This window comes from Agrococcus sp. AC640b, assembly GCF_979255995.1.
Genome location: NZ_CEEDMM010000010.1, coordinates 1 through 53,954, shown reverse-complemented (window position 1 = coordinate 53,954; position 53,954 = coordinate 1). Strand labels below are relative to the sequence as shown.

60 protein-coding genes (1 of these 60 running past the window's edge) are annotated in these 53,954 nt (G+C 72.7%); 32 read left to right on the top strand and 28 right to left on the bottom strand.

What is annotated here, in order from left to right:
* Window positions 1–623: the 5' portion of an FAD-dependent monooxygenase gene (locus ACZ6H8_RS05940; protein ID WP_464145444.1), read on the bottom strand. Its footprint begins 514 nt before the window's first position; only the first 623 of its 1,137 coding nucleotides appear in the window; the start codon lies at window positions 621–623; the stop codon falls past the left edge of the window.
* A 149-nt stretch (window positions 624–772) separates the two neighbouring features.
* Between ACZ6H8_RS05940 and ACZ6H8_RS05935 the strand changes: the two genes are divergently transcribed.
* On the top strand, window positions 773–1,168 hold the full coding sequence (locus tag ACZ6H8_RS05935; protein WP_464145443.1) for a PPOX class F420-dependent oxidoreductase: 396 nt from the start codon (window positions 773–775) through the stop codon (window positions 1,166–1,168).
* Window positions 1,169–1,178: 10 nt separating this feature from the next.
* On the opposite strand, the gene ACZ6H8_RS05930 is transcribed toward ACZ6H8_RS05935, so the two are convergent.
* The 4 genes from ACZ6H8_RS05930 to ACZ6H8_RS05915 all read right to left on the bottom strand — a co-directional run bounded on the left by ACZ6H8_RS05930 (window position 1,179) and on the right by ACZ6H8_RS05915 (window position 4,021).
* Window positions 1,179–1,634 (bottom strand): protein-tyrosine phosphatase family protein, encoded by a 456-nt coding sequence (locus ACZ6H8_RS05930; protein ID WP_464145440.1) that lies wholly within the window; start codon window positions 1,632–1,634, stop codon window positions 1,179–1,181.
* Between the two features lie 5 nt (window positions 1,635–1,639).
* Window positions 1,640–2,158, bottom strand: coding sequence for a P-loop nucleotide/nucleoside kinase family protein (locus ACZ6H8_RS05925; RefSeq protein ID WP_464145438.1), 519 nt, complete (start codon window positions 2,156–2,158; stop codon window positions 1,640–1,642).
* On the bottom strand, window positions 2,158–2,661 hold the full coding sequence (locus ACZ6H8_RS05920; RefSeq protein ID WP_464145436.1) for a nucleoside triphosphate pyrophosphohydrolase family protein: 504 nt from the start codon (window positions 2,659–2,661) through the stop codon (window positions 2,158–2,160). Before ACZ6H8_RS05920 ends, ACZ6H8_RS05925 begins: the two co-directional genes overlap by 1 nt.
* Before the next feature lie 70 nt (window positions 2,662–2,731).
* The gene (locus ACZ6H8_RS05915) at window positions 2,732–4,021 is read right to left on the bottom strand and encodes a saccharopine dehydrogenase family protein (RefSeq protein ID WP_464145435.1); all 1,290 of its coding nucleotides are present in this window, start codon (window positions 4,019–4,021) and stop codon (window positions 2,732–2,734) included.
* Between the two features lie 167 nt (window positions 4,022–4,188).
* Here ACZ6H8_RS05915 and ACZ6H8_RS05910 point away from each other — a divergent pair, with 167 nt between their 5' ends.
* Window positions 4,189–4,647 carry a MarR family winged helix-turn-helix transcriptional regulator gene (locus ACZ6H8_RS05910; RefSeq protein ID WP_464145433.1) on the top strand — a complete coding sequence of 153 codons (459 nt, stop codon included), beginning with the start codon at window positions 4,189–4,191 and terminating at the stop codon, window positions 4,645–4,647.
* A 46-nt stretch (window positions 4,648–4,693) separates the two neighbouring features.
* Here the strand turns inward: ACZ6H8_RS05910 and ACZ6H8_RS05905 are convergent, their stop codons facing one another.
* Window positions 4,694–4,993 (bottom strand): DUF7882 family protein, encoded by a 300-nt coding sequence (locus ACZ6H8_RS05905; protein WP_464145430.1) that lies wholly within the window; start codon window positions 4,991–4,993, stop codon window positions 4,694–4,696.
* Window positions 4,994–5,328: 335 nt separating this feature from the next.
* Between ACZ6H8_RS05905 and ACZ6H8_RS05900 the strand changes: the two genes are divergently transcribed.
* Together ACZ6H8_RS05900 and ACZ6H8_RS05895 are read left to right on the top strand one after the other, a co-directional pair.
* Complete coding sequence (locus ACZ6H8_RS05900; protein WP_464145428.1) at window positions 5,329–5,826, top strand: beta-class carbonic anhydrase; 498 nt, start codon at window positions 5,329–5,331, stop codon at window positions 5,824–5,826.
* A gap of 91 nt (window positions 5,827–5,917) precedes the next feature.
* Window positions 5,918–7,954 carry a MinD/ParA family ATP-binding protein gene (locus tag ACZ6H8_RS05895; protein ID WP_464145426.1) on the top strand — a complete coding sequence of 679 codons (2,037 nt, stop codon included), beginning with the start codon at window positions 5,918–5,920 and terminating at the stop codon, window positions 7,952–7,954.
* Here ACZ6H8_RS05895 and ACZ6H8_RS05890 read toward each other — a convergent pair.
* Entirely contained in the window at window positions 7,951–8,646 is a 696-nt protein-coding gene (locus ACZ6H8_RS05890) for a MerR family transcriptional regulator (RefSeq protein WP_464145425.1), read from the bottom strand. The genes ACZ6H8_RS05895 and ACZ6H8_RS05890 overlap by 4 nt on opposite strands.
* 73 nt (window positions 8,647–8,719) lie before the next feature.
* Window positions 8,720–9,685 (bottom strand): nucleoside hydrolase, encoded by a 966-nt coding sequence (locus ACZ6H8_RS05885; protein ID WP_464145424.1) that lies wholly within the window; start codon window positions 9,683–9,685, stop codon window positions 8,720–8,722.
* 101 nt (window positions 9,686–9,786) lie between these two features.
* Between ACZ6H8_RS05885 and ACZ6H8_RS05880 the strand changes: the two genes are divergently transcribed.
* Window positions 9,787–10,137, top strand: coding sequence for a VOC family protein (locus ACZ6H8_RS05880; RefSeq protein WP_464145422.1), 351 nt, complete (start codon window positions 9,787–9,789; stop codon window positions 10,135–10,137).
* Here the strand turns inward: ACZ6H8_RS05880 and ACZ6H8_RS05875 are convergent.
* From ACZ6H8_RS05875 to fgd, 4 genes are all read right to left on the bottom strand, one after another.
* A complete protein-coding gene (locus ACZ6H8_RS05875; protein ID WP_464145421.1) occupies window positions 10,134–10,514 on the bottom strand; it encodes a VOC family protein in 381 nt (126 codons plus the stop codon). The genes ACZ6H8_RS05880 and ACZ6H8_RS05875 overlap by 4 nt on opposite strands.
* A gap of 58 nt (window positions 10,515–10,572) precedes the next feature.
* Window positions 10,573–11,451, bottom strand: coding sequence for a CPBP family glutamic-type intramembrane protease (locus ACZ6H8_RS05870; protein ID WP_464145419.1), 879 nt, complete (start codon window positions 11,449–11,451; stop codon window positions 10,573–10,575).
* Between the two features lie 128 nt (window positions 11,452–11,579).
* Window positions 11,580–12,254, bottom strand: coding sequence for an NAD(P)H-binding protein (locus tag ACZ6H8_RS05865; RefSeq protein ID WP_464145417.1), 675 nt, complete (start codon window positions 12,252–12,254; stop codon window positions 11,580–11,582).
* Window positions 12,251–13,258: a glucose-6-phosphate dehydrogenase (coenzyme-F420) gene (fgd, locus tag ACZ6H8_RS05860; protein WP_464145416.1), complete on the bottom strand. Its 1,008-nt coding sequence runs from the start codon at window positions 13,256–13,258 to the stop codon at window positions 12,251–12,253. The genes ACZ6H8_RS05865 and fgd overlap by 4 nt, the downstream gene beginning before the upstream one ends.
* 154 nt (window positions 13,259–13,412) lie before the next feature.
* Between fgd and hydA the strand changes: the two genes are divergently transcribed.
* The 11 genes from hydA to ACZ6H8_RS05805 all read left to right on the top strand — a co-directional run bounded on the left by hydA (window position 13,413) and on the right by ACZ6H8_RS05805 (window position 24,183).
* Window positions 13,413–14,834, top strand: coding sequence for a dihydropyrimidinase (gene hydA, locus ACZ6H8_RS05855; RefSeq protein ID WP_464145414.1), 1,422 nt, complete (start codon window positions 13,413–13,415; stop codon window positions 14,832–14,834).
* Window positions 14,831–15,838, top strand: coding sequence for an LLM class flavin-dependent oxidoreductase (locus tag ACZ6H8_RS05850; protein WP_464145412.1), 1,008 nt, complete (start codon window positions 14,831–14,833; stop codon window positions 15,836–15,838). The genes hydA and ACZ6H8_RS05850 overlap by 4 nt, the downstream gene beginning before the upstream one ends.
* Before the next feature lie 11 nt (window positions 15,839–15,849).
* Window positions 15,850–16,635 (top strand): IclR family transcriptional regulator, encoded by a 786-nt coding sequence (locus ACZ6H8_RS05845; RefSeq protein WP_464145410.1) that lies wholly within the window; start codon window positions 15,850–15,852, stop codon window positions 16,633–16,635.
* A 199-nt stretch (window positions 16,636–16,834) separates the two neighbouring features.
* Window positions 16,835–17,767: an ABC transporter permease gene (locus ACZ6H8_RS05840; RefSeq protein ID WP_464145408.1), complete on the top strand. Its 933-nt coding sequence runs from the start codon at window positions 16,835–16,837 to the stop codon at window positions 17,765–17,767.
* Window positions 17,764–18,594, top strand: coding sequence for an ABC transporter ATP-binding protein (locus tag ACZ6H8_RS05835; protein ID WP_464145407.1), 831 nt, complete (start codon window positions 17,764–17,766; stop codon window positions 18,592–18,594). The genes ACZ6H8_RS05840 and ACZ6H8_RS05835 overlap by 4 nt, the downstream gene beginning before the upstream one ends.
* Complete coding sequence (locus ACZ6H8_RS05830) at window positions 18,591–19,418, top strand: ABC transporter permease (protein ID WP_464145405.1); 828 nt, start codon at window positions 18,591–18,593, stop codon at window positions 19,416–19,418. The genes ACZ6H8_RS05835 and ACZ6H8_RS05830 overlap by 4 nt, the downstream gene beginning before the upstream one ends.
* A gap of 14 nt (window positions 19,419–19,432) precedes the next feature.
* The gene (locus tag ACZ6H8_RS05825; protein WP_464145402.1) at window positions 19,433–20,572 is read left to right on the top strand and encodes an ABC transporter substrate-binding protein; all 1,140 of its coding nucleotides are present in this window, start codon (window positions 19,433–19,435) and stop codon (window positions 20,570–20,572) included.
* Window positions 20,573–20,574: 2 nt separating this feature from the next.
* The gene (locus ACZ6H8_RS05820) at window positions 20,575–21,438 is read left to right on the top strand and encodes a nitrilase-related carbon-nitrogen hydrolase (protein WP_464145400.1); all 864 of its coding nucleotides are present in this window, start codon (window positions 20,575–20,577) and stop codon (window positions 21,436–21,438) included.
* Window positions 21,435–21,998: an amino acid synthesis family protein gene (locus ACZ6H8_RS05815; protein WP_464145398.1), complete on the top strand. Its 564-nt coding sequence runs from the start codon at window positions 21,435–21,437 to the stop codon at window positions 21,996–21,998. Before ACZ6H8_RS05820 ends, ACZ6H8_RS05815 begins: the two co-directional genes overlap by 4 nt.
* Window positions 21,995–23,374 carry an aminotransferase class III-fold pyridoxal phosphate-dependent enzyme gene (locus tag ACZ6H8_RS05810; RefSeq protein WP_464145396.1) on the top strand — a complete coding sequence of 460 codons (1,380 nt, stop codon included), beginning with the start codon at window positions 21,995–21,997 and terminating at the stop codon, window positions 23,372–23,374. Before ACZ6H8_RS05815 ends, ACZ6H8_RS05810 begins: the two co-directional genes overlap by 4 nt.
* A complete protein-coding gene (locus ACZ6H8_RS05805) occupies window positions 23,374–24,183 on the top strand; it encodes a carbon-nitrogen hydrolase family protein (RefSeq protein WP_464145394.1) in 810 nt (269 codons plus the stop codon). Before ACZ6H8_RS05810 ends, ACZ6H8_RS05805 begins: the two co-directional genes overlap by 1 nt.
* Window positions 24,184–24,263: 80 nt before the next feature.
* Here the strand turns inward: ACZ6H8_RS05805 and ACZ6H8_RS05800 are convergent, their stop codons facing one another.
* Window positions 24,264–24,599: a MarR family winged helix-turn-helix transcriptional regulator gene (locus tag ACZ6H8_RS05800; RefSeq protein ID WP_464145392.1), complete on the bottom strand. Its 336-nt coding sequence runs from the start codon at window positions 24,597–24,599 to the stop codon at window positions 24,264–24,266.
* A 429-nt stretch (window positions 24,600–25,028) separates the two neighbouring features.
* On the opposite strand from ACZ6H8_RS05800, the gene ACZ6H8_RS05795 reads away from it, so the two are divergent.
* Window positions 25,029–25,577 (top strand): hypothetical protein, encoded by a 549-nt coding sequence (locus ACZ6H8_RS05795; protein ID WP_464145390.1) that lies wholly within the window; start codon window positions 25,029–25,031, stop codon window positions 25,575–25,577.
* A gap of 153 nt (window positions 25,578–25,730) precedes the next feature.
* Window positions 25,731–26,252, top strand: a complete 522-nt coding sequence (locus tag ACZ6H8_RS05790; protein WP_464145389.1) for a 2'-5' RNA ligase family protein — start codon at window positions 25,731–25,733, stop codon at window positions 26,250–26,252.
* Between the two features lie 21 nt (window positions 26,253–26,273).
* On the opposite strand, the gene ACZ6H8_RS05785 is transcribed toward ACZ6H8_RS05790, so the two are convergent.
* Both ACZ6H8_RS05785 and dcd read right to left on the bottom strand, forming a co-directional pair.
* Window positions 26,274–27,527 (bottom strand): DUF2254 domain-containing protein, encoded by a 1,254-nt coding sequence (locus ACZ6H8_RS05785; RefSeq protein WP_464145387.1) that lies wholly within the window; start codon window positions 27,525–27,527, stop codon window positions 26,274–26,276.
* Window positions 27,528–27,696: 169 nt separating this feature from the next.
* Window positions 27,697–28,296, bottom strand: coding sequence for a dCTP deaminase (dcd, locus tag ACZ6H8_RS05780; RefSeq protein ID WP_464145385.1), 600 nt, complete (start codon window positions 28,294–28,296; stop codon window positions 27,697–27,699).
* 117 nt (window positions 28,297–28,413) lie between these two features.
* On the opposite strand from dcd, the gene ACZ6H8_RS05775 reads away from it, so the two are divergent.
* The gene (locus tag ACZ6H8_RS05775; protein WP_464145383.1) at window positions 28,414–28,794 is read left to right on the top strand and encodes a hypothetical protein; all 381 of its coding nucleotides are present in this window, start codon (window positions 28,414–28,416) and stop codon (window positions 28,792–28,794) included.
* Between the two features lie 111 nt (window positions 28,795–28,905).
* Here ACZ6H8_RS05775 and ACZ6H8_RS05770 read toward each other — a convergent pair whose 3' ends face one another.
* The gene (locus ACZ6H8_RS05770) at window positions 28,906–29,751 is read right to left on the bottom strand and encodes a DUF1206 domain-containing protein (RefSeq protein ID WP_464145381.1); all 846 of its coding nucleotides are present in this window, start codon (window positions 29,749–29,751) and stop codon (window positions 28,906–28,908) included.
* 164 nt (window positions 29,752–29,915) lie between these two features.
* Here ACZ6H8_RS05770 and ACZ6H8_RS05765 point away from each other — a divergent pair, with 164 nt between their 5' ends.
* Entirely contained in the window at window positions 29,916–30,602 is a 687-nt protein-coding gene (locus tag ACZ6H8_RS05765) for a hypothetical protein (RefSeq protein WP_464145379.1), read from the top strand.
* Window positions 30,603–30,691: 89 nt separating this feature from the next.
* Here the strand turns inward: ACZ6H8_RS05765 and ACZ6H8_RS05760 are convergent, their stop codons facing one another.
* Entirely contained in the window at window positions 30,692–31,240 is a 549-nt protein-coding gene (locus tag ACZ6H8_RS05760) for a type 1 glutamine amidotransferase domain-containing protein (protein ID WP_464145377.1), read from the bottom strand.
* Between the two features lie 239 nt (window positions 31,241–31,479).
* Here ACZ6H8_RS05760 and ACZ6H8_RS05755 point away from each other — a divergent pair, with 239 nt between their 5' ends.
* The 4 genes from ACZ6H8_RS05755 to paaZ are packed head-to-tail and all read left to right on the top strand — an operon-like array spanning window position 31,480 to window position 36,391.
* Complete coding sequence (locus ACZ6H8_RS05755) at window positions 31,480–32,667, top strand: thiolase family protein (protein WP_464145376.1); 1,188 nt, start codon at window positions 31,480–31,482, stop codon at window positions 32,665–32,667.
* Window positions 32,664–33,398, top strand: a complete 735-nt coding sequence (locus ACZ6H8_RS05750; RefSeq protein WP_464145375.1) for an enoyl-CoA hydratase/isomerase family protein — start codon at window positions 32,664–32,666, stop codon at window positions 33,396–33,398. The genes ACZ6H8_RS05755 and ACZ6H8_RS05750 overlap by 4 nt, the downstream gene beginning before the upstream one ends.
* Window positions 33,395–34,255 carry a 3-hydroxyacyl-CoA dehydrogenase family protein gene (locus ACZ6H8_RS05745; RefSeq protein ID WP_464145373.1) on the top strand — a complete coding sequence of 287 codons (861 nt, stop codon included), beginning with the start codon at window positions 33,395–33,397 and terminating at the stop codon, window positions 34,253–34,255. Before ACZ6H8_RS05750 ends, ACZ6H8_RS05745 begins: the two co-directional genes overlap by 4 nt.
* 48 nt (window positions 34,256–34,303) lie before the next feature.
* Window positions 34,304–36,391 (top strand): phenylacetic acid degradation bifunctional protein PaaZ, encoded by a 2,088-nt coding sequence (paaZ, locus tag ACZ6H8_RS05740; RefSeq protein WP_464145370.1) that lies wholly within the window; start codon window positions 34,304–34,306, stop codon window positions 36,389–36,391.
* An 18-nt stretch (window positions 36,392–36,409) separates the two neighbouring features.
* Here paaZ and ACZ6H8_RS05735 read toward each other — a convergent pair whose 3' ends face one another.
* The 8 genes from ACZ6H8_RS05735 to ACZ6H8_RS05700 all read right to left on the bottom strand — a co-directional run bounded on the left by ACZ6H8_RS05735 (window position 36,410) and on the right by ACZ6H8_RS05700 (window position 44,108).
* Window positions 36,410–36,883 (bottom strand): SRPBCC family protein, encoded by a 474-nt coding sequence (locus tag ACZ6H8_RS05735; protein ID WP_464145368.1) that lies wholly within the window; start codon window positions 36,881–36,883, stop codon window positions 36,410–36,412.
* Window positions 36,884–36,965: 82 nt separating this feature from the next.
* Window positions 36,966–37,322: a UBP-type zinc finger domain-containing protein gene (locus tag ACZ6H8_RS05730; RefSeq protein WP_464145365.1), complete on the bottom strand. Its 357-nt coding sequence runs from the start codon at window positions 37,320–37,322 to the stop codon at window positions 36,966–36,968.
* Window positions 37,323–37,425: 103 nt separating this feature from the next.
* On the bottom strand, window positions 37,426–38,679 hold the full coding sequence (locus ACZ6H8_RS05725; RefSeq protein ID WP_464145363.1) for an LPXTG cell wall anchor domain-containing protein: 1,254 nt from the start codon (window positions 38,677–38,679) through the stop codon (window positions 37,426–37,428).
* A 201-nt stretch (window positions 38,680–38,880) separates the two neighbouring features.
* A complete protein-coding gene (locus tag ACZ6H8_RS05720; RefSeq protein ID WP_464145361.1) occupies window positions 38,881–40,275 on the bottom strand; it encodes a hypothetical protein in 1,395 nt (464 codons plus the stop codon).
* A gap of 375 nt (window positions 40,276–40,650) precedes the next feature.
* Window positions 40,651–41,247 (bottom strand): TetR/AcrR family transcriptional regulator, encoded by a 597-nt coding sequence (locus tag ACZ6H8_RS05715; RefSeq protein WP_464145359.1) that lies wholly within the window; start codon window positions 41,245–41,247, stop codon window positions 40,651–40,653.
* Window positions 41,248–41,372: 125 nt separating this feature from the next.
* Entirely contained in the window at window positions 41,373–42,065 is a 693-nt protein-coding gene (locus ACZ6H8_RS05710; protein ID WP_464145357.1) for an SDR family NAD(P)-dependent oxidoreductase, read from the bottom strand.
* 104 nt (window positions 42,066–42,169) lie between these two features.
* Entirely contained in the window at window positions 42,170–43,522 is a 1,353-nt protein-coding gene (gene paaK, locus ACZ6H8_RS05705; RefSeq protein WP_464145354.1) for a phenylacetate--CoA ligase PaaK, read from the bottom strand.
* A 121-nt stretch (window positions 43,523–43,643) separates the two neighbouring features.
* Window positions 43,644–44,108: a hotdog fold thioesterase gene (locus ACZ6H8_RS05700; protein ID WP_464145352.1), complete on the bottom strand. Its 465-nt coding sequence runs from the start codon at window positions 44,106–44,108 to the stop codon at window positions 43,644–43,646.
* A gap of 143 nt (window positions 44,109–44,251) precedes the next feature.
* On the opposite strand from ACZ6H8_RS05700, the gene paaA reads away from it, so the two are divergent.
* The 8 genes from paaA to ACZ6H8_RS05660 all read left to right on the top strand — a co-directional run bounded on the left by paaA (window position 44,252) and on the right by ACZ6H8_RS05660 (window position 50,431).
* On the top strand, window positions 44,252–45,250 hold the full coding sequence (gene paaA, locus ACZ6H8_RS05695) for a 1,2-phenylacetyl-CoA epoxidase subunit PaaA (RefSeq protein WP_464145350.1): 999 nt from the start codon (window positions 44,252–44,254) through the stop codon (window positions 45,248–45,250).
* Window positions 45,250–45,555, top strand: coding sequence for a 1,2-phenylacetyl-CoA epoxidase subunit PaaB (gene paaB / locus ACZ6H8_RS05690; RefSeq protein ID WP_464145348.1), 306 nt, complete (start codon window positions 45,250–45,252; stop codon window positions 45,553–45,555). The genes paaA and paaB overlap by 1 nt, the downstream gene beginning before the upstream one ends.
* Window positions 45,552–46,400 (top strand): 1,2-phenylacetyl-CoA epoxidase subunit PaaC, encoded by an 849-nt coding sequence (gene paaC / locus ACZ6H8_RS05685; protein ID WP_464145346.1) that lies wholly within the window; start codon window positions 45,552–45,554, stop codon window positions 46,398–46,400. Before paaB ends, paaC begins: the two co-directional genes overlap by 4 nt.
* A 5-nt stretch (window positions 46,401–46,405) precedes the next feature.
* Window positions 46,406–46,927 (top strand): 1,2-phenylacetyl-CoA epoxidase subunit PaaD, encoded by a 522-nt coding sequence (gene paaD / locus ACZ6H8_RS05680; protein WP_464145345.1) that lies wholly within the window; start codon window positions 46,406–46,408, stop codon window positions 46,925–46,927.
* Window positions 46,928–48,052: a 1,2-phenylacetyl-CoA epoxidase subunit PaaE gene (gene paaE / locus ACZ6H8_RS05675; RefSeq protein ID WP_464145343.1), complete on the top strand. Its 1,125-nt coding sequence runs from the start codon at window positions 46,928–46,930 to the stop codon at window positions 48,050–48,052. It begins immediately after the preceding gene.
* A gap of 52 nt (window positions 48,053–48,104) precedes the next feature.
* Window positions 48,105–48,761, top strand: a complete 657-nt coding sequence (locus tag ACZ6H8_RS05670; RefSeq protein WP_464145341.1) for a DUF805 domain-containing protein — start codon at window positions 48,105–48,107, stop codon at window positions 48,759–48,761.
* Between the two features lie 150 nt (window positions 48,762–48,911).
* Window positions 48,912–49,682 (top strand): enoyl-CoA hydratase/isomerase family protein, encoded by a 771-nt coding sequence (locus ACZ6H8_RS05665; RefSeq protein ID WP_464145339.1) that lies wholly within the window; start codon window positions 48,912–48,914, stop codon window positions 49,680–49,682.
* A 65-nt stretch (window positions 49,683–49,747) separates the two neighbouring features.
* Window positions 49,748–50,431 (top strand): DUF805 domain-containing protein, encoded by a 684-nt coding sequence (locus ACZ6H8_RS05660; protein ID WP_464145337.1) that lies wholly within the window; start codon window positions 49,748–49,750, stop codon window positions 50,429–50,431.
* A 25-nt stretch (window positions 50,432–50,456) separates the two neighbouring features.
* Here the strand turns inward: ACZ6H8_RS05660 and ACZ6H8_RS05655 are convergent, their stop codons facing one another.
* Genes ACZ6H8_RS05655 through ACZ6H8_RS05645 form a run of 3 tightly spaced genes read right to left on the bottom strand, consistent with a single transcriptional unit; the run spans window position 50,457 to window position 53,709 of the window.
* A complete protein-coding gene (locus ACZ6H8_RS05655) occupies window positions 50,457–50,849 on the bottom strand; it encodes a hypothetical protein (RefSeq protein WP_464145335.1) in 393 nt (130 codons plus the stop codon).
* A gap of 32 nt (window positions 50,850–50,881) precedes the next feature.
* Entirely contained in the window at window positions 50,882–51,163 is a 282-nt protein-coding gene (locus ACZ6H8_RS05650) for a glutaredoxin family protein (protein WP_464145333.1), read from the bottom strand.
* The gene (locus ACZ6H8_RS05645; RefSeq protein WP_464145331.1) at window positions 51,160–53,709 is read right to left on the bottom strand and encodes an ATP-dependent Clp protease ATP-binding subunit; all 2,550 of its coding nucleotides are present in this window, start codon (window positions 53,707–53,709) and stop codon (window positions 51,160–51,162) included. The genes ACZ6H8_RS05650 and ACZ6H8_RS05645 overlap by 4 nt, the downstream gene beginning before the upstream one ends.
* Between the last annotated feature and the right edge of the window lie 245 nt (window positions 53,710–53,954).

Here is a 53,954-nt window from a genome sequence, read left to right as displayed (position 1 = left end):
CGCGCTGAGTCGATCGGCACGAGACCCGCCTCCACGCCGGCGCCGAACCACTGCATGGCACCGGCGGGCGAGTCGTCGCGGCGCGCGACGACGCCGCGCCAGCACGTCGAGCCGGAGACGTCGGTGGGCAGGTCGGCACGCAGCGCGGCACGCACGAGCGAGTCGATGCCGTCGGCGCCCACCACGAGGTCGGCGACCCGCTCGTGCTCCTCGCCCGCCTCGACGACCTGCACGCGCGGCCGCGACCCGGGATGCACGCGCACGACGTGCGCATCGGTCACGACCTCAGCATCCGGCGCACCCTCGGCGAGGATGCGGTGCAGCGTCGTGCGATGGATGCCCAGCAGCGCGCTCGAGTCGAACTCGGCCGCGCGCTGCAGCCGCGTGCCCTGCGCGGTGCGGACGCCCTGCGGCAGCGCCCTGGCGGCCACGGCACGCACCGCGTCGCCGACGCCCAGCGCGTCGAGCGCGACGACGCCGTTCGAGCTGAGCGCGATGCCGGCGCCCACCTCGCGCAGCGCGGCATCCTCCTCGAGCACCGTGACGCGCCACCCCGCATCCACGAGCCCCTTCGCGGCGGCGAGCCCGCCGATCCCTGCTCCGACGACGATGGCCTCACGCATGCGTCGAGGCTAGCCGTGCGCGGTGGGGGCGCGACAGGGCTGGACGACGGACCACGAGCACCCGGGGCGCTGCACGCCGCGTCGCGGAGCGGCTGCGCCCTCGGCGGACGACGCCGCGCATGCCGCATGCGCGCTGCGACGATGGTGCCGTGACGATCCCCGACCACCCCACCGTCCTGCTCACCTCGTTCAAGCGCGATGGCTCGGGCGTCGGCACGCCCGTGTGGATCGCGCCGCTCGGCGACGGCACCTCGGGGTTCACGACGCCGACGAGTGCGTGGAAGGTCAAGCGCATCCGCCGCGACCCGACCGTGACGGTGCAGGCGTCGGACGTGCGCGGCGCGCCCGTCGACGGCGCTCCCGTGGTCCGGCTGCACGCGACGGTGCACGACGACGCCCCCACGGTCGCGCGCGTGCGCCGCGCGATCGCCGCGAAGTACGGCTGGCAGCACCGGCTCGTCGGCATCGCCGAGCGCGTCGCGGGCTTCGTGCGCCACCGTCGCGTCGAGCGCTACGTCATCGTGCTGGCCGAGCCCGCCGCGTAGCGGCGCACCCTCAGCGGCCGTCGGGCACGAGGTCGACCGTCGCCGCGAACCGGCGCTGCCACGGCGTCTCGACGGCGCGCGGGTGGTAGCGCTCCCGCACCCACGCGACGGCGTCGGCCGCCGGCACGCCGCTCATCCTGGCGAGGATCGCGAGCGCGGTGCCCGTGCGTCCCACGCCGCCGTCGCACGCGACCTCGACGCGTCTGGTGGGCGCGGCGGCGTGGATGCGAGCGAGCGTGCGCATCGCGAGGCGGCGGTCGCGGGGCAGCCGGAAGTCGGGCCAGGGGATCCACAGCGACTCCCACGCGTGGTCGGCAGGCGGCAGCGCCGTCAGCGACGCGCCGAGGTCGGGTGCGACGCCGTCGAGGGGGCGCGAGAGGCCTCGACCGCGCACCATGCGCCCGTCCGGCAGGGTGACGACGCCGGGTGCGTCCGCATCCCAGCCGACTTCGGGCTCGCCTGGCACGAGCGTCAGCGCAGCAGCGGCCGGATGCGCGCGGCGACGTCGACCGCGTCGACGGGCTCGAGCGTGGGCACCGTGACGAGGTCGCCGATCCCGAGGGGGCCAGCGTCGGCGACGATGTCGTCCCATTCGCGCGCGAAGCGCTCGCGCGTCCGCGCGCGATCGCGGCTCGCCAGGGCGCGATCGTGCGCGACCTGCGGGTCGACGTCGCACCACACCTCGACGACGTGCGGCGAGCCCGCCCTGCGCAGCCCCTCCGCCACGAACCCGAGGTCGCGGGAGCGGATCCAGAGCGAGTCGACGATCGGCGGCTCGTCGCTGCGTCCCACGAGCGCCCACACGACATCCATCGCGAGCGCGCCGTAGATCGCCCCCGGCAGTCCCATGTGCGGGGTCGAGCCGACGATGCCCGCCTTCACGAGGCTCTTCGAGAGCATCGGCACGTCGAGCTCGGCGGCGAGCGCCCTGGCGAGGGTCGACGTGCCGGAGCCCGGCAGTCCGTTGACGAGCACGACGCTCGATGCCATCAGGCGGTGTCCTCTCCGCGGCGAGCCGCCGCGCCCTGGTCGGTCGGGGATGTCGGAGTCTCAGGCGCGGGTGCGGCGGGCGCGGACGCCGCGGATCGGCCCCGACCCGCAGACGAGGCATCCGCGTCCTCGCCGCGCAGCGCCCGCCCCGCGAGGGCGCGCTCGGCCGCGTCGAGGTCCTCGTCGCGCTGGTTGGCGCGGCGATCCCACACGAGCCACTTCGCATCCATCGCGCGTTCGACGTCGACGCCCGTCACCTGCGCGAGCGCGAGCAGCATGCCGATGGCGTCGGCGAGCTCGAGCGCGAACGCCTCCTCGATCTCGTCGGGCGTGCGGCCCTTGTCGCGCTGCCTGCCGGTCTTCGCGAGCCACGCCTGCGCGAGCTCGCCGACCTCCTCCTGCACCTTGAGCATGAGCCAGTCGCCGTCGCGCTCGAAGCCGTAGATCCGGGCGTACCTGGCGCTGATGGCGTCGATGCGCCGGGCCAGCTCTGCGAGCTCCATCGCTCCATCATGGCTGGCCGTGCTGCGACCCTCGTGCTCCACCGCCCCGCGATCGGTCAGCCCAGTCCCCTCAGGCAGGCACCGTCGGGTGCGGCTGCTCGCGGATGCCGTACTCCTGGCCGTAGCCGCCGTCGGCCTCCGACGCCGACATGAGCGCGAGGTACGGTGCCGCGTCGAACGCCTCCGGGCCGAGCACGCCGACGCCGCGCCAGACGCCAGTCGCGAGCAGCTCGAGCGCGATCGCCGGGCCCAGCGCCGTCTGCCACACGACGCACTGCGTGTCGTACTCCGCCATCGTCCATGCGTTGTCGGCCAGGTGGTACAGGTACGTCGAGCGCGGCTCGCCGTCGACGCCCGTGCCCGTCACCCACACGCCAGCGCACGTGACGCCCTCCATGCGGGGCCCGATCGTCGCGGGGTCGGGCAGCGCGGCGGCGACGACGTCGCGCGGCGCGACCTCCACGGGTCCGCCCTTCGAGCGCACCCGCAGCGGCTCCGTCGCATCGAGGCCGAGCAGGTGGAGGGTGCGCAGCACGCCGATGAACTCCGCGCCGAGGCCGTACTTGAACGTCACGCGTCGCGCATCGAGCCAGCGCGGCATGAGCAGCACCTCCTCGTGCTCGACGTTGACGCACTCGACGGGCCCGATGCCGCCTGGGAAGTCGAACACCTCGGGCTCCGAGAACGGCGCGGTCGTGAACCATCCGCGGTCGCGCTCCCAGATGACGGGAGGATTGAGGCACTCCTCGATCGTCGTCCAGATCGAGAAGGACGGCGCGAAGATCTCCTCGCCGTGCTCGTCGCGCACGACGAGGTTCGCGCCATCGCGCGTGCCGAGCTCGTCGATCTCGGAGAACAGGTGGTCGGCGGCGTACCTGGCGAACACGTCGGAGAGCCCGGGCTCGACGCCCATGCCCACGAGCGCGAGGCGCCCGGCCGCCTCCCATGCGCTCGCCTGCGCGAGCTGGCGATCGCCGAGCATGACGCCCACCTGCTCGAACGGCTGCTGCGGATGCCGCGACGACAGGCTCATCGCCATGTCGAGGTAGTCGCAACCCGCGTCGAACGCGCCCGCGAAGATCGCGTCGACGAAGCCGGGCTCGACGGCGTTCATCACGTGCGTCGCACGATGCTCGCGCGCGAGGTCCGCGACGTTCGCGGCGTCGGAGGCATCGACGTGCGCGGCGGCGAATCGCTCTCCGATCGTCTCGCCGTGGCGATCGTGGATCGCCGCGACGACGGCCTCGGCACGCTCGAGGGCGTAGTCGGCGACGACGATCGCCTCCGCGAAGGAACGTCTCGCGACGATGCGGGCGAATGCGGCGCCGACGCCTCCGGCACCGATGAGCAGGATGCGCATGACGTCCTCCGATCAGGATGGGCTCAGCATGCCTCGCCGTGCGCACCAGCACCAGCCCTCGACGCTCGTGACGCGGCGACCGCTCGGACTCGCGGCGCGGAGTCGCGCTGCAGTCGCCCCGCGTTGCATGATGGGGCTCAGCGCACGGCGCAGAGCGAGGAGCAGGCGTGACCGACCCGGCATCGACCGACGAGCAGGAGGCTGTTCGCGAGTCTCTCGACGAGCTGCGGCACGCCGAGAGCCGCCTCGAGCGGCGACGCCAGCTCGCCGAGCAGCCCACCGAGCTCGAGCGGCTCGCGCTGCGCTACGTCGTCGAGCGCGCTGCGGCACAGCAGGCGACGACGCCCGGCGAGCTCGCGGAGCATCTCGGCGTGCCGAACCCGAAGGTGACGCAGCTGCTGCAGCGGCTCGCTGCCTCGGGCGTCGCGACGACGCGGCCGCATCCGACGGATCGGCGCAGCAAGGTCATCGTGCCGACGATCGAAGGCGACCGCGACGGCGAGGCGATGCCTGCGGAGGTACGTGAGCTCATCGGCAGACGCAGCGCAGGCGAGGCGCGGGCGATCAGCGAGTTCCTCGAGGATCTGCGCGATCTCGTCGATCGCACGGAGCGCCGAGAGCCCTAGCCGATCAGGCCGGGCCGATCGGCCTCAGCCGATCCGGCCGGGCCGATCAGGCGACGGCGGCGACCGGAGCGCCCCAGCGCTCGCAGAGGTCGACGGCGCCCTTGTTGGCCTGCGCCATCATGTGGTGCAGGCGCTGCTGGTCGAGGCCCGTGGACGCGGGCGTCGTCGCGATGCGCAAGTCGGCGGTCGGGTGCAGCCAGATGCGCTCGAAGCCGTCGGCGTCGTCGCGGACGACGGCGAGGAACGACTCCTTGCGTCGCAGCTTCGCGACCATGACGGCGGAGAAGTGGCGCAGCGCGTCGTCGTCGAGCTCGAATGCGCTGGTGCCGTAGTGCAGGGTTCCCATGGTGCTCCTCCTTGGCCGACGCGGTGGCGTCCTGGGTGTCGCGGTTCCGGGCGAGGGGCCCGGGGAGCGCGGCGACCGTCATGCGGTCGCCTGTCGTCGACGCTATGAGGCCACCGGCGAAGTCCTTCCGAACGTGAATGATCAGGTCGTCGTACTTCCTTGTCCCCGCTCGCCTGAGCGGGTCGAAGATGGTTCGTGACACGAATCATCCCGATGCTGCGGGCATGCGGCCCGTCCCCGTCGGATGCGCGCACCGCGACCGCTGCCGCGCTCGCCGACCGGCGAGGGGTCGCAGTCGCGCACGGATGCATCCGTCGAGGCGTAGATTCGGATGCGTGGATGACGCATTCGACGACCTGCTCGCCGCCAACCGCGCGTACGCCGACGCCTTCGACATGCAGGGCTTCGACGGCATCGCCAGAGCCGGCGTCGCCGTCGTGACCTGCATGGACTCGCGCATCGAGCCGCTGGGCATGCTCGGTCTGAAGCCCGGCGACGCGAAGATCCTGCGGAACCCCGGCGGACGCGCCACCGACCGCGTGCTCGTGGGCCTCGTGCTCGGCAACACGCTGCTGGGCGTCGACCGGGTGCTGCTCGTGCAGCACACGCGGTGCGCCGTCGCGACGAACAGCGAGGAGCAGCTGCTGACGCGCGTGGGCGAGTCCGCAGGGCAGGACGCGCACTGGCTCGCCGTCGAGGCGATCGCCGACCAGCGGCGCACGCTCGCCGAGGACGTGCACCGCGTCGTGTCGCATCCCCTCGTCGCAGACACCGTCAAGGTGGGCGGGTTCCTGTACGACGTCGACACGGGCCTGCTCGAGCACGTCGCGTAGCGGCGACCGACGGCTCCCCACGAGCATCCAGGCTGGAGGGTCGCAGACCGAGTAGCGTCATCCGCGGAATGTCCGAGGTCTGGAGGGATCCGTGAGCGAGCCGATCGTGCCGCAGACGCGCATCCGCGCGGAGATCCGTCCCGACGGGTCGGGAGTGCTCGACGTGAACGGGACGCACCGTCATCTCGAGCGCGGGGCGTTCCCGCAGACGCGCACGGCGATCGTGTCGCACGCCGCCGAGTTCGCGCAGGCCCTGCGCCGGCCGATCGGCGTGGCGATCACGGGTGCCGACGGCGACTGGGACATCGTCGTGCACCCAGACGGATCCGTCACCGACGTGCGCCAGATCGCCGCGCCGCCCGAGCCGACGCCGCTGCCGACGACGCCGCCGCCGCCCGCGATGGAGCAGCCCGCAGCACCGTCGCAGCCCGCAGTACCGTCGCCGACCGCGTCCTCGCAGCCGGCATCCGACGAGCCCGCAGCGTCGCAGACGCCTGCGTTCGTCATGCCGGACTCCGCGGCGCCCGCGCCGGCGAGCGCACCCGCGCCGTCGTTCGGCCAGACCGGTCAGGCACCGACGGTGACGGATGCGACGCTCGCGTCGCGCGACGAGCTGCCCGAGGCCGAGGCTCCCGCCGCACCGTCTGCGCCATCGGCACCGCCCCTGGCGCCGGCGCAGCCCGCCGAGCCCGAGCCCGAGCCGGAGCCCGCCGCGACGCCCGCGCACGGCGCTCAGGAGCTGCCGGAGACCCACGAGGCCGCCGTCACGCCCGAGCCGCAGTCGTCACCGTCGCTCCCCCCTGCGTTCGACCCCGCCTTCATCCCCGACCACGACGAGACCGTCGTGTCGCCGCGACTGCAGGAGGTCGCGCCCGCGTCGCCGTCCGTGCCGCTGCAGGCACCCATCGACTCGGTGCCCGGCTACGACCCGCTCCTCGACGAGACCGTCACGCGCGCGCCCGTGGCTCCCGGGCCCATCGCCGCCATCCCGAGCGCGCCCGCCGCCGCCGCACCGCAGCCCGGCTACCAGCCCGGCTACCAGCCCGGCCAGGTCGCGGCGCCGCCATCCGCAGGCTCCCAGCCCGACCTGGTCGCCTCCGCACCCGCGTTCCCGCAGCAGCAGGCACCGCAGCAGCCCTCCGCCCCCGCCGCGCAGCAGGCGTCCGCTCCCTCCTACGCGCCCGGCGAGCTCTCGGGGCCGATGACCGCCGACGGCAGGCACTCGTTCCTCGAGGCCGCGCAGCGCGACTCGCCGGCCCAGCAGGGTCTGCGCGGCGCCATGACCCGCATGGGCCTCAAGATGGCGCCCAGCCAGGAGGAGATCGCCGAGCGCTCCGACGAGCGCGTCGTCAGCCAGCACTGGACGGGCCCGCGCACCATCGCGGTCGTCAACGGCAAGGGCGGCGCGGGCAAGACCCCCACGACCGTGCTGCTGTCGGCGATCTTCGCGCACTTCGGCGGCGCGGGCGTGCTCGCATGGGACAACAACCAGACGCGCGGCACCCTCGGCTGGCGCACGGAGCGCGGTCCGCACGAGGCGACGCTGCTCGAGCTGCTGCCGCAGGCGGAGCGGCTGCTCGGCGTCGGCGCGCAGGCGGCCGACCTCGCGAGCTTCGTGCACCACCAGTCGCAGGACAAGTACGACGTGCTGCGCTCCAAGCCCATGCGCCTCGCGCATGAGAACCGCGTGAGCCCGGCAGACGTCGACGCCATCCACGCCGTCGCATCCAAGTACTACCGCCTGATCGTCATCGACTCCGGCAACGACGAGTCCGACCCCATGTGGCTGCGGATGATCGACCACGCCGACCAGATCGTCGTCGCGACGACGACGAGGGCCGACCACGCCGAGGCGGGCGCGCTGCTGCTCGAGGCGCTCGCGCAGCGCGACGAGCGCTCCGCGATCCTCGCGAAGCGGTCGGTGGTCGTCGTGAGCCAGGCCGACCCGAAGGCGTCGAGGCAGGACGTCGACGGCGTGATCGGCGGCTACGGGCCCCTGGCGCGCGAGGTGGTGCGCATCCCGTTCGACCAGGCGCTCGTCGACGGTCACCTGCGGCTGGGCTCCCTGCGGCCGGAGACGCGCAGGGCGTGGCTCGGCGCGGCAGCCGCGGTCGCCCGCGGCCTCTAGGAGCCTGCGGCCGACTGCAGCCCGGGCCCGTTCGCTGCCTGCTGCCCCGGCTGGGTCGCTGCGCGATCGAGATGCGCGACGGGCATCACGCTGTGCGACACGTGCTCCTGCGCGATGCGACGCATGCCCAGCAGCATCGCGTCGCCCAGCACGCTGCCGACCACGACGGTCTCGGCGATGCGCGTGCGCGTCGCCGCTGCGCGCCCGACCGCCGCGAGGTCCTCGCGCGCGATGCGCTCGATGGGCTTCGCGTAGACGTCGAGCATGTCGCGCACGTCGTCGCGGCCGATCGCGCGCGCCGTGTCGACGACGGACGCGCACGTGAGGATGCCGGGGTTGTCGGCGCTGACGTGCCAGCCGTGAGCGGCGATCGCCTCGAGCACGATCGCGACGGACTCGTCGGAGGGGCGCTGGTCGACGCGCGCGACGGCGCGGTGCGCGTCGCGTACGACGACCTCGATGGGAAGGTGCGGGTCGTCGATGACGTCGAGCAGCTCGCGCACGGCCGCGAGCGGCAACCTGCCGCCGTCGACGAGTGCGCGGATGAGGCGCAGGCGCGCCACGTGCGAGGCGTCGTACGTCGTGCTGTTCACCGACTCGCGGACGCCCGCGTGCAGCAGGCCCTCCCGCACGTAGAACTTCACGAGCGCGACGCTCACCCCAGCGGCAGCGCCGACCTCACGAACGTGCATCCGGGGGCCTCCTTCCCGCGACTCCGCCGGTGGCCGAGCCGAGCACACGGCCCGACCGCGCAGCGGGTGCAGCCTACTCCCGGGCGCCCCGGGACGACGATGGTTGCGCGATGACGTCGAGCATCGTCCGCTCGTAGCCGTCCCCCACCTCCAGCACCACCCGATGCCGGGCGCCGGGCTCGTCCTGCCACGCGCCGTCGACCAGGCGCAGCGCGGCGACCGTCCTGCCGCGCTCGGGTCCTTCGGAGCAGTCGACCGCGATGGATGCGCGCGGCGACCGCGTCGTGGCGACGAGCCCGGCGGCGATGCCGAGCGCGACGGCGTCGTGGTTGACGGCGGCCCGCTCGCCGAGGATCGGCTCGTAGAAGTCCATGTACCGCTCGAGGATGCGCGCGAGATGCCTGCCGAGGGCATCGCCTCCCGCGAGCCGCTCCCGCATGGCGTCGGTGATGATCGAGTCCATCGTCACGTCGAGGCCGACGAGCGTCACCTCCCACGCTGCGCCGAGCACGCGCGCCGCGGCCTCCGGGTCGTGGTGGATGTTGGCCTCCGCGGTCTCGGACACGTTGCCGCGACGCAGCACGGCGCCGCCCATGACCGTCACCTGCCGGATGCGCTCCGGCAGCGTCGGGTCGGCGTCGAGCGCGTGCGCGAGGTTCGTGAGCGGTCCCACGGCGACGAGCTCGAGGTCCTGCACCTCGTGGCTCGCTCGCACGATGGTCTCGACGGCAGACTCGGGCGCGAGGGTCGGCACGTGCGCGAGGTCGGCGAAGCCGCCTTGTCCGTCGTCGCCGTGCACGTGCGGCGAGTACCACGCGGGCCTGCCGTCGTAGGGCCCGGCGGCGCCGAGCGCGACGGGCACCTCGGTGCGGTCTGCGAGCGCGAGGATCTCGCTCGTGTTGCGCGCGGCCTGCGCGACGTCGACGTTGCCCCACACGGTCGTGCAGGCCACGAGGTCGATGGATGCCGAGCGCGCCGCCGTCGCGATCGCGAGGGCGTCGTCGATGCCGGTGTCCACGTCGAGGATGATGCTCGTCACCCTGCGAGCCTATGCACGCTGCGGCCCGGCGGTCGCGCGGCGGTCGCGCGGCGGTGTCGGTGGCATGGGCGACGATGACGCGACGACCTCGAGGAGGAGCCATGTCGAAGCCCACCACCCACGTGCACCACGCGATCGACTACGTCGAGCTCTCGGCCCCCGACCTGCCGGCGGCGCGGGCGTTCTACGAGCAGGCGTTCGACTGGTCGTTCACCGACTACGGCCCGGAGTACGTCGGCATCCAGGGCGGGGGTCGCGAGCAGGGCGGCATCGCCCGCGGCGAGGCGCGGCCGCTCGTGCAGCTCTACTCCGACGACCTCGATGCCACGCTCGAGGCCGTGCGCACCGCCGGCGGCACGATCACCGCAGAGCCCTTCGCCTTCCCAGGCGGTCGGCGGTTCCACTTCGCCGACCCGGCGGGCACCGAGCTGGGGGTCTGGTCGGAGTCCTAGGCCTCGGCGGTCGCGCGGCACAGGCAGAAGGGGTGCCCGGCCGGGTCGACGAAGACGCGGAAGCCACCGTCGGTCGACGGCTGCGTGGCATGCAGCGTCGCGCCGAGCGCCAGCGCCTGCGGCTCCGCCGCGTCGATGTCGTCGACCGTCACGTCGATGTGCATCTGCTGCGGATGCTCCTGCCCCGGCCACTCGGGCGCACGGAAGCCGTCGGCGCGCTGGAAGCACAGCGGCGGCCAGCCCTCGTCGTACGCCTCGGCCCACGAGCCGTCGTCGTCTGCGGTGTGCTGCCAGCCGAGCAGCGCCGCGTAGAACGCGGCGAGCGCGCCGGGGTCGGGGCAGTCGACGACGACGATGGGGGTGCGTGCGATGGCCATGCCGCGACGCTACGCCTCGCGCCACGCCCGCACCAGGGGTCGACGCATCCGGTCGGGGTCAGCCGACGAGCGGTGCTGCGAGCGGGAAGATCCAGAGCAGGTCGGGGTTGCGGCCGGCGACGATCGCGAGGAACACGACGACGTCGAACAGCAGATGCACGGTGACGACGTACAGCAGGTTGCGCTTCGACAGCCGGAAGATGAGGCCCTGCACGAGCGCGAACGGGATCGTGAGCAGCGGTCCCCACGACTGGTAGCCGAGCTCCCACAGGAACGACACGAAGATCGTCGCCTGCAGCACGTTCGCGACCCAGAAGGGGAAGTGACGCAGCAGCAGCGTGAAGACGATGCAGATGAAGAACAGCTCGTCCCACAGCCCCACGGCGTTCACGCCGAGGAAGAAGCGTCCGACCTCGCCGCCGTCTGCGAGCTCCGGCCAGTTCAGGTACACGCCGGAGCCGAGGAAGTAGAACGGCAGGATGAGGTAGGCCGCGACGATGACGACGCCGACGTACGTCCACTGGGCGCGCGTCCAGCGCCCTCCTCGCCAGGGGAACGCGATCGAGCGATCCTTGTAGACGTACCGCGTCACGACGAACGGGATCACGAGCGCGAGCCCCAGCACGAGCGTGAAGCGGGCGACGCCCGCCCACGACACGTCTGCCTTCAGCTCGACGAGGCTGATGACCGTGAGGCTCGCCGCGATGACGGCGAGGTCGGCCCCCAGCCGTCGCGACAGGCCCGCGCGGTCGGTGAGCACGGCACCGAGCACGCCTGCGACGAGGATGACGTAGCCGGGGATCGTCTCGAGGAACCCGAAGAGCACGACGGCCGAGAGCGACACGAGCGCCGCCGGCACGATCGCGAGCGGATGCGTGGCCGTCGGATTCGGCTGCGCAGCACCCTCCCGGGCGTTGGTCTCGGGCGGCGTCGACACGTCCTCAGCCTACGGTCATGCCTCGCACCGGTGCGCGTGCCCGGTGGGCGGTGCGGCCAGGAGCGGCGCGCCTGCTGCCGAGCCCGACGCCGCTGTCGCGTCGGTGCTCGGCAGCCGTCAGCTCGCGGTCAGCTCGCGGTCGTCGCGAGGGCGTCGAGCGCCTCGTCGATCGGCGTGGAGCCGCCGTTGAGCTCGACGACGGTGCGGGTGAGCGTGGGGCGTGCGAGCACGCCCGCGATGAGCGCAGCGACGTCGGCCCTGGCGATCTCGCCCGGCTCCACCGAGGCATCGAGCTGCTTGACGTCGACCGCGCCCGCGGGGGCCTCGAGCGTGAGGCCGCTCGGCCGCAGGATGACCCACTCGAGCCCGGATGCCTCGAGCGCGGCATCCGCATCCGACTTCGCGTCGGCGTACGACCGGAACGACGAGTCGGCGGGCACGCCGTGGTCGGGGCCGGCACCGAAGTACGACACCATCACGTAGCGGCTCGCGCCCGCCGTCTCGGCAGCCTCGAACGTGCGGATCGCGGCGTCGCGGTCGACCGCGAGGGTGCGCGCGGCGTCGCCGCCGCCCGCGCCCGCCGACCAGACGACGGCATCCGAGCCCTCGAGCAGGCCGGTGAGCGAGGCGACGTCGAGCGAGGCGACGTCGGCGACGACCGGCGTCGCGCCGAGGGCTGCGACGTCGGCCTCGTGGTCGGGGTTGCGGATGATCGAGCGGACCTCGTGTCCGGCCTCGACGAGCAGGGGCGCCGCGAGCAGCGCCACCTTGCCGTGGCCTCCGATGATCGTGATCTGCATCATGCTCCCTTCTTCTTCAACAGCGGCAGCACGTCCTCGGCGAACTGGTCGAGGAAGCGCTGCTGGTCATGGCCCGGTCCGTGGAAGACCAGGTGGGTGAATCCGAGGTCGACGTAGTGGCCGATGGCCGCCGCCGTCTCCTCGGGGTCGGATGAGACGATCCATCGCTTGGCGACCTGCTCGATGGGCAGCTCGTCGGCGAGCCGCTGCATCTCGGTCGGCGAGTGCACCGACTGCTTCTGATCGGGCGTGAGCGACAGCGCAGCCCAGAACCTGGTGTTCTCGAGCGCCTGCTCGGGGTCGCGGTCGTACGAGACCTTGATCTCGATCATGCGGTCGACGTCGGCATCGGTGCGCCCGGCCTTCGCGATCCCCTCCTCGAGGTTGGGGATGATCGTCTCCTGGTAGTAGGCGTCGCCCTTGCCGGAGGTGCAGATGTGGCCGTCGCCGACCCGGCCCGCGTAGCGCGTCGTCGCGGGACCGCCGCCTGCGACGTAGATGGGGATGGGCTCGTGCGGCTTGTCGTAGATCGTCGCGCCGTCGGTGGAGTAGTGCTCCCCCTCGAACGTGACGAGGTCGTCCTTCCACAGCTGGCGGATGAGACGCACGGCCTCGCGGAGGCGCGCGAAGCGCTCGGGACCGTCGGGGAACGGCACGCCGATCGCGTGCTCGTTGAGCGCCTCGCCCGTGCCGACGCCGAGGATGAAGCGACCGGGGTGCACCTGGCCGAGCGTCGCGAACGCCTGCGCGATCACGGCCGGGTGGTAGCGCAGCGTGGGGGTGAGCACCGAGGTGCCCAGCACGATGCGGCTCGTGCGCTCGACCGCCATGCCCAGCCACGTGAGCGCGTTGGGGGCGTGGCCGCCCTCGTGCCGCCACGGCTGCAGGTGGTCGGAGATGAAGGCCGAGTCGAACCCGACGCGCTCCGCCTCGACCACGAGGTCGAGGAGCTCCGCGGGGGTGAACTGCTCGGCGCTGGCCTTGTATCCGTAGCGCATGCTCACCATGCTGCACCTTCCTCGTGAGGGAGCGCGATGCTGGCGGGTGCCTTGCGCGCACGGCCCGCTCGTGTGAGCGCCGACCCTGGCAATGTAGTCGATGCCCCACCGCTCGCGATACGCTCAGCGAACCAATGGTCCACTGAGTGGAATGGAATCGCGGATGCCCAGCACCCTCTTCCGTGGCGGCACGGTCGTGACCGCGAGCGGGTCGACGCGCGCGGACCTGCTCGTCGACGGCGAGCGCATCGCCGCGATCGGCACGGATCTCCACGCGCCGGACGCCACGGTCGTCGACGCACGCGGATGCCTCCTGCTACCCGGCGGCGTCGACACCCACACGCACTTCGAGCACATGGTCGCGAGCGGCGCGACGCGCACGGCCGACGACTTCACGAGCGGCTCGGTCGCGGCGCTGTGCGGCGGCACGACCACCGTCGTCGACTTCGTGCGCGCCCCGGCCGGCGCGGGCATCCGAGATGCGTTCCTGCGCCGCCGCGACCGCGCGCACGAGGCGATCGCGACCGACTTCGGCCTGCACCCCATCGTCCCCGCCAGCGCGGGCGACGACGACTCCATCGCGCAGCTGCGCAGGCTCGCGACCGAGGAGGGTGCGACGAGCTGGAAGCTCTTCATGGCCTACCCGGGCTCCATGGTCGGCGACGACGTGCTGCTGTCGGCCTTCCGCGCCGCGGCCGAGGTCGGCGCGCTGCCGATGGTGCATGCCGAGAACGGCCACATGGTCGCCGATGCGATCGCTCGACTCGTCTCCGCGGGCCGCGTCGATCCGACGCAGCACGTGCACGGCCACCCCGGTGCGGCGGAGGCGGAGGCGATCCGACGCGCCGCCGCGCTCGCGCAGCAGTCCGGCAGCGGGCTCTTCGTGGTGCACGTGTCGGCAGGCGAGGCCGTCGACGCGCTCGTCGCGCTGCGCGACGCCGGGCACGTCATCGGCGCCGAGACGTGCCCGCAGTACCTCGCGGCAGCCGCGGACGCACCGCACGTCGTCGGCGCGCTCGCGGCGGGTCACGTGTGCTCGCCGCCCATCCGCGAGGCGGCGAACCAGGAGGCCGTGTGGCGAGGGATCGCACTCGGCGTGCTGCAGACGATCGGCACGGACCATGCCGCGTTCATGCTCACCCAGGCGGCCGACCTGCCACCGCAGAAGGTCGTGCACGACGACTTCACGCGCGTGCCCAACGGCGTGCCGGGCGTCGAGGAGCGCCTCATGGTCATGCACGACCGCGGAGTCGGCACCGGCCGTCTCACGATCGAGCGCTTCGTCGACCTCGTCGCGACCGAGCCCGCGCGCCGCTTCGGCCTCGCGCGGAAGGGCGCGCTCGTCGCCGGCCGCGACGCCGACGTCGTCGTCTGGGATCCGTCCGCGACGCGCACGCTCTCGGCTGCGACGCTCCACAGCCGCGCGGACTACAGCGTCTACGAGGGCCTCGAGGTGCGCGGCGCGCCCCGCGAGGTCTGGCGCCGCGGCACGCTCGTCGCCGACCACGGCGAGCCCGTCGGGACGCTCGCGGGCACCGGCCACTACCAGCACCGATCCACCACCCACCCCACGGAGGCCTCATGACCCTGCAGCTCGGGATCCATCTCGGCGAGCGCTTCACGCTCGAGGAGACCTACGCCGCCGCCGACCTCGCCGAGCGATACGGCTTCGACTCGCTGTGGGTCGCGGAGGGCAGGCTCACGCGCGACGCCCTCACGATCATGGCGCTGCTCGCCGACCGGACCGAGCGCGTGCGCATCGGCTCGGGCGTCGTCAACAACAAGTCGCGCAACGCCGCCCTCATGGCCGTCAGCTTCAAGACGCTCGACGAGATCGCGCCCGGTCGCATCATCTGCGGCATCGGCGCGTGGTGGGAGCCGCTCGCGACGAAGGTGGGCACGCCGCTGCGCAAGCCCGTCACGGCGATGCGCGAGTACGTCGACGTCCTGCAGCGGTTCTTCCGCAACGAGGAGGTGACGATCGATGGCGAGTTCGTGCAGATGGATGGCGTACGGTTCGACCGCATGTACGCCGAGAACGTCGCCGTCGACATCCCCATCTACGCGGGCGCCGTCGGGCCCCGCATGCTCGAGCTCGCCGGCGAGACGATGGACGGCGTCTACCTCGACTTCCTGCTGCCGGTGTCGTACGTCGACTTCGCGCAGGCGCAGCTCGCGAAGGGCCTCGCGAAGCGCACCGACGGCGTGACGAGCGTCGACGTGACGCAGACGATCGCATGCGCCGTCGACGACGAGGACCCTGCTTGCGCCGTCGACGCGTGCCGCAACTTCCTCACGATGTACCTCATGCAGCAGCCGCACATCGCGGAGCACGCTGGCGTCGCGCCCGAGATCGTCGAGCAGATCCAGGAGGTCGCCGGCTGGCCGGCGACGCCCGACGACATCCGCCGCGCCATGCGCTTCGTGCCCGACGAGGCCGTGCATCGCGTGTGCGCGGCCGGCTCGACCGCCGACGTCGTCGCGAAGCTCGAGGAGTACCACGCGGCGGGCGTGCGCGTGACGGTCCTGAACCCGCTCGGCTCGGGCAAGCTGCAGACGATCGAGCGCGTCGCACGCGCCCTGGCGTGACGGAGGGGATCGTGGCGGAGCAGAAGGACGCGGGGCTCGTGCAGAAGACCGTGCGCATCGTGCGGACGGTCGCGGCGAGCGCCGACGGCATGGGGCTCTCGGACGTCGCACGCGAGACGGGCTTCTCGAAGGCGACGTGCTTCCGCATCCTCGGCGCGCTCGAGGACGAGGGGTGGCTCGAGTCGGATCCCGTGACGCGGCACTTCCGCGTCTCGCTCGACCTGTACCTCACGGTCGCGGGGCAGCGCAGCCCCGCGCGGGTGTCGGAGCTCATCGACGCGATCCTTCGCGACGTCGCCGCCGTCGTGCGCGAGACGTGCGGCCTCGACCGCCTCGACGAGCGGGCGGCGCTCGTGCTGCGCGAGATGCAGGGGCCGCACCAGATCGGCCATTCCGCGAAGGAGGTCCCGCGCAGGTTGAGCGCCGTGCGCACGTCCACGGGCCGCGTCATGCTCGCGCACGGCGACCGCGCGGTCGCGCGCGCCCTCTTCCTCGCGGAGGCGGGCATGCAGCCGCCGCTGCCGTTCGCGGACGCCGACGCGTTCGACGCGGAGCTCGACCGCGTCGTCGCCGACGGCTACGCCGTGTGCAGGGACGAGCTCGAGGTCGGCCTGACGGCGGTCGCGGTGCCGGTCGACGTGCACGCAGGCGCGGCGTTCGCCGTCTGGGCCTCGGGGCCGACGTTCCGCATGGGCGAGGCACCGATGCAGGAGACGGTCGAGACGCTGCGCGACGCCGCCGAGCGACTCTCGGTGCTGCTGCGCGACGAGCGGACGATCGCGCCGCCCGCGGCCTGACGCAGAGCCCTCGACGCCGGCGCGCCCCATCGGGCGCGCCGGCGTCGTCGCGTCTGGAGGCCCCTTGGCGCTGCGGCTCGCTGCCTGCCTCGATCGACCCGCGATGGAGACATCGGCGAAACACCATCGACATCTGCGCCAGACACACTTAGCATGTCATTCAGCGAACCCATGGTCCGATCAGTGAACCGGAGGTGCCATGTCGACGACGACGATCCGCAGGCGAGGTGTCGCCGCGGACCCCCTGCGCGCAGCGCGGGCGATGCCGCGAGAGCGCAGGCGCCGCCTCGGCGTCGTGCAGCAGGTGCTCGTCGCACTCGCGATCGTCGCGGCCGTCGTCGTGCTGTGGGAGGCGTACAAGGCGCTGGGGGCCGCGACGGGCGACCGCATCCCGTTCACCGACGTCCGACTGCCGGTGTCGTCCTCCGACACCGCCATGCCGCACGTGTGGACCATCGTGTCGTCGCTCGCCGCCCCCGCATCGTCGGCGACGACCCAGACGCTGCTGGGCTACCTGCTCGGCGAGACCGGCGTCACGCTTCGCGAGGCGGCGTACGGGCTGCTGCTCGGCAGCGCGCTCGGCATCGCCCTCGCGGTGATCCTCCGCGAGATCCCCATCCTCTCCCGCGGCGTCATGCCATGGCTCGTCGTCTCGCAGACGATCCCGCTCGTCGCGCTCGCGCCCATCATCGTCATCTGGGTCGGCGGCCTCGGCCTGCCGAGCTGGATCGCCGTCACGATCATCTCGGCGTACCTGTCGTTCTTCCCCGTCACCGTCAACGTGCTCACAGGGCTGAACTCCGCCGACCCCATCCACCTCGAGCTGATGCGCTCGCTGCACGCCTCCCGGCTGCAGACGCTCGTGTGGGTGCGCATCCCCGCAGCGATCCCCTCGCTCTTCAGCGGCCTGCGGCTCGCCGCGACGGCGAGCGTCGTCGGCGCGATCGTCGGAGAGCTGTCGGCAGGCACGGGGCTCGGCATCGGTCGCGCGATCCTCAGCGCCGCCTACTTCTACTCCACCGGCCCGGAGAAGCTCTTCGCGGCCGTGCTCGTCGCATCGCTCGCGGGCGTCGTCTTCGTCCAGATCATCACCGTCGTCGAAGCACTCGTGCTGCGCAGGAGGACCCAGTGACCACCACATCCGCGACCCCGCTCGACCAGGACGCCCCCGCGACCCCGGCCATCTCGCTGCGCGGCATCTCGAAGGTCTTCGAGACCGCCTCGGGCCCCGTGCACGCCCTCGACGGCATCGACCTCGACATCGAGCCCGGCGCGTTCGTGTCGCTGCTCGGCCCGTCCGGCTGCGGCAAGAGCACCCTGCTGCGCGTCATCGGCGACCTCATCGCACCGACCGAGGGCACCGTCGAGCTGCACGGCAGCCCCGCCTCCCAGGCCAGGAAGCGCCGCGAGTACGGCATGGTGTTCCAGCAGGCGGGGCTCATGGACTGGCGCACGGTGCGTCGCAACATCGAGCTGCCATTGCAGGTGCAGGGCGCCGGCCGCGACGAGCGTCGCGAGCGAGCGCGCGAGATGCTGCGGCTCGTGAAGCTCGACGGCTTCGAGCACCACCGCCCGCGTCAGCTCTCCGGAGGCATGCAGCAGCGCGTCGCCATCGCGCGCGCCCTGTCGTTCCAGCCGAAGGTGCTGCTCATGGACGAGCCGCTCGGCGCGCTCGACGAGATGAACCGCGAGCACATGCAGCGCGAGCTGCTGCGCATCTACCAGGAGACCGGCACGACGATCGTCTTCGTCACGCACTCCGTCGCCGAGGCGGCGTTCCTGTCGACCGAGGTCGTCGTCATGTCGCCCCGCCCCGGCCGCATCGCCGAGCGCATCGCGATCGACCTGCCGCGCTACCGCAACGACGAGACGCGCCTGAGCGACGCGTACTTCCAGGCCGAGTCCAAGGTGCGGGCCGCGCTGCACGGCGTGCTCGACGAGTCCAGGAGCGCGGCATGACCGCGACGACCCAGATGCCGCTGGCCGCGGGAGCGCAGCACCGCCCGCGCCGGCAGCGCATCACCGTCGCCCAGGTGGCGCCGCCGCTCGTCGTCGGCGTGCTGGCGCTGGCCGTGTGGGAGCTCGCCGTGCGCGCACTCGACATCCAGGCCTACCTGCTGCCCGCCCCCTCCGCGATCGCCGCTGCGCTCGGCACGCACCTCGGCACGATCCTCAGCGCGACGCAGGTGACGGCGGCGGCCGTCGTCGGCGGCATGGCGCTCGGTGCGATCTCCGGCGTGCTCGCCGCCTTCGTCGTCAGCCTGCTCGAACGCCTCGCCTCGACGGTGCTCGTGCTCGTCGCCGTGCTCAGCTGCGCCCCGATCGTGGCGCTCGCCCCGATCTTCAACCAGTGGTTCGGCTCGTCGAACCTCATGTCGAAGATCGCCGTCGCCGCCATCATGGTGTTCTTCCCCGTCATGGTGAACACGACCCGCGGCCTGCTGCGCGTCGACCCGTTGCACCGCGAGCTCATGGACTCGTTGTCCGCCTCGCCCGTGCAGCTCATGCTGTGGGTCCGCATCCCCGGCGCCCTCCCCTCCCTCTTCGACGGCCTGAAGATCGGCTCGACGCTCTCGGTCATCGGCATCATCGTCTCCGAGTACTTCGGAGGCACCGCCAACGCGCTCGGCGTGCTCATCGCCAACACGGCAGCGCTCTCCCGGTTCGAGCAGACGTGGGCGGCCGTCACGGTCGCGAGCGTCCTCGGGCTCGCCCTCTACGCGTTCGTGCTCCTGCTCGAACGTCTCGCCATGCCCTGGCACCACTCCCTCTCCCGAACCTGAGGAGGTTCATCACCATGCACCCTCGACGTCGGCGCGCATCCCGCGCCATCCCCATCGTCGCCGCGGCGGCCCTCACCCTCTCCGCCTGCTCCGGCATGTCCGACGAGCAGCCGCAGACCGCACCCGTCAACGACAGCTGCGAGACCGTCGACGAGGTCACGGTCGTGCTGCAGTGGGTCGCCCAGGCGCAGTTCGCCGGGTACTACGCGGCGCAGGAGAACGGCCACTACGCCGACCTCTGCCTCGACGTCACCATCCAGGAGGGCGGCACGAACGTCGTGCCGCAGCAGGTGCTCGCCTCCGGCAACGCCCAGTTCGCCGTCAGCCACGTCGTGAAGAGCATGGTGTCTCGCGAGCAGGGCGCCGACATCGTCAACATCGGCCAGGTGTTCGAGCGCGGCGCGTACCTCCAGGTCTCGTGGGCCGACTCCGGCATCGAGGAGCTCTCGGACATCGCGGGGACCACCATGGGCTCGTGGGGTGGCGGCAACGAGCTCGTGCTCTACGGGGCGCTGCGTGCCAGCGGCGTCGACCCGGTCAGCGACGTCACGGTGCTGCAGCAGCCCTTCGACATGTCGATGCTGCTGAACGGCGAGGCCGACAGCGTGCAGGCGAAGACCTACAACGAGTTCGCGCAGCTGCTCGAGACCGTGAACCCCGACACCGGCGAGCTGTACCAGCCGGAGGACTTCTCGGTCATCGACCTGCAGGAGGAGGGCTTCTCGTCGCTCGAGGACGGCATCTACGCGCAGGAGTCGTGGCTCGCCGAGGGTGACAACGAGGACGTCGCGACCCGCTTCCTCGCCGCGAGCTACATGGGCTGGACCGACTGCCGCGACGACGGCGACGCGTGCGTGCAGATGGTGCTCGCGCAGGGCAGCGCCCTCGGCACGAGCCACCAGGCGTGGATGATGAACGAGGTCAACGCGCTCATCTGGCCGTCGACGAACGGCATCGGCCGCATGGACGAGGCCGCGTGGGGGCAGACGGTCGAGCTCGCGATCGACGGCGAGGTCCTCACCGAAGAGCCGGTCGACGGCTACCGCACCGACCTCACCGAGAGCGCCATCGCCCTCATGGAGGACGCTGGCTACGACGTCGACGGCGCCGACTGGGAGCGCGCCGACGTCGAGCTCGTCGAGGGCGGTCGATAGCGATGACGACGACCACGACGTCCGCGATCCGCATCGCCTGCGCGCAGACGGATCCGGTGCTCGGCGACGTCGAGGCCTCGACGGCCGCGACCGTCGACGCCATCCGAGCCGCAGCCGACGTGGGCGCGGACGTCGTGGTGCTCCCCGAATGCGCCTCGGCGGGCTGGGCGTTCGCCGACGAGGACGAGGCGCGCGCCACGGCGCAGGGCCTCGACGGCGAGACCATCCGCGCCTGGCACTCCGAGGCGCGCAGCCACGACCTGTGGGTGTGCGGCGGCTTCAGCGAGCTCGGCGCCGACGGCCGCATCTACAACTCCGCAGCCCTCGTCTCCCCGGGCGGCGTCGCCTCCGTGTACCGCAAGGTGCACCTGTGGAACGCGGAGCACGACGCCTTCACCCCCGGAGACGGCGGCTTCCCCGTCGTCGACACCCCGTTCGGCCGCGTCGGCATGCTCATCTGCTACGACGCATGGTTCCCCGAGAGCTTCCGCTCGCTCGCGCTGCAGGGTGCCGACCTCGTGCTCGCCCCCAGCGACTGGGTGCCGAACCCGCACCAGCCGACCGATCAGCCGCCGTTGGCGCACATCGTCACGATGTCGGCAGCGCACTCGAACCAGCTCGTCGTCGCCGCCGCGAGTCGCGTCGGCGTCGAGAGAGGGACGCGCTTCATCGGCGCGAGCATCATCGTCGGCCACGACGGCTGGCTCGTGACGAGACCGGGCACCGACGCCGAGGACGTCATCTGGGCCGACGTCGACCCGATCGGCTCGCGCGAGGCGCGCCGCACCGACCCCTTCAACCGTCCTCTCGGCGATCGTCGCCCCGAGGCATACACCCACGAGACTTCGATGGAGGAGCACACGTGAGCATCGTCGTGAGGAAGATCGTCAGGCATCGCGAGGAGACGCTGCGCGAGAACGGCAGGGACGTGCCGCGCGCGCACGTCGTCGCCTGGGTCGCCGCCGTGATCGAGAACCCGTACGGCACGGGCGGCTACGTGCAGGATCTCGTCACGATCGCCGACGAGATCGGCCAGGAGATCGGTGCGCTGCTGGGACCCGCGACCGTCGCGCTCCTCGACGCCGAGGTCGAGGCGTTCGGCAAGGCTGCGCTCGTGGGCATCGGCGGCGAGGTCGAGCACGGCTCCGCGCTCATCCACAACCTCCGGTTCGGCAACGAGTTCCGCGACGCGGCAGGCGGCACCGAGCTGCTGCCCGCCGCCGAGAAGGTGGGCGTGACCGGCGCGTCGATCGACGTGCCCCTCAAGCACATCCTGGACGCGAAGACGCGCTCCCACCATCAGACGGTCACCCTCACGATCGCCGACGCGCCCCGACCGGACGAGATCGTCGTCGCGTGCCTCGCAGCGAGCGCCGGCCGTCCGCTGGCCCGGCTCGCGACGTTCGGCGCGGAGGTGACGCCGTGACCGGCGTGCTCGCCGAGCCCGTCGCTCGGCCCTGGACGCCGGAGCGGATCCTCGCCTCCGATCAGCGCCACGTCATCCGCAGCTGGTCGCAGCAGGGCAAGCCTGCGCAGGCCGTCGTCACGCACGGCGAGGGATCGTGGTTCTTCACCGGCGATGGCCGCCGCATCCTCGACTTCCAGTCGCAGCTCGTGAACCTCAACCTCGGCCACCAGCACCCCAGGCTCGTGGAGGCGATCCAGCAGGCGGTCGCCGAGATGGCGTACATCGGGCCCGGGTTCGCGGCCCGTTCGCGCTCGGAGCTCGGGGAGATGCTCGCGAGCATCGCACCCGGTGATCTGTCGATGTCGTTCTTCACCACGGGAGGCGCCGAGGCGAACGAGAACGCAATCCGCCTCGCCCAGCACATGACCGGCAGGCAGAAGATCATGGCGCGGTACCGCTCGTACCACGGTGCGACCCTGGGCGCCCTCGCCGCGACGGGCGACCCGCGCCACCACGCCGGCGGCCACACGGTGCCCGGCATCGTGCGGTTCCAGGATCCCGACACCTACCGCACCCCCACCGGCCGTCCCGCCGACGAATGCCCCGTGTGCCTCGGCGCCCCGCACGTCGAGGACATCCTGCAGTACGAGGACCCGTCGACGGTCGCCGCGATCATCGTCGAGACGATCACCGGCACGAACGGGCTGCTCGTGCCGCCCGACGGCTACCTGCGCTCGCTGCGCGAGGTGTGCGACCGCTACGGCATCATGCTCATCGCCGACGAGGTCATGGCGGGGCTCGGCCGTACCGGCGAGTGGTTCGCGGTCGACCACTGGGACGTCGTGCCCGACATCATCACGAGCGCGAAGGGCTTGAACTCCGGCTACGTGCCGCTCGGCGCGATGATCGTCGGCGACCGCTCCCGCGAGTGGCTCGAGGCGAACAAGTTCTGGGGCGGCCAGACGTATGCGGGGCATCCGCTCGCGTGCGCCTCGGGCGTCGCATCGCTGCGCATCATGGAGGAGGAGGGCATCCTCGACAACGTGCGCGAGCGCGGCGCGCAGCTCGAGCGAGCCCTGCTGGCGATGCAGGCGCGCTACCCGATCATCGGCGACGTGCGTGGCAAGGGGCTCTTCTACGGCATCGAGCTCGTCCGCGACCGCGCGACGAAGGAGCCGCTCGTGCCGTTCAACGCCGCGGGCGCGGCGGCCGCTCCCATGCAGGCCATCGTCGCCGACGGTTGGGCGAAGGGCATCTACCTCTCCGCGAACAATGCGGTGCTGCGGCTCACCCCGCCGCTGATCATCTCGGAGGAGGAGCTCGACCTCGGCATCGCGATGCTCGACGAGATCCTCGCGACGGCTGACGCGAGGCTGCAGCGAGGAGACGTCTGATGCGGGCGGCAGCCATCCAGATCGGCGTGGGGCGCTCCGTCGCCGACACCATCGTCGACGCGCGTGCGCTCGTCGACGAGGCGGCAGCCGACGGCGCGACGTTCGTCGTCCTGCCGGAGCTCTACGCCGTGCCGTTCGTGCAGCCCGAGCCGGATCCCGAGTACTTCGCGCTCGCCGAGCCGCTCGACGGGCCGTCGAACGCCATGGCACGTGAGGCATCGGAACGCCACGGCATCACCGTGGTCTCCTCGGTGTTCGAGGCGTCGTCGGTGCCGGGGGTCTATCACAACACGTCCTGCACCTACTCGGCGGGCGCGCTCGTGCAGATCTACCGCAAGTCGCACCTGCCGTTCTCGAACGGCTTCCCCGAGAAGTACTACTTCCGACCCGGTGGCGAGGCGCCGTCCGCCGTCGACACCGTCGCCGGCCGTGTGGGCACCGTCATCTGCTACGAGCGGCACTTCCCCGAGCTCGCACGCGCCGTCGCGCTCGACGGCGGCATCGCGCTCGCCCTGCCGGTCGCATGCGCGAGCGCCCCGATGCGGGACGTGTTCCAGATCGAGCTGCGCGCGCTCGCGATCGCGAACGGCATGGGCGTCGTGTGCGCGAACCGCTCGGGACTCGAGGTGGAGAAGGACTACTTCGGCACGAGCGCCGTGTACGGCCCCAGCGGCGAGGTGCTCGCGCAGGTCGACGACGGCCCAGGCATCGCGGTCGCCGACCTCGACCCGACGGCGATCGCGGCGACGCGACGCACGCGCCCGTTCCTCCGCGACCGCCGCCCCGACCTGTACGGCACGCTCGTCTGACGGCGCGAGCGCCGACGAGCTGCAGCACCGCCCATCCGCGTCGCGCGGGTGGGCGGTCCTGCGTTCGCACGGATGCCGTGTCAGGCGCGCGGCCAGGCGTCGACGAGGCGGCCGAGCAGCGCAGCGAGCTGCTCGCGCTCAGCGGGCTCGAGCGTCGCGAGCGCCTCGGCGACGGGCGCCGCTCGCCGCTCGCGGTGCGCATCCGCATGCGCGCGACCCTTCGCGGTGACGGCGATGCGCGAGCGACGCGCATCGGCCGGATCCGGCTCCCGACGCACGAGCGCCTCGTGCTGCAGCATCTGGACGACGCGCGATGCGCGGGGCTGGTCGATGCCGATCGCGGCACCCAGCTCGGTGATCGACAGGGGCTCGTCGGCGGCTGCCAGCACCGCGAGCGCACGGTGCACGGCCATCATGCGCGCACGGCCGCCCGGGCCGCGAGGGCCACGGGGGTGCTCGTCGGCGGCGCCGTGGTCGTGGTCGAGGCGCCTCGGGCCGTGATCGCCGCCGCTCGTCGGGCGGGCGTGCGGGCCTCGCGGCGGCCACCCCCGCCCGAACGGGGCTGCTGGACCTCCGGGGGCGCCTGGACCTGGAGGACCGCCGGCCGGGCCTGGGATGCCGCGCCCTCTGCGCAGGATCGCGAGCGCATCCAGTGCGTTCGCGACGGCTGCGGCGGCGTCGTCGGAGCTCGGGTCTTGACGTGACGGGCACATGCATGTCATCCTACATGTGCATGCTTGATGACATGCACTTGCGATGCGACAGGGCAGGGTCCCGCGGCCAGCAGCCGCCCGATCCCGGCGCCACCGGGCGCCCGGCATCGCCCCATCCACGAAGGAGCCACCATGAGCACCCACGACATCCACCCAGAGACCACGCCCGAGCCGCGCGACGAGCGCCGCTGCGGGCACCCGCACCACGACGCCCACGGCGAGCACGGTCATCGCGACGCCAGCGAGCACCGCGACCGCAGGCACGGGATGCGCGACGAGCGCGCGCCGTTCGGCAGGGGCATGCACCCCCGCCGGGCGTTCAGCCACCCCATGGGGCACGGCGAGCGCGGCTTCGGCCACGGCCCGTTCGGCCCCGGATCGGGCCCCGGTCGGCCCGACGCGGCGGACGATCGCTCGTCCCGCGGCGAGCGCGGCAGCGGCCACGCGAGGCAGCGGCGGCTCGACCGCCGCATCCTGCGCACCGCCCGCATCGTCGCCGTCGCCGAGCACCGCGCCGGCCGCGAGGCCGTCGAGCGCACGATGGCGGCGAGCGTGAGCCACGCCGACCACGAGGCGACGATGCGCACCCTGCGCTCGATCGCGCGCGCCGTGCGGGCCGAGCACCTGCCCGGCCGCCGGCACGGCGGCGAGCAGCACGGCGGCGAGCAGCCGCAGCGCTGACCGCAGCATCCACGACGAGGGGCCGCACCATCCGGTGCGGCCCCTCGTCGCGTGCGTGGGCGGTGCGATGTGCACGGCTGCGGCACGGCACGGTCGCATGCGTCGCTGGCGGCGCGCACCGCGGCACATGGCGCCACGGGGCAGACTGCTGTCGTGCACGACGCCGCCCCGATCACGAGCATCGAGCTGCTGCTCGACGCGGATGCGGAGGCCGCCGTGCGCGCCGAGTGGGATGCGCTCGCCGCCGCCGGCCTCTCGAGCATGGCGCCGCATGCATCGCCGTCCAACCGGCCGCACGTCACGCTGCTCGCGCGCCGCGGCGCCGTGCCGCATCCCCTCGCGCTGCCGGCGGACGCAGTGCCGCTGCCGCTCGTGCTCGGCGCGCCTGTGCTGCTGGGCACCGGTGAGCGCCGCGTGCTCGCGCGGTCGGTCGTGCCGTCGGCGGCCTTGCTGGCGTTGCACGCGGCCGTGCGGCATGCCGCAGGGCACGACGGCGACGACGTCGAGCACATGGCGCCGGGCGCGTGGACGCCGCACGTGACCCTCGCGCGCCGCCTGCGCCTCGCCGACCTCACGCGAGCGCTGCCGCTCGTCGGCGACGAGCTCGCGGTGCAGGCCGTCGCCATCCGCCGGTGGGATGCCGCGACCCGCACGGTCACGGCCCTGCGGCCCTGACGCCGGTCGCGCTCCCGGACCCTACACGCCGCGCCAGAGGCGCTGCTCCACGGCCGAGAGCCTCGCCCGATCCGGCCCGTCGAGCGCGTCGTGGGCACGAGCCGCAGCGTCGCGGGCGGTCGCAACCAGCAGGTCCGCGTGCTCGGGCGAGCACGCCGCGAGCGAGGCGAGGCACTTCTGCAGCCGCGCGTGCACCTCGAACACGGCCGCGCCGTCGCGTGCGATCGGACGCACGGCATCGTCGAGCAGGTCCTCGATGTCCGGGGGCGCGATGGACGTCGCCGGATACCGCACCTCGTCGTCGACCTCGGCGACGAACGCGCGCTCGAAGATGCGCTGCAGCGCTGCGAGGACGTCGATGGCGGTGCCGGGATCGTTCGTCGCTGGAGAGAGCGCTCGGCTGCCGATCTCCGCCAGCGCGATCACGCCGAGGCGTGGATCCTGACCGTAGGTGCGGTGGCGGTCGAGCTGGAAGGCGCGTTCGACGACGCGGCTCGCATCGTCGTCGATCGGACGGGACACCCGCACGAGCGGCACCCGCCGGTCGGCGAGGCGACCCGGGCGCGCGACGATGAGGATCTCGACGCCGGCGTCGGTCGCGATCGCATCGAGGGCTCCGACGTCGACGTGCGCGACGTACCCGCTCTCGTCGGCGAAGACGGCGTGCCAGTCGTCATGCGCGCTCGTCGCTCGCCGCGCGCCGAGCGTCGGAGCGACCGCATACGCCTCCAGCGCGTCGCCGGCAGCGCGCTCGACCCGATCGATGACGTCCGCCATGCGGCCGAAGGTCGCGAGATGCGATACCCAGCGCAGCAACGTCACGACGATGACCGCGATCACCACGAGCGTGCCGACGAACAGGATCGTCCGCCCCTCCTCGTCGTAGTAGCCCGTCGAGAGGGCGATGATCCCGACCATCGCGAAGACGAAGGCACCGACGAACGTCGACAGCGCATTCTGGGAGGTGCGGTCGGCGACGAGCAGTTGCGTCGCTCGCGGCGTCGCGTTCGTCGTCGCGGATGCGTACGCGCTCACCATGGCGGTCACGGAGAAGGTGGTGGCCGTCAGCATCGCGGTGGCGATGATCTGCAGCAGCGAGCCCACGGAGTTCTGGCCCAGCTCGATGGAGAGCCGGAACGGCATCGCAGCACCAACAGCTCCCGCGAGCAGCGCGAATGCGATCGCGATGCCGGTGAAGATCGTCGCCCTGAACCAGATCTTCCTCGACAGGGTCGCGACCGCCCGCGCGATCGTCCCTCGGTCGTTGGCCTGCACTCCACGATGCTAGAGGCACGCCCCGTGTCGCTCGATCCGTGCATGCCGCGCGGCACCGCGGACGCATCGCGCGAGGCGCCCAGCGTCGAGCGTCGACGGGATCTGCGCCTCGCCCGCGAGCAGCGACCGATCGACGCGGGACGAGCGCAGCAGCGCGGTCCGCGCCGCCTCAGTGCTCCGCGATGGGAGCCGGGGGCACGGGCGTGAGGTGGAACGACGCCGACGACCTGCTCGCCGTGGGGCCCCGCTGGCCCTGGTAGCGGTTCTTGTTGTCGCCCGTGCCGTAGGGGTGCTCCGACGGGCTCGTGAGCTGGAAGTAGCAGATCTGCCCGATCTTCATGCCCGGCCACAGCTTCACCGGCAGCGTCGACACGTTCGCGAGCTCCAGCGTGACGTGGCCGGAGAAGCCGGGGTCGATGAATCCGGCCGTCGAGTGCGTGAGCAGGCCGAGGCGACCGAGCGACGACTTGCCCTCGAGCCTGGCCGCGACGTCGGCGGGCAGCGAGACGCGCTCGTACGTCGCGCCCAGCACGAACTCGCCGGGATGCAGGATGAACGCCTCGCCGTCGGGGGTGTCGACGAGCCGCGTGAGCTCCGGCTGGTCGATCGACGGGTCGATGAACGGGTACCGGTGGTTGTCGAAAAGGAGGAACTGCCGATCGAGGCGCACGTCGACGCTCGACGGCTGCACCATCGACAGGTCGAGCGGGTCGAGACCGAGGTCGCCGGAGTCCAGACGGGCACGGATGTCGCGGTCGCTGAGCAGCACGCCCCGAGCCTACGGGCGTCGACGTGCCGTCCGCAGCGCGTGGGGCACGGCATCGACGCGACGTGCGCGGGATTGACGGGATGCGCCAGAGGCCGGACGCTGGAGGCGGAGGTCGCCATGCCCGCACTCGGAGGACCCGCACCCAGGAGTCCCGCGCTCGAGCTGCTCGTCGAGCAGGTCGCCCGCGTCGTGGCTCGCGCACGCGCGCAGCAGGGCGACGACGTGGTGCGCGACCGCGTCGCCTCGACCATCACGCCCCACGACGCCGAGGTCGCCGCCCGCGTGCTGCGCACCCTCGGCCGCGAGCTGGGCGACGCACCCGTCGACCTCGGCGCGCTCGACGCGCGCCTGCGCGCGATCGCCAACGCGAGCGGTGAGCCAGACGCGGCTGCGGCAGACGAGGATGCCGCGACGCCGTCGGATGCGCCGGGCGCACCGGGCAGGCGTCCCCCGCCGCCGACGGGCCTGCGCTCGGCAATGCACCGCCGGCGTCGCTGACGCCAGCTGGCCCGGGCACGCCGACGCGACGCGCCCGCGTCACGGTGCCCCACGCGTCGCGGCTCCGCCTCCACCCGCTCCCTGAGGTGCGGGCACGCAGACCCGCCTCGGTCAGCGCTTCGCGGTCCAGACGCCGCGCGCGATCGAGAACACGCCGTACGCGCCGATGCCGAGCGCGACGACCAGCAGCACGACGGGGCCGAACGGCAGCTCCTGCAGCGACTTCAGCGCATCGTCGAGACCGCCTGCCTGCGACGCGTCGTGCGTGACGGCGGCGGCGACGAACAGCACGCCGACGACGCCGATCGCGACGCCCTTCGCGACGTAGCCGAGGACCCCGAGCACCGTGGCGGCATGCCTCGCGGAGGGCGGCGGCGCGATGTGCTTCTGGAACGACTGCCGCACGCCCTGCACGACGAAGGCGATGCCGACCACGACGATGCCGACGCCGACGACGCCGACGAGCACCTGACCGAACGGCTGCGCCATGAGCGCACCCGTCGTCGACTGCGCCTGCTCGTCACCGCCGCCACCGCCACCCCCGACCGCCGTCGTGATGCCCGTCGCCGCCACGGCGCCGTACGCGACGGCCTTGCCGACGCCCTTCGCGAGCGCCTTCGCCCCCTCGCTCGCGCGCTGCGCGACGCCTTCGAGGATCGCGAAGACCGCGAGCGCGAGCATCGCGACCGCGACGGCCCACAGCGCCGCGACGCCGAGCGGCGTCGACGCGATCGCCTGCATCGCGCCGCCCTGGTCTGCGGATCCGCCGGCGCCGAGCGCGACGGCTGCGGCGAGGCCGGCGATCGCGAGGTGCACGATGCCGTTCGCGACGTGTCCTGCACGGGCGAGCGAGCGCATGGTGCGGCTCCGCTCGAGGCGGGAGGCGTGGTGCTCGGCGTCGCCTGCTGCCTGCTTCGCGGCGCCTGCCGCCTGTCGGACGTCTCGTCGATCGGGCATCCAGCGACGGTACCGACTGCGGCCGATGCCGCAGGAGGGGTCGACAGCGGGTCGCGTCCGTGCGAGCAGCAGATCGCCACGCGACGGCCAGCGCGGATGCAGCGCTCCCCCAGCCTGGCGCGCGTACCGTGTGAGGCGTCCACGTCCCTCAGAGAGGCTCTCCCATGCCCGCACGCCGCGTCCCGCTGCTCGCCACCATCGCCCTCGCGGCGGCCGTCACGCTCACCGGCTGCATCTCGGGACCGCCAGCGCCGCAGGCCCCCGAGACCACGGCGCCCGAGACCACGGCGCCCGAGACGAGCGACGCTCCCTCGGAGTCCGAGGAGGCGGAGGAGACCGAGGCGGCCGCCCCGTCGGGCGACGTCGCAGCCCCCGGCACCGAGCTCGCCTTCGGCGAGAGCGCCACGGTCGAGCTGCTCAACCTCGACGACGAGGCGCAGCTCGTGTCGATCACGGTCACGGGCACGCGCCCGGGCTCGGTGGCCGACTTCGAGGCCGCGGGCCTCGACCAGGACTTCATCGACCAGCTCGTCGGCTACGAGCCGCTCTACGTCGACATCGAGATGACGAAGCTCGAGCCCTACACGGCCGAGCTCGCGTACGAGTCGATCTACACCGACTTCGGCGGCATCGACGGCACCGACAACGCGCTGCAGGACATCTCGATCTTCGGCGAGTTCGCGCCGTGCGACTCGAGCTCGATCGAGCCCGAGACCGACACGGGCGCCGTGCACACGACGTGCATCATCGTCGCCACCCGCGAGGGCCAGGAGTTCGGCGGCGTCACGTACGGCCCGTACGACACCGCGTACGACGACTACGACGGCGAGCCGCTCGTCTGGCGCCCCTGACGCCACGATCCGGCGCGTCGCGACGCAGGAGAGGGGCCGCCCGGCATCGCCGGGCGGCCCCTCTCGTCGTGCAGCGCGAACGCCTCGCGTCAGCGCGTCTGGCCCGTGTGCTGACCCTCGGAGATCTCCTCGACGGTCTTCGCGTTGAACGCGTCGAGGTCGTCGGGCGTGCGGCTCGACGTGAGGCCCTGGTCGACGACGACCTCCTCGTCGACCCACGTCGCGCCAGCGTTGACGAGGTCGGTCTTGAGGCTCGGGTAGCTCGTGAGGGTGCGGCCGCGCACGGCGTCGGCGTCGGTGAGGATCCATGCGCCGTGGCAGATGACCGACACGGGCTTGTGCTGGTCGAAGAACGCGCCGGCGAAGGCGACGGCTGCGTCGTCCATGCGCAGGTGGTCGGCGTTGACGACGCCGCCTGGCAGCACGAGCGCGTCGAAGTCGTCTGCGCTCGCGGAGCCGACCGCGAGGTCGACGGCCTGCGTGTGACCGTTCTTGCCCTCGACCGAGCCGTCCTTCGGGCTGACGAGGGTCGCGGTCGCGCCTTCACCCGTCACGGCCTCCCAGGGGCTCGTGAGCTCCGAGTCCTCGAATCCGTCGGTGAGCAGGAACGCGACCTTCTTGCCGTCGAGCTGCGCCATGGTGTGCCTCCTGGTGGATCGGTGGATGCGGTGCCTCCACGGTAGGAAGCGTGCGGTCGCGCTCGCGCGGCCTTGACAGGGTTCGCGCTCGGCGAAGCCGCTGCCGCCGCGACCCGACGTCGAGTCGGGCGTCGGGTCGCGGCTGGCGACGCGTGGACGGGGTGCGCTAGCATTCCTGAACGAACGGTCAGGAATTCGCGAGCATGCGCGTCCGGCCCACATCGTGTCGAGGAGGACGGATGCCCGAGGCGTACCTCGTGGGAGGCGTGCGCACGCCCATCGGCCGCTACGGTGGCGCACTCGCGACCGTCCGGCCCGACGATCTCGCAGCGCTCGTCGTCGGCGAGGCCGTGCGCCGCGCGGGCATCGACGGCGCTGCGATCGACGAGGTGATCCTCGGTGCCGCGAACCAGGCCGGCGAGGACAACCGCAACGTGGCACGCATGGCCGTGCTGCTGGCGGGCCTGCCCGACGACGTGCCGGGCATCACCGTCAACCGCCTGTGCGCATCCGGCATGTCGGCGATCCAGCTCGCGTCGCAGGCGATCCGCTCCGGCGACGCCGACCTGATCGTCGCGGGCGGCGTCGAGTCGATGACGCGTGCGCCGTGGGTGCAGGCGAAGCCGGAGCGCGCGTGGGCGAAGCCGGGCGAGGCGTTCGACACCTCGATCGGATGGCGGTTCACGAACCCGCGCCTGGCCGCACGCGACAAGGCCGTGTTCACGATGCCCGAGACCGCCGAGGAGGTCGCGCGCGTCAACGGCATCACGCGCGCAGACGCCGATGCCTTCGCCGTGCGCTCGCACGAGCGGGCGATCGCGGCGATCGACGCTGGACGGTTCGTCGACGAGATCGTCGCGGTGCCGACGAGGGCCGGCGACGTCTCGGTCGACGAGGGCCCCCGCCGCGACACGTCGCTCGAGGCGCTCGCGGGCCTGCGGCCCGTCGTCGCAGGCGGATCGGTGACGACGGCCGGCAACGCGTCGTCGCTCAACGACGGCGCCTCGGCGATCCTCGTCGCGAGCGCCGAGGCCGTCGAGCGCTACGGCCTCACGCCGCGCGCCCGCATCGTGACGGGCGTCGCCGCGGCGCTCGAGCCCGAGGTCATGGGCCTCGGCCCCGTGCCGGCCACGAGGAAGGCGCTCGAGCGCGCGGGGCTGACGATCGACGCGATCGGCGCGGTCGAGCTCAACGAGGCGTTCGCGTCGCAGTCGCTCGCGTGCGTGCGCCGGCTCGGCCTCGACGAGTCGACGGTGAACGCCGACGGCGGCGCGATCGCGCTGGGGCATCCGCTGGGCTCCTCGGGCGCGCGGCTCGTCGTGACGCTGCTGGGCCGCATGGAGCGCGGCGACGTCGACCTGGGGCTCGCGACGATGTGCGTCGGCGTCGGCCAGGGCACGGCGATGATCGTGGAGCGGGTGCGATGACCGGCGCGCTCCGCGTCGAGCGCCACGATGCCTACGTGCTGGCCACCCTCGACCGGCCCGACCGTCGCAACGCCATCGACCAGGCCACGATCGACGACCTGCACGAGGTGTGCGCCGACCTCGAGGCGAACCCGGCGACGCTCGTGCTCGCCGGAGCCGGGGGCGTCTTCGCAGGCGGCGCCGACATCGCGCAGCTGCGCGAGCGCCGTGCCGGCGATGCGCTGCGCGGCATCAACGCCACCGCGTTCGCGCGCGTGCACGCCCTGCCGATGCCGGTGATCGCCGCGCTCGAGGGCTTCGCGCTCGGCGGCGGCGCCGAGCTGGCGTTCGCAGCCGACATCCGCTTCGCCTCCCCCACGCTGCGGCTCGGCAACCCCGAGCCCGGCCTCGGCATCCTCGCCGCCGCCGGAGCCACCTGGCGGCTGCCGGAGATCGCCGGGCACGGCGTCGCCGCCGACCTGCTGCTCACGGCACGCATCGTCGACGCCGACGAGGCGCTGCGGCTCGGCATCGTGTCGCGCATCGTCGACGACCCGCTCGCGGAGGCGATCGCGGCCGCCGAGCAGATCGCGACGCTCGACGCCGCCGCGATCCAGGCCACGAAGCGCGCCCTCGCCGCCCCGCGCGACCAGCATCCGCGCGTCGACTGCGAGGAGCAGGCCGTGCTGTTCGAGAGCCCCGAGAAGGAGCGGCGCATGACGGCGTTCCTCGACAGGAAGGCGAGACGATGAGCGGTCACGACCCCCGGGTGCCTGGCCGCGTCGGCGTGCTCGGCGGCGGCCGCATGGGCGCCGGCATCGCGCACGCGTTCGTGCTGGCCGGCGCGCAGGTGACGATCGTCGAACGCGACGAGGCCTTGGCCGACGCGGCACGCGACCGCGTCGAGCATGCGGTCGACGCATCGATCGCCCGTGGCCTCGACGCCGACCGCGACGCGCTCCTCGCAGCGCTCGCGACCGCGACCGACGCCTCGGCGTTCGCAGGCCACGACCTCGTGATCGAGGCCGTGCCGGAGGATCCTGCGCTCAAGGCCGACGCCCTCGCCCGCGCCGAGGCGGCGATCGGCGAGTCGGCCGTGCTCGCCACGAACACGTCGTCGATCGGCATCGGCACCCTCGCAGCCCCCCTCGCCCGCCCGCACCGCTTCGTCGGCCTGCACTTCTTCAACCCCGTGCCCGCATCGAGGCTCGTCGAGGTCGTCGTCGGCGACGCGACCGACGAGGGCGTCGTGTCGACGGCGCAGGGGTGGGTCGAGGCGCTCGGCAAGGCGGCGGTCACCGTGCGCGACTCCCCCGGCTTCGCATCCTCGCGGCTCGGCGTCATGCTCGGCCTCGAGGCGATCCGGATGCTCGAGGAGGGCGTCGCGTCGGCTGCTGACATCGACGCGGCCATGGAGCTCGGCTACCGCCACCCCATGGGGCCGCTGCGCACGACCGACGTCGTGGGTCTCGACGTGCGACTCGGCATCGCCGAGCAGCTCGAGGCCGAGCTCGGCCCCCGCTTCGCCCCGCCTGCGCTGCTGCGCCGCCTGGTCGCCGAGGGGCGACTGGGTCGCAAGTCCGGCGCCGGCTTCTACGACTACGACTGACCGGCGCGGGCGCCCAGGCGCACCGCCACGAGTGCACAGGAGACGACGATGACCCAGGTGCTGCCCAGCTACGTGCAGGATGCATGGTGGACCCCCGCATCCGACGACGCCGCCGACGCCGCCGAGGTGCGCGACGCCTCGACGGGCGAGCTCGTCACGCGTGTGTCGACGACGGGGCTCGACCTCGCGGGCGCACTCGAGCACGCCCGCACCGTCGGGCAGGCGAGCCTCGCGCCCCTCACGTTCCACCAGCGCGCGATGCTGCTGAAGCAGATGGCGCTCGCCCTCACCGAGCGCAAGGACGAGCTGTACGCGCTGTCGCAGCGCACGGGTGCGACGAAGGCCGACACGTGGGTCGACGTCGACGGCGGCATCGGCGTGCTCTTCACGTACTCGTCGAAGGGGCGGCGCGACATGCCGCAGTCGACCGTGTACCTCGACGGGCCCGTCGAGCAGCTGTCGAAGGATGGCTCGTTCCTCGGCCGCCACATCGCGACGACGCTGCCGGGCGTGGCCGTGCAGGTCAACGCCTTCAACTTCCCCGTGTGGGGATCGCTCGAGAAGCTCGCGCCCGCGTTCCTGGCCGGCATGCCGACCGTCATCAAGCCCGCGACGCCCACGGGCTACGTCGCCGAGCACATGGTGCGCATCCTCGTCGAGTCGGGGCTGCTGCCCGCGGGCGCCGTGCAGCTGGTGTCGGGCTCGGTGCGCGATCTGCTCGACCATCTGCGCCTCGGCGACATCGTCGGCTTCACCGGCTCGGCGTCGACGGCCGAGCGGCTGCGCAGCCACGCGCACGTGCAGACCGGCGGCGTGCGCTTCACGAGCGAGACCGACTCGATCAACGCCTCCGTGCTCGGACCGGATGCGACGCCCGACACCCCGGAGTTCGCCGCGTTCGTGCGCGGCCTCGTCGCCGAGATAACGTCGAAGGCGGGCCAGAAGTGCACGGCCATCCGCCGCGCCATCGTGCCGAACGGCCAGGTGGATGCCGTCGTCGACGCCGTGCGCGCGCGCATCGCCGAGAAGGTCGTCGTCGGCGACCCGCGCGCGGAGGGCGTGACGATGGGGGCGCTCGCCTCGACCGAGCAGCGCGACGAGGTGCTGCGGCAGGTGGCGCGGCTCACCGAGGCCGGCGGCGAGCTCGTCATCGGCTCGACCGACGCACCCGAGGTGCGCCTCGCCGACGGTTCGACGGGTGCTGCGCCGGAGGGCGCGTTCGCGTCGCCGATGCTGCTGCGGTTCACCGACGCCGACGCGGATGCGCTGCACGAGGTGGAGGCGTTCGGCCCCGTCTCGTCGATCGTCGGCTACGCAGACGCCGACGACGCCGCCAGGCTCGTGGTGCGCGGCGGCGGCTCGCTCGTGACGAGCGTCGCGAGCCACGACCCCGGGTTCGTCTCGACCCTCACGCGCCGCATCGCATCGTCGAACGGCCGCGTGCTGCTGCTCGATCGCGACGACGCCCGCGCCTCGACCGGGCACGGCTCGCCGCTGCCGATGCTGCTGCACGGCGGCCCCGGCCGCGCGGGCGGTGGCGAGGAGCTCGGCGGCATCCGGGCCGTGCTGCACCACATGCAGCGCACCGCGATCCAGGGCTCCCCTGCGATGCTCACGGCGCTCACGGGCGTGTGGCACGCGGGCGCGCCCGCCACCCCGGGCGGCACGCATCCGTTCCGCAAGTCGCTCGCCGAGCTGCGCATCGGCGACCAGGTCGCGTCGCCGTCGCGCGAGGTGACGCTCGCCGACATCGAGACGTTCGCGGCGTTCACGGGCGACACGTTCTACGCGCACATGGACGAGACGTCGGCGGCCGCCAACCCGTTCTTCCCGGGCCGCGTCGCGCACGGCTACCTGCTGGTGTCGTTCGCCGCGGGGCTCTTCGTCGAGCCGGCACCGGGCCCCGTGCTCGCGAACACGGGTCTCGAGAACCTGCGGTTCATGACACCCGTGTCGCCGGGCGACGCGATCCGCGTCGAGCTGACGGCGAAGCAGATCACGCCGCGCGAGACCGACGAGTACGGCGAGGTGCGCTGGGATGCGCGACTGCTGAACCAGCACGACGAGGTCGTCGCGCAGTACGACGTGCTCACGTACGTGCAGAAGGAGCAGACGCCCGAGCCCGTCGCCGCCTGACCGGCGGGACGGCGGCCGTCAGGCCCGCGGTGCCCCGAGCGCCTGCTGGATGCGCTCGAGCGCCTTCGCCGCGTAGCCCTGCCACATGCGTGCGATCACGGGTATCGCGAGCCTGCCTGCGAGGTTCGCGGGCCGGAGGCGCCACCGCCACGTCACGCGCGTGCCGTGCGGCACGGCCTCGAACGTCCACTCGCCCAGCACTCCCAGGTACAGCGCCGAGAACGGTCCCGTGAGGTCGGTCATCGTGTACGCGGCTCGCGTCGGCACGTCGCTGAGCTGCAGGGTCTCGATCATCGACGTGCCATCTGCCAGCAGGATGCGCCGCGCGTGCCCCACCTCCGCACCCCACCTGCCGGTGCCGACGAGCTCCTGCGTGCCGTCGATCGCGGGCAGCAGCAGGTGCCCACGATCGAAGAGGTCGGCGAGCTCGTCGCCGAGCACGCGGTCGTAGGCGACCTCGACGGTCGTCGCCACGACGATGGAGCGTTCCATGCGCTGGATCGTACGCCTGCGCGGCATGCGCTCCGTGCCGCTTGACGCGGCGGTGCGGATGCGCATCTGCGCGTCGACGGCGTCAGTCGTGCAGCAGCCTGCTCCACCCCTGCGGCACCCTGCCCTCGGGCCCCGGCGACGCCTGCGACTCGGGATGCGCGGTCGGCGGTGCCAGCGCGACGCCCTCGACCGAGGTGCCGTCGCGGAAGTCCCACGCCCAGTCCTCGCCCGGCTCGAACGACTGCATCACGGGATGCCCGGACGAGCGCCAATGCGCCGTCGCATGCTGGCCGGGCGACGAGTCGCAGCAGCCGACGTGACCGCACGCCGCGCAGCGGCGCAGGTGCATCCACCACCCGCCTGCCTCATCGCACTCGACGCATCCGGTGCCGCTCGGAGGCACCGCCGCATCCACGTCCCCTGCCAGCAGCTCCGCCATGAGGCGAGGGTACGCCGCGGCCGGCGACCGCGCGAGCGCCCGGCATGGACGCGCGAACGCCCCGAGCCGTGCGGCTCGGGGCGTTCGCTGCTCGCGAGGGCGCTCAGCCCTCGACGGGCGCGGGGATCTCGGCGGAGTCGGGTGCCTCGGTCGGCGCAGGCGTCTCGATCGACTCGGCCGACTCAGCCGACTCGGCCGACTCGGGCGCGTCGACCGAGGGCTCCACGACCGGCGCTGCCGACTCGCTCGTGGCCGTCGGCGCCTCCGGAGCGTCCGCCGTGGCAGCGTCGACGATGTCGTCGAGCTGCTGGCTGCGCGGTGCGGGTACCTCGCTGGGCCCGTCGCCGACGACGGGGAGGCCGAGGTCGATCGGGACGATCACGGTCTCGAGGCCGCACGCGGCACCGGGCACGTACGAGGCCGAGAGCTGCAGGCCGTCGTAGCCGAACTCCGCCTCGAACTCCTCCGAGTCCTCGGGGAACTGCGCGAGGAAGGCCTCGATCTGCGCCTGGACCTCCTCGAAGTCCTCCTCCGACGGCTCCGAGGAGAACGCCACGAGGTACTCGCCGCGCTCGAAGTCGTACGTCAGCGTCGACGGCTGCGTGAGGCCGAACGTCTGGCGACCGAGCTCGGCGCCGGTCTCGCCGTCGAGCACGACGAGCGTGACGAACTGGCGGAACTGCGAGCCGTCGAGCGCGTAGGTGAGCGTGCCCGCCTCGGCCGCCGCCTGCAGCGCAGGCACGAGGGCGGCGTCGTCGGGGATGAGGTAGCCGCCGACCTGGCCGTCCTCCGGCGCGCTGGCCTCTCCGATCGTGGTGGCGATGCGCTCGGGCAGCGTCACCGGCCACGGCGCGCGCGCGCCGGGCGTCATGTCGAACGTGAAGACGGTCGTCGCTCCCGGCGTGATGACGAAGCCGGGCTGCGCCGACGCCGTGAGGGTGAGGGTCGCGCCGTCACGCACGGGCGTGTAGGTGACGCCCGCGGTCGTCGGCGTCGTGATCGTCGGCTCCGCGAGGCACTGCGCGGCAGCGGTGGGGATGCCGGGGGTGACGAGCGTCGCGGCAGCCGGTGCGCGCGTGCCCGCCGGTGCCGTGACGCAGCTCGCGGATCCCGCGTCGGCCAGGGCGGGGGCGGCGGAGCCGACGCTGCCGAGCGCGAGGGCGACGACGATCGCGAGCGCTCCGAGCCCGGTCGCGACGCGACGTCGCGCCTTGCCGCTGACGGCGAGCGCGATGCCCGCTCCGATGACGACGATCGCGACGACGGCGAGCACGAGCCACTGCTCGCTCGTGCCCGTCTGCGGCAGCACGCACAGGTCCATGGGTCTCCCGATCCACTCGATGACGGCGCGAGCCACGGCCCGATCCGTGGAGATCCTATGGATCTACGGTGGGAAGGACCAGCGCTCGAGGCAACATGTCTCGACGGTGTCCCCCGTCGCCGCCCGCAGGGTCCGTACGCGAGGCGCGCGCGACGCACGACGCCCGGACCCTCGGCGGGTCCGGGCGTCGCGACGTCGGGGCTGGTCCGGGCCGCGTGCGGCACCCGGACCCCTCGCTCAGCGGCGCACGCGTCGGGCGACGACGCCTGCTGCGACGAGCATGCCGCCGAGCAGCAGGGCGAGCAGCAGCGGCTCGGCACCCGTGCGGGGCAGGCTCGGCGCGTCGGATGCGGCCGACGACGGCGCGGGTGCGGCGACCGCCGTGGGCTGCGGCGCGGTCGCCTGCTCGCCGTCGGTGGGCTCGTCGACCACGACGGGAGTGGTCTCGGTGCCGCCCGTGGGCGTGGGCTCCTCGACGGGCGTCGGGTCCTCCACCGCCGGCACGTCGACGCTCGGGTCGGACGGGGTCGGGTCGGACGGCGTCGGGTCCGACGGCGTCGGGTCGGACGGCGTCGGGTCCGAAGGCGTCGGGTCCGAAGGCGTCGGGTCCGACGGGGTCGGGTCGGACGGCGTCGGGTCCGACGGGGTCGGGTCCGAAGGGGTCGGGTCCGACGGCGTCGGGTCCGAAGGCGTCGGGTCAGACGGCGTCGGGTCCGAAGGGGTCGGGTCGGTCGGCGTCGTGGGCACGTCCGTCGCGCACGAGCCAGCGGGGAACGTCCACGTGCGACCGGTGTCGGTCGTGATGACGTACTGGCCGTCGACGGGCTGGATGCGCGTGCCATCCGCATCCGTGTGGATGCCGCTGCCCGCGGGCACGACGACGTCGACGCCGTTGATCGTGTACGTCACGTCGACGGTCGAGCTGGAGTTGTCGAGCACGAACGCCGCGTCGCACGCGCCGATGTAGTCCTGGATGCCCGGGTGGACGACGACGGGCTCCGACGGCGTCGGGTCGCTCGGCGTCGGGTCGCTCGGCGTTGGGTCGCTCGGCGTCGGGTCAGACGGCGTCGGGTCAGACGGCGTCGGGTCAGACGGCGTCGGGTCAGACGGCGTCGGGTCAGACGGGGCCGGATCGCTCGGCGTCGGGTCAGACGGCGTGGGCGTCGTGCAGATGGGGTCCTGGCCGCCTTCGCCGAAGTGCTCGTTGAACCCGTCGACCTGCACCCAGACGACGCAGTAGCCGTCGGCGGGCAGCTGCTGCTGCGCACCGCTGAACGGGTAGTACGACTGCCCGATGTACGCGCCGCCCGGCTGGCCGTTGTTCGGATCGAAGTGGCGGGTCACCTGCATCGGCGTCCAGTCGGCGCCGCGCATGCGGTACGTCTCGCCGGGCGTGTACTGGGCGATAGGGATGACCTGCGCGTTGACGTGGCCGTTGGCGTGGAACGTCTGGCCCGCGGGCAGGGTGACGCCGTCGGCGGTCACGGTGTACGGCGTGGGCGCATCGGAGCCGCCCGCCATGGCGGGGGCGGCGACGGCGAGCGCGGTGATCGACACCGCGAGCGCACCGGCGGCAGCCACGGCCGTCGTGAGGATTCGGCGCGCGCGACGGCGCAGGACAGGACGAGGCATGAGGTGCTCTCTTCAGCAGGGCGCTCGAACCGGAGCGCGACGGGCATGGTGGTCGCGACATCGCGTGGGCCATGCGGCCTCGACGACACTCCTACGAATTCGAAGCGTGTGCACCCGAAAACTGAGGAATGCACGACATCTACAGGTGCGTGCGCCCTGCAGTCGCGCGGCGTTGGAGGTTCGCTGCAATCCGTCGTACCCCGAGCGGTGTGCGACGGTATCCGAAGCACGTTCGGGCCGTGGACGACGGAATCCGCACGTTTCTCAGCGAACTCTCAGCGAGCGCTCGGGGTTCGAGCCGCGCGGCGGTGACGTCTCCCCGGTGCGTCCGCTCGTGCGGGACGCCCTCCTGCGAACCCCGCCGACCGTGCGGCGCTACCGCGCGCGGATGCCGTCGAGCGCGACCGTGATGACGTCCTCGGCCAAGCGACCGGCATCCTCCGGCCCGCCGGGCCGGTACCACTCGACGATCGAGTTCACCATGCCGAACAGCAGCCGCTCGACGATGCGCGGGTCGACGTCGGCGCGCACGGCGCCCGCCTCCTGCGCCTCCACCACGAGCGCCTGCATCGCGCGGTCGAAGGCTCGTCGCCGATGCAGGGCGGTGCGCTCGACCTCGGTGTTGCCGCGCACGCGCAGCAGCAGCGTGACCTCGGGGATGCGGCCCGCGAGCACGTGCACCGCGCCGCGCAGCACGTGCGCGAGCCGATCCTCCGCGGGCCCTCCCAGCGCCTCCGACTCCACGACGACGGCCTCGAGGCCGCCGAGCGCCGCGTCGAGCGAGGCTGCGAGCAGCGCCTCCTTCGAGGCGAAGTGGTGGTAGATCGCCGACTTCGACAGGCCGAGCCGGTCGGCGAGCATCGCGATCGACGTGGCGTCGTACCCGTGCTCGTTGAACGCGGCGACCGCGACGGCGAGGATGCCGGCACGGTCGTAGCCGGGGCGGCCCCTGCGCTGCTCGAGGTCGGTCATGCCCCCATCCTCACGCATCCCGCATCCACCCATTCGCGTTTCGCAGGCGATCACGGGGGTCGGAGGGAAGATACCCCTCGAGCACCCCTGATCGCCTGCGAAACGCGTCTCGAAGGGCAGCCCTGTCACGCCCGCTGACGAGGGCGCACCGACGACAGCCCGCCGTCGACGCCGAGCACCTGCCCGGTGATCCAGTCGTTCGCAGGATCGAGCAGGAATGCGACGGCTGCCGCGACGTCGCCTGGGCGTCCCAGCCTGCCGAGCGCATGCATCGCCTCCGAGGCGGAGCGCGAGGAGTCGGATGCCGTCAGCTGCGCGGTGAGGGGCGTCTCGACGAGCCCGGGCGCGACGGCGTTGATGCGCAGTCCGCGCGGCGCGTACGTGGCAGCCGCCGAGCGCATGAGGCCGATGACCCCGGCCTTGGCGGCAGCGATGGCGTCGTGGTTCGCGAGCCCCGCCATGACGGCTGCCGACGACACGAGCACGACCGAGCCGCCTCCGCGCATGTGCTTGCCCGCAGCGCGCACGGTCGCGAACGACGTCGTGAGCGAGGCGCCGACCACGGCGTCGAAGTCGTCGCGACTCGTGAGGTGCGCGGGCTTCAGCAGCAGCGAGCCTGCGAAGCAGGCGATGCCGTCGAACGGCCCGTGCTCGCCCACCACGCGCTCGACGGCGTCGAAGTCCGTCGCGTCGAGCATCACGTCGTCGCCGTCGCCCGCCCGCGACGTGCCGACGACCTCGTGCCCAGCGTCACGCAGCACCTGAGCGGTCGCGCCTCCGATGCCGCTCGATGCGGCGATGACGAGCATGCGTGCCATGACCTCATCCTGCTGCGCACGCCGACGACGCGGCAGCCGCTTGCGCTGCCGGGGCGTCGCGTGCGTCGCGGCGTGCAGGGCCAGGCGCGGCGGGGCGGCGCCGGTCAGTCGCGCAGGTCGTACACGCGCTTGAGCTTGCCCTCGCTGCGCGGCAGGTGACCGGGCTGGATGAGGCGCACGTCGACGCTCGTGCCGATGCGCTCCTTCACCTGCGCCTGCAGCAGCGCCGCCGCGTCCGCCGCCGCCGCATCCGAGGCACCCGGATCCGGCTCGATGCCGACGGTGAGCGCATCCATGCGGCCCGAGCGGGTGAGCTCGAGCACGAAGTGCGGCGAGAGGCCCGGGATGCCGAGCGCGATCTCCTCGATCTGCGTCGGGAACAGGTTCACGCCGCGGAGGATGATCATGTCGTCGTTGCGGCCGGTGATCTTCTCGATGCGGCGCATGCCCGTGCGCCCCGAGCCCGGCAGCAGCCTCGTGAGGTCGCGAGTGCGGTAGCGCAGCACCGGGAAGGCCTCCTTCGTCAGCGACGTGAACACGAGCTCGCCGACCTCGCCGTCCGGCAGCGGCGCGCCCGTGTCGGAGTCGATGATCTCGGGCAGGAAGTGGTCCTCCCAGATGTGCGGGCCATCCTTCGTCTCCACGCATTCGCTGCCGACGCCGGGGCCCATGACCTCCGAGAGGCCGTAGATGTCGACGGCGTCGATGTCGAGCCGCTCCTCGAGCTCGCGGCGCATCTCGTTCGTCCACGGCTCGGCGCCGAGCACGGCGACCTTGAGGCTCGTGGAGCGCGGGTCGACGCCTGCTGCCTCGAGCGCGTCGGCGATCGTCAGCAGGTAGGAGGGCGTGCAGAGGATGGCGTCGGGCTCGAAGTCGCAGATGAGCTGCGCCTGCCTCGCCGTCTGCCCGCCCGACATGGGGATGACGGTCGCGCCGAGGCGCTCGATGCCCGCGTGGGCGCCGAGGCCGCCGGTGAAGAGGCCGTAGCCGTAGGCGTTGTGCACCTTCATGCCGCGGCGGATGCCGGCGGCACGCAGGCTGCGCGCCACGAGGTCGCCCCAGCGGTCGAGGTCGCCTGCGGTGTAGCCGACGACGGTGGGCTTGCCGGTGGTGCCGCTGGATGCGTGGATGCGGGCGACCTGCTCCATGGGCACGGCGAACATGCCGAACGGGTACGTGTCGCGCAGGTCGGCCTTCGTCGTGAACGGCAGGCGCGCGACGTCGGCGAGCGTGCGGATGTCGGCGGGCTCGACGCCGACGGCATCGAGCTTGGCCGTGTACAGCGGCACGTTCGCGTACGCGTGGTGCACGGTCTGCTGCAGGCGCTCGAGCTGCAGCGCCTCGAGGTCGGCGCGGCTGAGGCGCTCCTCGGGGTCGCGCTCCTCGACGGGCGTCGCGGCGACGCGCATGCGTGCGGCGACGATCGCGCCGGTCGTGTCGGGGTTCGTGATCGTCATCTCAGACTCCTTCGTCTGCGTCGTCCCTCGATGATCGGCCACTGGATGCGGCGATGCGGCCGAATCCAGCGCATCGAGGGACCAGTCGGCGGCATCGAGTGACCAATCGGGAGGTCGGCCGTCAGGGGGTGGGGAAGGGACGCGCGGTCGTGAACGACCGGCCGCGGAACTCGGCGACGACGTCGCCCGTCTCGTCGGTGACCTGCACGTCGTAGAGGCCCGTGCGCCCGCGCTGCGTGCGACGCACCGCGGTGGCGGTGAGGGTCTGGCCAGCCCGCGTCGACTTCAGGAACGAGACGTCGGCGCCCTGCGCCACCGTCACCGCCTCTCCGTCGTTGCAGGCGATCGCGAACGCCGTGTCGGCGAGGGCGAAGACGAGGCCGCCGTGGGTGATGGCGAATCCGTTCGTGAGCTCGGGACGCACGAGCATCGACGTGACGGCGAGGCCGTCCTCGTCACGCTCGACCCGCATGCCCAGCAGCGCCGACGCGGCATCGCGCTCCAGCATCGCTCGCGTGTGGGGCCGAGCCGCGGCGACGGCGTCGCCGCGAAGGCCCGTGCCCTCCGTCGTGGTCGCGTCGCGCATCCGCACTCCCTCGTGCTCGTCGTCTACGACCGGGGGGTGCCCAGATCGCGTCGTGCCGCTATAGTAACTGAACGATCGTTCGGTAATCCACTCCGGGTCCCGCAGACCCGGCTGCCTCGCGATCCGCACAGAAGGAGTCGACGATGACCGCACCCCTCGCAGCCACGAGCGCGCAGGCCCACGGCCGCGCCCACGACGAGCAGGCAGGCCAGGCGCAGTTCGATGCGCTCATCGAGGCAGACGGTCGCATCGAGCCGCGCGACTGGATGCCCGCCGCCTACCGCAAGACGCTCATCCGCCAGATCTCGCAGCACGCGCACTCCGAGATCATCGGCATGCAGCCGGAGGCCAACTGGATCACCCGCGCCCCGAGCCTCAAGCGCAAGGCCATCCTCATGGCGAAGGTGCAGGACGAGGCCGGCCACGGCCTCTACCTCTACTCCGCGGCGCAGACGCTCGGCATCGGCCGCGAGGAGATGACCGAGCAGCTCATCGCCGGTCGCGCCCGCTACTCGTCGATCTTCAACTACCCCACGCCCACGTGGGCCGACATGGGCGCGATCGGCTGGCTCGTCGACGGCGCCGCCATCGCCAACCAGGTGCCGCTGTGCCGCGCCAGCTACGGCCCCTACGGCCGCGCGATGGTGCGCATCTGCAAGGAGGAGTCCTTCCATCAGCGACAGGGCTTCGAGATCCTGCTCGAGCTCATGCAGGGCACCGAGGCGCAGCGACGGATGGCGCAGGACGCCGTCGACCGCTGGTACTGGCCGTCGCTCATGATGTTCGGCCCGCCGGACGACGAGTCGCCGAACTCGGCGCAGTCGATGGCGTGGAACATCAAGCGCTTCTCGAACGACGAGCTGCGCCAGCGGTTCGTGGGCATGCTCGTGCCGCAGGCGGAGGTGCTCGGCATCACGCTGCCCGATGCGAACCTCGCCTGGAACGAGGAGACGGGCGCCTACGACATGTCCGAGATCGACTGGACCGAGTTCCACGAGGTGCTCGCCGGCCGCGGGCCCTGCAACGCCCAGCGCATCCAGCATCGCCGCGAGGCGCACGACGAGGGCGCCTGGGTGCGCGAGGCCGCGCACGCGTACGCCGCGAAGCAGTCCGAGGCGGCGACCGAGCGAGTGGCCGCCTGATGGGCACCCCGGGCGAGACGGGTGCGGAGGCGTGGCCGCTGTGGGAGGTGTTCGTGCGCGCGAACCGCGGCCTGAGCCACGTGCACGTCGGGTCGCTGCATGCACCAGACGCGAGCATGGCGATCCGCAACGCCCGCGACCTGTACACGCGCCGCGGCGAGGGCGTGTCGATCTGGGTCGCGCCCGCCGACGGCATCACCACGAGCGACCCCGACGCGAAGGGCGAGTGGTTCGAGAGCCCCGCTGGCAAGAACTTCCGTCACGCCATCTACTACACGAAGACCGAGGGCGTGAAGCACCTGTGAGCCACGACATCTCCACGGGGGTCGAGGGCGAGGAGGCCCACGGCGACGTCAGCGTCGACGAGCTCGCCCTCAGCGTCGAGCTCTCGGGCTCCGACGGCACCGTCGCATCGGCCGACGTCGCCGAGTACGCCATGTGGCTCGGCGACGACGCGCTCATCCTGTCGCAGCAGCTGGGGTGGTGGATCTCGAGGGCGCCCGAGCTCGAGGAGGACGTCGCGCTCGGCAACATCGGCCTCGACGTGCTCGGCCACGCGCGCTCGTTCCTGCGCTACGCGGGCACGGCCGACGGGCGCACGGAGGACGACCTCGCGTACTGGCGCGACGAGCCCGCGTTCCGCTGCGCCTGGCTGTTCCAGGCGCCCAACGGCCACTTCGGCGACACGATCGCCAGGCAGACGATCGCCTCCGCGTTCCAGCTCGAGCTGTACCGCCGCCTCGCGAGCAGCGCGGATGCGGCGCTCGCCGCGATCGCGACGAAGTCGGTCAAGGAGGTCGCGTACCACCTCGACCACGCCACGCAGTGGGTGCTGCGCCTGGCAGGCGGCACCGACGTCTCCCGCGAGCGCATCGCGCAGTCGCTGACCGACGTGTGGCCGCTCGTCGACGAGCTGTTCCGCGACGAGCCCGTGATCGACCGCCTCGACGGCATCGCCGTGCGCCCGTCGACGCTGCGCGAGCCCGTGCTCGCACGGCTGCAGGCGATCCTGGACGCCGCCGACCTCGAGATGCCGTCGGTGGAGCCGTCGATGGCGGGCGGCAGGCAGGGCAGGCACTCGTCGCGACTGGGCTACCTGCTCGCCGAGATGCAGGTGCTCGCCCGTTCGCATCCGGGGGCATCGTGGTGACCCGCGTGGACGCGCTGGCAGCGACGCCCGACCAGACGGGCGACGCCGCATCCCGTGCCGCATGGGAGCTCGCCGCCCAGGTCACCGATCCCGAGGTGCCCGTGCTGACGATCGCCGACCTCGGCGTGCTGCGCTCGGTCGCGAGCGACGGCGACGCGGCGCACGTCGTGCTCACGCCCACGTACTCGGGCTGCCCCGCGATCGACCAGATGCGCGACGACGTCGTGCTGCAGCTCACGGCCGCCGGGTACGGCGACGTGCGCGTCGACTTCACCCTCTCCCCCGCGTGGACGACCGACTGGATGAGCGCCGACGGCCGCGCGAAGCTGCGTCGCTACGGCATCGCGCCTCCCAACGGCACGGCGCCGCACCTCGACGGCCCCGTGCGCATCGCGATGGCCGTGAAGTGCCCTCGATGCGACTCGCTCGACACGCGCGAGCTCGCCCGCTTCGGCTCCACCTCCTGCAAGGCGCTCTACGAGTGCCGCTCGTGCCTCGAGCCGTTCGACTTCTTCAAGGTGCTGTAGATGGCCGCTCAGAACCTCTCCCCCTCGCGCGCGGGCGCGCGCCGCGGCTCGTTCCACGCGCTCGAGGTCGCGTCGGTACGGCCGCTCACCGCCGACAGCGTCGAGGTGACCTTCGCGGTGCCCGAGCCGCTCGCCGGCAGCTTCGACTACCAGCCCGGCCAGCACGTCGCGTTGCGCGCGACGATCGACGGGCGCGAGGTGCGCCGTTCGTACTCGATCTGCCGCCCGCCCACCGCCGGCAGCATCTCGGTCGCGATCAAGCGCGACCTCGGCGGCGTGTTCTCGTCGTGGGCGCACGACGCGCTCGAGCCGGGCACGGTCGTCGACGTCATGAGCCCGCAGGGCACGTTCACGTCGGGGCTCGACGACCTCGCGGGTCGCCACGTCGTCGGCATCGCCGCCGGCAGCGGCATCACGCCGCTCATGGCCGTCGCGCACCGCGTGCTGTCGCACGCCGACGACTCCCGCTTCACGCTGCTGTACACGAACCGCTCGCAGCTCGACGTCATGTTCGTCGAGGAGCTCGCCGACCTCAAGGACCGCTACCGCGGCCGCCTGGCGCTGCACCACGTGCTCACGCGCGAGCAGCGCACGGCGCCCCTGCTGTCCGGCCGCATCGACGAGGAGCGCCTCGGCCGCATCCTCGACGCCCTCATCCCCCCGCAGACCGTCGACGAGTGGTTCCTGTGCGGGCCGTTCGAGCTCGTGCAGCTGTGCCGCGACGTGCTCGCCGGTCGCGGCGTCGACCCGTCGCACGTGCGCTTCGAGCTGTTCACGACCGGCAGGCCGGAGCGCGTGGAGGGCGACGCGGGCAGACCCGTGGAGGTGCGCACGGGCGAGGCGACGTGGCGACTCGACTTCACCCTCGACGGCCAGTCGGCCACGGTGGAGAGCCCGATCGCGGCGAACGAGTCGATCCTCAACGCTGCGCTGCGGGTGCGGCAGGACGTGCCGTTCGCGTGCGCGGGCGGCGTCTGCGGCACGTGCAGGGCACGTGTCGTCGAGGGCAGCGTGACGATGACGGAGAACTACGCGCTCGAGCCCGACGAGCTGGCCCGCGGCTACGTGCTCACGTGCCAGTCGCATCCGAAGGGCGAGCGCGTCGTCGTCGACTACGACGGCTGACGCCGCGACAGTCGCAGCCAACGTTCAGCAACTGCACGGGATGATCGGCCCCATGAGCACAGTGAACGCCGACGTGCCGATCGGCACCCCCGTCTACGGCATCGGCTTCATGCCGGCCGTCAAGCGCTTCTTCAAGGGCATCTTCACCTTCTCGGGCCGCGCGTCGCGCGGCGAGTTCTGGTGGGGCTACCTCGCCGTCATGATCGTCACCCTCATCCTCGGCATCATCGCCGGCATCGTGGCAGGCGTCGAGGTCGCGGCGCTCCTCGCGTCGTACTCGGCGTCGTACGACCCCTACACGACGACTGCTGCCCCCGTGCCGGTCGCGACGGTCATCGTCAGCATCATCGTGGCGATCATCACCATCCCCCTCGCGATCGCGACGCTCGCCGCAGGTGCGCGTCGTCTGCGCGACGCGGGCTTCTCGCCGCTGTTCCTGCTCCTCAGCATCGTCGGGCTCGGCATCGTGTGGGTCATCATGTGCGCCCTCCCCACGAAGGACGCGAACGCAGGCTACGGCCAGCCCGCTGCCGCCTACGGTCAGCAGTCGCAGCAGGGCTACGGCCAGCAGCCGCAGCAGGGCTACGGCCAGCAGCCGCAGCAGTCGTACCCGCCGGTGCCGCCGTCGGCAGCCCAGCAGCAGGCGCCGCAGCAGCCGCCCTACGGGCAGCAGCCGCCGCAGCAGCCCCCGTACGGTCAGCAGCAGTAGCGCACCGACGACGACGGCCCGGATGCCATGCATCCGGGCCGTCGTCGTGCGTGGGCGACGCAGCGATCCCCGGTGGCGATGCTCCGTGACGCACGCCTCGCATCCCTCGCACGCACGCGAGAGGATGGGGTGCCAGCGCGAAGGAGCAGCATGATCGACCTCACCATCGAGCACGACGTCGCCGAGATCACGCTCGACGCCCCCGAGCGGCGCAACGCCCTCGACGAGGCGGCGCTCAAGGACCTCGCGATGGCGGTCGCCGACGCGGAGTCCGCCGGCGTGCGAGCACTCGTGCTGCGCGGCGAGGGCCCCGCGTTCTGCGCGGGTCGCGACATCTCGGCCGTCGACCCGGCGACCGACGACGTGCAGGGGTTCCTGGGGCACCGCGTGCAGCCGCTGCTCGAGCACCTCGCAGCGTTCCCCGCTCCCACGTTCGCAGCGGCGCACGGCGCATGCCTCGGCGTCGGCCTCGGCCTGCTCGTCGCGACCGACGTCGTGTACGTCGCCGAGTCGGCCAAGATCGGCAGCCCGTTCGCGAACCTCGGCGCGACGCTCGACTCCGGCGGCCACGCCCTGTTCGTCGACCGCCTCGGCGCGCACCGCACGCTCGACCTCATCTACTCCGGCAGGCTCATGACCGGTGCGGAGGCCGTAGCGGCCGGGCTGTTCTCGCAGGCGCTGCCCGACGACGACGTGCTCGCGGCGACCCGCGCCGCGGCGGCGCATGCGGCGTCGGGTGCGACGCTCGCGTTCCGTGCGTCGAAGGAGCTCGTGCGCGAGCTGCGCGACGAGCGCCTCGGCCTGTGGCGCTCCATGGCGCACGAGACGCGCGCGCAGGCGCGACTGGCGCGGTCCGAGGACTACCGCGAGGGGTTCGCGGCGTTCCAGCAGAAGCGCACCCCCACGTTCCAGGGGCGGTGACCGCGCGCCGAGACGCTCGAGGGATCCGCCGCAGGCTCCCAGGCGCCGCCGGGGAGGATGGCGACATGGCCCTTCCTCACGCCGCGTCCGCCGTGCCGCTCGACCAGCCCCTGTACGGTGCGACGCTGCGGCAGGCCGTCTCGCGCTTCTTCCGCAAGTACGCGACGTTCACGGGCCGCGCGAGCCGCAGCGAGTACTGGTGGGCGATGCTGTGCACCAACGTGCTCGTGCTCGTCGCGTTCGTGCCCTTCATCGTGGCCATGATCGGCCAGATGGTGTCGCTCATGGGCCTCACCGCATCGATGGCCACGTCGACGTCGCCGTCGATCGAGCTCGTCGAGCTGATGTTCGCGACCATCACCGGCTGGATGCTCGCCGCCTTCATCTCCCTCGTGCCGATGCTCCTCGTGTCGTTCGGCCTCTTCGTGCCCACGCTCGCCCTGCTCGTGCGCAGGCATCACGACGCGGGATGGAGCGGATGGCTCGTGCTGCTCGTCTACGCCACGAGCGGCATCTGGTCGTACGTCGTCGGCTTCATGCCATCGAAGCACGAGGGCCTGCGCTTCGAGCCCTTCGGCACCGTGGCGATCCTCTCCCCCGACCTCGTCGCCGCACCGTACCCGGCGGCGCCCGGCATGGCAGGCCAGCCGTTCGCGACCGCGCCGCAGCCCGGCCCCTGGCAGCAGCCCGCGGGTCAGCAGCCCGCAGGCCAGCAGCCCGCAGGCCAGCAGCAGCCGCAGGGCTGGTGACGGCGGCGTCGAGCGTCGACGCTCGTCAGGCGTCGGTGATCGTGACGTACATGCGGTCGAGCTCGACCTCGACGAGCACGACGTGCTCCCCATCCGACCACGTGCTCTGCCCCTGCTCGCCGAAGCCGTCCGCCTCGAGCGTCGCGACGTAGCCGTCGATCGAGCCGCCGCGCAGCTCGTACGTCGCCGTGTAGGCGATGAGCAGGTCGGTCTCCTCGACGAGCGGCAGATCGGGCCTCGGCACCGAGGCGGGCCACGACGCGACGCCGCCGCCGTCCTCGGCGCCCAGGAGGTCGCCGCCGCCCCCGCTCTCGCTCGCGCATCCGCCGAGCGCACCCGCGAGCACGACGGCGCACGCGACGAGCGGCAGCCCCGCACGCCGAAGCGCGGGGGCCGCCGCTCGTCGCATCGCGCCCATGCGACCAGCGTCGCACGCGCGGCTGGATGCGGTCAGAGCAGGCCGAGCTCGCGCAGCTTCGCGTCGACGTCGGCGTTCGACGGCTCGACGTGGTGCGACGCATCCGGGTAGAGCACGACCGGGATCTGCGTGCGGCCCGAGATCTCGCGGGCCACCTCGACGGCATCCGGCTCCGCCTCGAGGTCGACGTACCGGTACGGCACGCCGAGCCCGTCGAGCTGCGCCTTCGTGCGCCTGCAGTCGCGGCACCACTCGGCGCCGAACATCGTGATCCCCTGCTGGGCGCCGGCCTGTGCCGCTGCGGTGTCGGTCATGCTGCGATCCTCGCATCCTCGACGCCGCCGCGCTCGGCGACCGACGCGACGAGCGCATCCGCCTCCACCGTCACGGCCACGGCCCCGCCATCGCCGACCGCGTCGGCCACGAGCAGGTCGGCGACGCGGTCGTCGATCTCGCGCTGGATGAGCCTGCGCAGCGGGCGCGCGCCGTACTCGGGCTCGTAGCCGTGCTCGGCGAGCCAGGCCACGGCCGCGTCGTCGACGTCGATGCGGATGCCCTGCCTGGCGAGGCGTGCGGACGTCTGCGCCAGCAGCATCCGCACGATCGCCTGCAGCTGGTCGCGCTCGAGCGCACGGAACAGCACGATCTCGTCGATGCGGTTGATGAGCTCGGGCCGCATCGCCTCGCGCAGGCGACCCATGACGCGGGCGCGCAGCTCGTGCTCGGTGAAGCCCGAGCCGCCGTGCGCGACGAAGCCCATGGCGCCCGACCGGCTCGCGAGCGTCTCGGATCCGACGTTCGAGGTCATGATGATCACCGCGTTGCGGAAGTCGACCGTGCGGCCCTGCCCGTCGGTGAGGCGGCCGTCCTCGAGCACCTGCAGCAGCAGGTTGAAGACGTCGGGGTGCGCCTTCTCGATCTCGTCGAGCAGCACCACCGAGTACGGGCGGCGGCGGATGCGCTCGGTGAGCTGGCCAGCCTCGTCGTAGCCGACGTAGCCGGGAGGGGCACCGATGAGCCGCGAGACCGTGTGGCGCTCGCCGAACTCCGACATGTCGAAGCGCACCATCGCCGACTCGTCGCCGAACAGCGAGCCCGCGAGCGTCTTCGCGAGCTCGGTCTTGCCGACGCCCGTGGGGCCGAGGAACAGGAACGACCCGATGGGCCGCGTCTCGTCGCCCAGGCCCGACCGCGAGCGGCGGATGGCGCGCGCGACCGCCTCGACGGCGTCGTCCTGGCCGACGACGCGCTCGTGCAGCTCGTCGCCGAGGCGGGCGAGGCGCGAGCGGTCGTCGTCGCCGAGCGATGCGGCGGGGATGCCGGTCGCGCGGCTCACGACCTCGGCGATCGCAGCGTCGTCGACCACGGCGTCCTGCGCGATCGCGGGCGCCGCGTCGCCGTCGATCGTCGCCTGCACCGCGGCGATGCGGTCGCGGATGCTCGAGGCCTCCTCGTAGTCCTCACGCTCGATCGCGGCCGACTTCTCGGCCTCGAGGGTCGCGAGCTGCGCCTGCAGCGCGGCGACGTCGACGGTGCGGCCCAGCCGCAGCCGCAGCCTGGCACCCGCCTGGTCGACGAGGTCGATCGCCTTGTCGGGCAGGAAGCGGTCGGTGACGTAGCGGTGCGACAGCTCGACGGCGGCGCGGATGGCGTCGTCGGTGTAGCGCACGGCATGGTGCTCCTCGTACGCCGAGCGCAGGCCGTGCAGGATCGCGACGGCGTCGTCGACCGACGGCTCGGCGACGTGCACCGACTGGAAGCGGCGGGTGAGCGCTGCATCCTTCTCGATGCGTCGGTACTCGGCGAGCGTCGTGGCGCCGATCATGTGCAGGTCGCCGCGTGCGAGCCGCGGCTTGAGGATGTTCGCCGCATCCATGCCGCCCTCGCCGCCGCCCGCACCGAGGATGGTGTGGAGCTCGTCGATGAACACGACGAGCTCGTCGGCGTTCGCGGCGATCTCGTCCATCGCCGCGCCGATGCGCTCCTCGAAGTCACCCCGGTACCGGGTGCCGGCGACCATGGAGGTCATGTCGAGCGCGACGACGCGCTTGCCCTCGAGCTGCGGTGGCACATCGCCTGCGACGATCGCCTGCGCGAGCCCCTCGACGATCGCGGTCTTGCCGACGCCGGCCTCGCCGATGAGCACGGGGTTGTTCTTCGTGCGTCGCGCGAGGATCTCGACCGTCTGCGCGATCTCGTCGGCGCGGCCGACGACGGGGTCGATCTCGCCGCGCTCCGCCTTGGCCGTGAGGTCGATGCCGAACCGGTCGAGCGTGGGCGTGGTCGACTCGGGATCGATCGCGCTGCCGTCGCGCTGCGTCGGCTGCGGCTGCGCGCCCTCGGCGCTCGCCCTGTGCGCCTCGGCCATCGCACGGCCGAGCGACTCCTGCGTCACGCCAGCGGCGTCGAGGATGCGGCCGCCGACGGTGTCCTGCGCGAGCAGGAACGCGAACAGCAGGTGCTCGGGGTCGATGTAGCTCGCCCCGTTGGCGCGCGCCACCTGGTAGGCGTCGCGGAGCACGCGCTGCGCGCTCGCCGTGAGCACCTGCGGCGCCTCGCTCGCCTGGGCCTCGCCTGGCAGCCGCTCCTGGGCGGCGGACTCGATCGCAGCGGTGTCGGCGCCCGCGGCTCGGAGCACCTCGGCGACCTGCGGGTGGGCGACGGTGGCCTGCAGCAGGTGCAGGGCGTCGACGTCCTGGTGGCCGTGCTCGCGAGCGCGCTCGACGGCTCGGGCGAGGATGGTCGCCGCACGGCGGGTGAGCAGCCTCGAGACGTCGACCTGCCGGCCGCCGCCTTGCGCCTGCAGCAGTCGCGCGAGGAAGTCGTCGAACGATCCGCTGGGACCGGTGAACGCGGGCATCGTGCCTCCTTGAGGAAACTTGCGTGGAGTGCGCTCAAGTCTACGGATGTGAGCGCCTCTCGCTCAAGTACGACGCCGAGGGGCCGCGCGGCATTCCGCGGTGGCGTTCGCTCGTGGCGAGCGGGAGGTCGGGCGGGCACCACGGCACGGCGAGCCCCTTTCGAGGCTCGCTGCGCTCGCACCTCAAGGAGCGGTGGGGGAACGCCCCGCTCGCGAAGGACCCGAACACCCCCACGCCTCAACCC

Bases quoted from the DNA above. Each gene is read 5' to 3' on its own strand.
- ACZ6H8_RS05830 (WP_464145405.1), top strand. From the start codon at position 18,591: ATGACCGCGACGACCCAGATGCCGCTGGCCGCGGGAGCGCAGCACCGC.
- fgd (WP_464145416.1), bottom strand. From the start codon at position 13,258: ATGGTGAGCATGCGCTACGGATACAAGGCCAGCGCCGAGCAGTTCACC.
- ACZ6H8_RS05710 (WP_464145357.1), bottom strand. From the start codon at position 42,065: ATGGCACGCATGCTCGTCATCGCCGCATCGAGCGGCATCGGAGGCGCG.
- ACZ6H8_RS05825 (WP_464145402.1), top strand. From the start codon at position 19,433: ATGCACCCTCGACGTCGGCGCGCATCCCGCGCCATCCCCATCGTCGCC.
- paaK (WP_464145354.1), bottom strand. From the start codon at position 43,522: ATGACGATCACGAACCCCGACACGACCGGCGCGATCGTCGCCGCACGC.
- ACZ6H8_RS05700 (WP_464145352.1), bottom strand. From the start codon at position 44,108: ATGCGCGACGCGACCACGACGGAGGGCACGGGCCTTCGCGGCGACGCC.
- ACZ6H8_RS05665 (WP_464145339.1), top strand. From the start codon at position 48,912: ATGATCGACCTCACCATCGAGCACGACGTCGCCGAGATCACGCTCGAC.
- paaZ (WP_464145370.1), top strand. From the start codon at position 34,304: ATGACCCAGGTGCTGCCCAGCTACGTGCAGGATGCATGGTGGACCCCC.
- ACZ6H8_RS05890 (WP_464145425.1), bottom strand. From the start codon at position 8,646: ATGCACGTTCGTGAGGTCGGCGCTGCCGCTGGGGTGAGCGTCGCGCTC.
- ACZ6H8_RS05880 (WP_464145422.1), top strand. From the start codon at position 9,787: ATGTCGAAGCCCACCACCCACGTGCACCACGCGATCGACTACGTCGAG.
- ACZ6H8_RS05745 (WP_464145373.1), top strand. From the start codon at position 33,395: ATGAGCGGTCACGACCCCCGGGTGCCTGGCCGCGTCGGCGTGCTCGGC.
- ACZ6H8_RS05670 (WP_464145341.1), top strand. From the start codon at position 48,105: ATGAGCACAGTGAACGCCGACGTGCCGATCGGCACCCCCGTCTACGGC.
- ACZ6H8_RS05720 (WP_464145361.1), bottom strand. From the start codon at position 40,275: ATGCCTCGTCCTGTCCTGCGCCGTCGCGCGCGCCGAATCCTCACGACG.
- paaA (WP_464145350.1), top strand. From the start codon at position 44,252: ATGACCGCACCCCTCGCAGCCACGAGCGCGCAGGCCCACGGCCGCGCC.
- ACZ6H8_RS05755 (WP_464145376.1), top strand. From the start codon at position 31,480: ATGCCCGAGGCGTACCTCGTGGGAGGCGTGCGCACGCCCATCGGCCGC.
- ACZ6H8_RS05750 (WP_464145375.1), top strand. From the start codon at position 32,664: ATGACCGGCGCGCTCCGCGTCGAGCGCCACGATGCCTACGTGCTGGCC.
- ACZ6H8_RS05865 (WP_464145417.1), bottom strand. From the start codon at position 12,254: ATGATGCAGATCACGATCATCGGAGGCCACGGCAAGGTGGCGCTGCTC.
- ACZ6H8_RS05765 (WP_464145379.1), top strand. From the start codon at position 29,916: ATGCCCGCACGCCGCGTCCCGCTGCTCGCCACCATCGCCCTCGCGGCG.
- ACZ6H8_RS05850 (WP_464145412.1), top strand. From the start codon at position 14,831: ATGACCCTGCAGCTCGGGATCCATCTCGGCGAGCGCTTCACGCTCGAG.
- ACZ6H8_RS05655 (WP_464145335.1), bottom strand. From the start codon at position 50,849: ATGGGCGCGATGCGACGAGCGGCGGCCCCCGCGCTTCGGCGTGCGGGG.
- ACZ6H8_RS05735 (WP_464145368.1), bottom strand. From the start codon at position 36,883: ATGGAACGCTCCATCGTCGTGGCGACGACCGTCGAGGTCGCCTACGAC.
- ACZ6H8_RS05920 (WP_464145436.1), bottom strand. From the start codon at position 2,661: ATGGAGCTCGCAGAGCTGGCCCGGCGCATCGACGCCATCAGCGCCAGG.
- ACZ6H8_RS05925 (WP_464145438.1), bottom strand. From the start codon at position 2,158: ATGGCATCGAGCGTCGTGCTCGTCAACGGACTGCCGGGCTCCGGCACG.
- paaE (WP_464145343.1), top strand. From the start codon at position 46,928: ATGGCCGCTCAGAACCTCTCCCCCTCGCGCGCGGGCGCGCGCCGCGGC.
- ACZ6H8_RS05730 (WP_464145365.1), bottom strand. From the start codon at position 37,322: ATGGCGGAGCTGCTGGCAGGGGACGTGGATGCGGCGGTGCCTCCGAGC.
- ACZ6H8_RS05805 (WP_464145394.1), top strand. From the start codon at position 23,374: ATGCGGGCGGCAGCCATCCAGATCGGCGTGGGGCGCTCCGTCGCCGAC.
- ACZ6H8_RS05760 (WP_464145377.1), bottom strand. From the start codon at position 31,240: ATGGCGCAGCTCGACGGCAAGAAGGTCGCGTTCCTGCTCACCGACGGA.
- ACZ6H8_RS05840 (WP_464145408.1), top strand. From the start codon at position 16,835: ATGTCGACGACGACGATCCGCAGGCGAGGTGTCGCCGCGGACCCCCTG.
- hydA (WP_464145414.1), top strand. From the start codon at position 13,413: ATGCCCAGCACCCTCTTCCGTGGCGGCACGGTCGTGACCGCGAGCGGG.
- ACZ6H8_RS05875 (WP_464145421.1), bottom strand. From the start codon at position 10,514: ATGGCCATCGCACGCACCCCCATCGTCGTCGTCGACTGCCCCGACCCC.
- paaB (WP_464145348.1), top strand. From the start codon at position 45,250: ATGGGCACCCCGGGCGAGACGGGTGCGGAGGCGTGGCCGCTGTGGGAG.
- ACZ6H8_RS05795 (WP_464145390.1), top strand. From the start codon at position 25,029: ATGAGCACCCACGACATCCACCCAGAGACCACGCCCGAGCCGCGCGAC.
- ACZ6H8_RS05715 (WP_464145359.1), bottom strand. From the start codon at position 41,247: ATGACCGACCTCGAGCAGCGCAGGGGCCGCCCCGGCTACGACCGTGCC.
- ACZ6H8_RS05820 (WP_464145400.1), top strand. From the start codon at position 20,575: ATGACGACGACCACGACGTCCGCGATCCGCATCGCCTGCGCGCAGACG.
- ACZ6H8_RS05650 (WP_464145333.1), bottom strand. From the start codon at position 51,163: ATGACCGACACCGCAGCGGCACAGGCCGGCGCCCAGCAGGGGATCACG.
- ACZ6H8_RS05915 (WP_464145435.1), bottom strand. From the start codon at position 4,021: ATGCGCATCCTGCTCATCGGTGCCGGAGGCGTCGGCGCCGCATTCGCC.
- ACZ6H8_RS05770 (WP_464145381.1), bottom strand. From the start codon at position 29,751: ATGCCCGATCGACGAGACGTCCGACAGGCGGCAGGCGCCGCGAAGCAG.
- ACZ6H8_RS05645 (WP_464145331.1), bottom strand. From the start codon at position 53,709: ATGCCCGCGTTCACCGGTCCCAGCGGATCGTTCGACGACTTCCTCGCG.
- ACZ6H8_RS05775 (WP_464145383.1), top strand. From the start codon at position 28,414: ATGCCCGCACTCGGAGGACCCGCACCCAGGAGTCCCGCGCTCGAGCTG.
- ACZ6H8_RS05800 (WP_464145392.1), bottom strand. From the start codon at position 24,599: ATGATGGCCGTGCACCGTGCGCTCGCGGTGCTGGCAGCCGCCGACGAG.
- ACZ6H8_RS05660 (WP_464145337.1), top strand. From the start codon at position 49,748: ATGGCCCTTCCTCACGCCGCGTCCGCCGTGCCGCTCGACCAGCCCCTG.
- ACZ6H8_RS05905 (WP_464145430.1), bottom strand. From the start codon at position 4,993: ATGGGAACCCTGCACTACGGCACCAGCGCATTCGAGCTCGACGACGAC.